The sequence below is a fragment of the Bacillus sp. R86525 genome, from assembly GCF_042466195.1.
Taxonomy (GTDB): Bacteria; Bacillota; Bacilli; order Bacillales; family Bacillaceae_G; genus Bacillus_A; species Bacillus_A nitratireducens.
The window spans coordinates 3110998-3168668 of the sequence record NZ_JAXHPX010000007.1; the positions used below are offsets into that span (position 1 = coordinate 3110998).

A 57671-nucleotide genomic window follows, 5' to 3' on the forward strand; every position below is an offset into this window, starting at 1 on the left:
CCCACGATTTATAATAGCTTTCGCAATTTCTCTCTTTTTCGTAAATACGTTCGTGTATAAAGGCACTAATAATTGACGGATTTCAGCTAAAATTACGTGTCTATCTTGTTCTTCTGTGACAGCCGCTGAAAGTATTGAAATCGCCGATTCTTCTACTTTACGATAGCCTTCTTCACAAATAACATCCGTTATCATTTGTTTCGTACGCTCTTTTTCTTCACCATTTTTACTAATTGCTTTACTCGTACGTAAAAATGCTGATTCCATGACGTACACGTCCGTCAACATATTTGATAATACACGTGAATATTCTTGCTCTTGATCAATTTTTAACCCTGGAGTTTTAGAGAGCGTTTTCAAAGATTGTTTCAACAATTTTTTCGCTAATAAAATGTAACGATGGTTTCTTTCTACATTTGCCACATCAATTTCTACTTCAGCATCTTCTATTTGCTCGATTTGCTTCATTAACATTTTTGCAACTGTTAATCTATTAATTTCATTCGTTCCTTCAAAAATACGACTAATCCTAGCATCACGATATAATCGTTCTACTTCGTATTCTTGCATATAACCGTAACCACCATGAATTTGTACAGCTTCATCTACGATATAAGCAAGTGTTTCAGAAGCGTTTACTTTATTCAGTGCACATTCAATTGCAAATTGGGACATTTTTTTCATAAGATCTTCATCACTCTCATGAATTGCTTCATCAATTACACCTGCAGTACGGTAAGCTGCACTTTCTGCTCCATATGTAGCAATGATCATATTTGCAATTTTCTCTTGAATCATCGGAAAATCTACTAATTCCGTTTGGAACTGTTTTCGCTCTTTTCCATATTGAACCGACAAACCGATTGCTTGTTTTGCTGTTCCAATATTTCCAAAAGCAAGTTTTAGTCTAGCGAAGTTAAGAATATTAAGAGCTACGTGGTGCCCTTTCCCAACTTCCCCTAAAACATTTTCAGCAGGAATAACAACATCTTCTAAAATAAGCGTCGCTGTTGAAGAACCTTTTATCCCCATCTTCTTTTCTTCTAATCCTATTGATACACCTTTACATGTTCTTTCGACAATAAACGCTGTCATTCCTTTATTTGTCTTCGCAAAAACAACGTATACATCTGCCATATGAGCATTTGTAATCCACTGCTTCTCACCATTCAACTTCCAAGCAGTACCATCTTCATTCAATACTGCGCTCGTTTTTGCACTTAATGCATCAGAACCAGCATTGGGCTCAGTTAAAGCATAAGCCCCAATCCATTCTCCAGACGCAATTTTCGGCAAATATTTTTCTTTTTGTTCTTTCGTTCCGTAATATATGTAAGGCAATGTACCTACACCAGCGTGTATATTAAATGAAACGCTAAATGCACCAGCGTAACCCATTTTCTCTGCTACAAGACCTGAGACAGCCTTTCCTAACTCAAACCCGCCATAATCTTCTGGTACCTCAATGCCCAATAATCCAAGTTCCCCAGCTTTCTCAAATAATTGACGAGAAACGTTATAGTTATGTTGTTCAATGTTCTCAATTTGTGGAACAATTTCTTGTTTTACAAATTGTTCTGTCGTTTTTGCAATTAAATCTTCATCTCCTGAAAAATCTTCTGGTGTAAAGAAAGTATTGTTCACATCTTTATTGAGTGAAAAAAATTCATCCCAAGGTAACTTCGTTTTCTCCATCTGAATCCCCCTATCATTTCGGCCTTCATTGCTCTTTGCATATGCTCGTCTACGATGAGTGGAATATCTTATTATTGAAAACAGAAGGCGATGATTTTTCACATCAAGCAGTTCGTTTTGCCAAAGATGTATTCTCATCGCCTAAGTCCTTCTACCTATTGATCTTCAGATAATACTGTTTTTGCAATTCCAGTATCTAATTTTTCAAAGTCATGATATGAAATTGTTTCATATAGCTCGCTTCTCGTTTGCATATTAGAAAGTGCATCTTTTTGAGAACCAGTCTCTTTAATTAGCGTGAATACATTCTCATATGCTTTTGCAGCAACTCGAAGCGACGTTACTGGATAAATCACCATGTGGAAGCCCATATTCGCAAATTCCTCAGCACTATAATATGGTGTTTTCCCGAACTCAGTCATATTTGCTAGTAGAGGTGCATTCACTTTGCTAGTAAATAAACGGAATTCTTCTTCCGATTGAAGCGCTTCTGGGAAAATTGCGTCTGCACCTGCTTTAACATATGCGTTCGCTCTTTCAATCGCTGCATCTAATCCTTCCACGCCGCGAGCATCTGTGCGTGCTACAATATATAAACTTGGCGCAACTTCTTTAATCGCTTTAATTTTTTGAACTAATTCTTCTGTAGTAACAAGTTTCTTACCATTTAAATGTCCACATTTCTTTGGTAATTGTTGATCTTCAATTTGAACAGCCGCTACTTTTGCTTCTACCATTTCTACAGCTGTTCTCGCTACGTTTAGTACTCCACCAAATCCTGTATCAATATCAACAAGAACTGGTAAATCTGTAGCTCTAACTAGATCTCTTGCTCTCTCTGCTACTTCAGTAGACGTCACGATACCTAAATCTGGTAGCCCTTTACTTGCAGTGTAAGCAGCTCCCGATAAATAAAGAGCTGAAAAACCTGTATTTTTCGCAACAAGAGCCGCCATTGCATCATGAGCACCTGGAATTTGCAAAATTTCATTTGCTTCTACTAAAGCTCGGAAGCGATTCGCAAGCTCCTCTTGTGTTGACTGTTTATTCACAACCCAAGCCATTATAAATTCCCCCTATTATTAAATTAAGAATAGATCTACAAATTCGTTTACATTCATATTTTCTAGTTTTTCTTCATTTAAACAAATTTCATGAATTTGTTCTTGTTGCTTACTAGAATAATGACCTGCCATATTTGCAGTGAATTTTTGAACAACTTTTGGAATTGCTTCGTCTCTACGGAAACGGTGACCAAGTGGATATTCACATTCCACATTTTCTGTTACAGTACCATCTTTAAAGTGAACTTGAACAGCGCTGGCGATTGAGCGCTTGTTCGGGTCAAGGTAATCTAAACTGTACTGTTTGTTTTCAACAACAACCATCTTATTACGTAATTCATCTACACGTGGATCATTTGCTACTACATCTTCATAATCGTCCGCAACGATATCTCCTTTTAATAAACCAATTGCCGTAATGTATTGTAAACAATGATCACGATCAGCTGGGTTATTTAATGGACCTTCTTTATCGATAATACGAATTGCTGACTCATGAGTTGTAATTGTAATACGATCAATTTCATCTAATCTTTCTTTAATTTCCGGATGTAATTTCACCGCACATTCTGCAGCTGTTTGTGCATGGAATTCTGCTGGATATGATACTTTAAATAATACATTTTCCATTACATAAGACTCTAGTGGTCTAGCTAATTTTAATTCTTGCTTGTTAAATAATACATCTTGGAATCCCCATCCTGGCGCAGATAATGCTGTTGGATAACCCATTTCACCTTTTAGAGCAGTCATTGCAAGATGAACACCGCGACTCGTCGCATCACCAGCTGCCCATGATTTACGTGAGCCAGTATTTGGAGCATGACGATATGTACGAAGACTAGAATTATCAATCCACGCATGTGATAATGCATTAAAGATTTCTTCACGTGTTCCGCCAAGCATTTTCGCAACTACAGCAGTTGTTGCTACTTTTACATATAATACATGGTCAAGACCAACACGGTTTAAGCTGTTTTCTAAAGCAAGTACACCTTGAATTTCATGTGCTTTAATCATCATTTCTAGTACTTCACGTACTTTTAATGGTTCTTTTCCTTCTGCAATACGAACGCGGCTAATATAATCTGCTACTGCTAAAATTCCGCCTAAGTTATCAGATGGATGTCCCCATTCTGCTGCAAGCCAAGTATCGTTATAGTCTAACCAACGGATCATACATCCGATATTAAATGCACCTTTTACTGGATCTAGCACATAAGATGTTCCTGGTACACGTGTACCGTTTGGTACGATCGTTCCTGGTACAACTGGTCCTAGTAATTTCGTACACTCTGGATATTGTAATGCTAAAATACCGCAGCCAAGCGTATCAAGTAATACGTAGCGAGCCGTACTGAATGCTTCTGTACTTGTAACCTCTTTATTTAATACATAATCCGTAATTTCTTCTAATAATGCATCTTTTTGTTTAATTTCATTTGTTTTAATCATGCTAATCTTCCCTTTCTGTCGAAAATTCGTTATTATTAATGATGGGTGTCGGTCAAACACCCATCTGGCGGGCGGCGCTAACAACTCCCCAGTTGTTTTTATTTACTAAATGCATGTCGCTCGCCTATATAATTTACACGTGGACGGAACAAACGATTATTTGCATGTTGCTCAATAACGTGCGCACATAGTCCTACTGTTCTAGAGCTAAAGAAGATTGGTGTGTAAAGTTGAATTGGAATACCAAGCATCCAATATACTGGAGCTGCGTAATAATCAAGATTCGGATAAATTCCTTTTTCTTTCTCCATGATTTTCTCTCCGGCTTCACACATTTCATATAGTGTATAATCACCTTTTACATCACAAAGCTGTTTTAAAGCTTCCTTCATCATAAGTGCTCTTGGATCCATCTTCTTCATGTAAACACGGTGTCCAAAGCCCATAATTTTTTCTTTGTTATAAAGTTTCTTCTGTAATAATTCTTCAAATTTCTCAACATTTCCAGCTTCTAAAAGCATGTACATAACCGCTTCATTTGCACCGCCATGTAAGCTTCCTTTTAAAGATGCCACTGCACCTGTTAGAGCACCGTATAAATCCGATTGTGTTGATGCAATTACGCGAGCTGTAAATGTAGAGTTTGGCATTTCATGTTCACTATATAAAACTAGGGAACGATCAAAGATCTTTTCCTCAAGTTCAGTTGGTTTTTTTCCAGTTAACATATAGAAGAAATTCGCACTATATGACAATTCCTGAAGGGGCTGAATTGGCTCCTCATTATTTAAAATATGATAGCTATTCGCTACAATATTTGGCACTTTACTTAAAAGCTTGTACCCTCGACTTTTATTCACTTCTAACGAGCGGTTTTCGATATCACTATCGTAACCAGCTAATGCAGACACACCTGTACGTAACCCATCCATAGGATGCGTTTCCTTTGGCAATGCCTTTAGCACGTTGAATACACCTTCTGGCACTGCATATTCTTCTTTTAATTTCTTTTCAATTGTTGCTTTTTCATCTTCATTCGGTAAATGTTCTTCTAATAAAAGGTGCACAATGTCTAAATACTCTTTTGTTTTTGAGAGTTCGATTAAATCATACCCTTGAATTACAATTTCACCTTTTACTGTGTCAAGAAACGAAATTTTCGTCTCCGCTGCTACTACACCATCTAATCCCGGGGAAAATTTTTCTTCAGCTTTCATCATTATTTCCTCCAATCCTAATAGATCTTCGTGCACATAACTGTAAGCCTTTACAATACTTTGAAACTACATTTCTATTTCAATGTATCAGAGTTTTTAGAAGATTTCAATTTATTTTATAATGATAAGTTTCCTATACTTTTACCGATGTAATAATACAATTTTCCAAAAATAACTTTCACATTTCATAAAAAAGTACAGACATCCTTTTGCGATTTTTTAAAACGAAATATAACAATCATCCATATAATCCCACTAAATATACCTTTAATCTCTTTTTATTTAACAAATATAAAAAAACGAGCCGCACTCATGCACAGCTCGTTTTTGATAATATTTATTTCACATTCCTATAAATATAATTCTTATATAAAATTTATTTATTTTTAATAAAGTTATTATTTTACATAATTAAATTAAATTTCTTCCGTTTCTTTACGATAGCTGACAACTAAATCATAGTTTTGAAAGTACGAAAGATTATCAAAATCTATAAAAATAAAATACCGTCTTTCTCAACTGGCACTATTTCCCGAACTGGTTTCTCAGAAACAATTCCTAAAAAATATCCTGGATGAATTGAGCTACTCCCTCCGTATCTTACAATAAAGTGAAACTTTAATCAGTGGGGGGTGTTCATCCCCCACTGATTATTAGGCCGTACCAATCAGGCGTTTAGGGCAGTTGATCTCCCGCCAGATTTTGAGGTGGAGTCTTACTGCCCGCAAATAGCGGGATAAATCAAATAGATTCATCATGCTTTATACGCAATTCTTCCTTAAAGCATCGTCGAGCGTCATGTTCAATTGAAATTTTCATCTTCGCTCTTCCTGTTTACGCAAAATCTTTTTTGCCTAATCGCTGTTTTACAAAAATGACAAATATAATTAAAGCTATTAATCCTGAAATTGCACTACCTGCGAATAAAATACGGTAACCAAACATTTGTGAAACAACTCCAAGTAAAATCGCACCTAATCCAATCCCTAAATCAAAAGCGGTAAAGAATGAAGCGTTAGCAACTCCTCTTTTACTAGGATCAACAATTGTCAGCATCGCTGCTTGTAAAGCGGGCTGTGCTGAACCGAATCCAACACCATATAATGCCGCTGCAATCATTACACCTATCAAACCATTTGAAATCGTTAGTACAACTATCGCTAAAATAGTAATACATAGTGCCGGAAGTATGATAAAAACTTCTCCATACTTATCTAATAGTTTTCCTGAAATAGGTCGTACAATTGTTAAAGCAATTGCATATACAAGAAAGAATGTCCCAGGATTCACATCAATTGATGACGCGAATAACGGTAAAAATGTTGTTATTCCTCCATATGCAAATGATAAAAAGAAAACAACAACCGTTATTGATAAAACGGATTTTTCAAACAGCTGAATTTTCCCTTTTTCTTTTTGTGGCGTGAATGGCATTTTCGTTATTAACGATAATACGACTGCCATAAAGGATAAAAGAGTTGCTAACAAGAATAGACCATGAAATGAATAATTTTGTACAACCCATAATCCAATCATTGGGCCAATTGCCATCGCGATTGTCATCGCCATGCCATACCAGCCCATCCCTTCACCACGACGTGAATCTGGAATAATATCAGTTATCGCTGTTCCAACTGCTGTTGTAGAAACAGCCCACGTCACTCCGTGAATAACGCGTAAAACAGCTAAAAGGACAATAGTCGATGCTAAATTATACGAATACATCGTTATCCCAAAAAATATGAGTCCGAAAATAATAAAAGATCTTCTACCATATTGATCTAACATACCTCCAATAATCGGCCGTATTACAACTGCTGCTATTGTAAACATTCCCATCATCAGTCCAACTTGCGATTCATTTCCACCAATCTCTTTAATAAAGAGCGGGAGCGTTGGAACAAGTAAATAAAACCCCGTAAATAAAAATAACATCGCGATAGTCATTTGTATAAATGATTTCGTCCATAATCGTTCCATTAAAATCCCTCCATAAACACGTAAAATATTACAATCAACACATCAATTGTATATTTTTCATGTTCCCTTGCCCTCCGCTAATAGACGTATCTTTTCATAATAAATGGTCTACCATCAATTTAAGTTGGTCTTACGACTTTATGCCTATGTTTTAAGCAAAAAACCTATATATGTACCTTTATATGTTTTAGAAGAATATACTATTTTATTATTAAACTTAGGAGTGATCGTTTTCATGTGGGTATCACCAAGAATAACCGCCGTTGTCCCATCAGCTCCCTCAATACATGTTCCTGTCGTTCATACAGCTAGTTCTGATGTTGGTATCGAACTTCCTGCCGCTTGGCAACAATATCAATCGACTGACCAAGTCACCCCTTCATTTTGGCATCATGGTACACACCCGAGTAGTACTACTTTTTATGGCCCTAGTTATCCAATACCGCCAACTCAAATTTTTTATCATTTCCCATCAATTTACTTTCAAAATTTCTATGGTACTTTTAATATTTAAAAATAATATTACTCTTTATAATACAAAAAGCACCAAAGAAACCGTTTTTCCCGGTACCTTCGGTGCTTTTAAAATGCATTATTTATTGTCCATTATTGGAAGGAGCCTCTCCTGTGTTCCCGCCCGTAGTTGGTGGGGTTGGAGTTTCTTGGCCACCTCCAGTGGTTGGTGGATTTGGAGTTCCTTGGCCACCTCCAGTGGTTGGTGGATTTGGAGTTCCTTGGTCACCTCCAGTGGTTGGCGGATTTGGAGTTCCTTGACCACCTCCAGTGGTTGGTGGATTTGGAGTTCCTTGGCCACCTCCAGTGGTTGGTGGATTTGGAGTTCCTTGGCCACCTCCATTAGTTGGTGGATTTGGAGTTCCTTGACCATTTCCATTGTTTTGTTCATTTTGCTTATTCTGTTCATCTTGTTTCTTTTGCTCTTCTTGCTTCTTAAGTTCATCTTGTTTCTTTTGCTCTTCTTGTTTCTTAAGTTCTTCCTGTTTCTTTAATTCCTCTTGATTTTTCTCTTCTTCAGTTTTTTGCTGTTGATCTTGTTTTGGTTGTTCCGTTGTATCCGGTACGCTAGTATTTGGAGATGAATCACGTTTTTCACCTTTTATACGCAATTCACTACCTTCTTGAATAACACTACTTGGCATTTTAAAGCGTGATTTATCTGTAGCCATCTCGCTCATCATTTCTTTAAAGATCAACTGTGCAATTTTCGTATTTTTACTACTAATATACTCGTCTTTACCATCTTTCGTATATCCAGTCCATACTGCCATCGTATATTGCGGTGTATATCCTGCAAACCAACTATCACGAGTTGCACTTTCTGGAATTCCATATTGTGCTAGTTGTTTTGAAGAATAGTTAGTTGTACCTGTTTTACCAGCTACATCTAAAGAGGCCACATTTGCCGATGTACCAGTACCTGATGTAACTACAGAACGAAGCATATCAGTAATCATATATGCTGTAGAATCCGCCATAACTGATTTTGGTTTTTGTCCAAAACTTTGTGACTTGCCGTCTGGATAAACTACTTTCTTAACAAAATGCGGCTTCGTATACTTACCGTCATTCCCAAATGCCGCATAAGCACCTGCAATTTCAGTTGGTGACGCTTCATTTGTACCGATCGCTGTTGATTCTGTCGGTGCTACATTAAATGTAATACCTAATTTCTCAGAGAACTCTTTCGATTTACTAATACCTACCTCTTTAGCTGTTTTAATAGCTGGGATATTACGTGACTTTGTTAGTGCTTCACGCATTGAGATTGGCCCTAAATGACTTCTATCTGCATTTCTAACTTCTTGGCCAGTTGAATACTTAAATGGAGAGTCATCAATTTGATGATAAGTAGCCCATTTTAAATATTCAATTGCAGGAGCGTAATCAAAAATTGGTTTCATCGTTGAACCAGCTGCACGATCTAATTCAATCGCCATATTATGCCCTTTAAATACTGCTTTATTTTCACCGCGCCCACTACCTATAGCGCGAACTTCTCCAGTTTTCGTATCCATAAATGTGAAAGCACCTTGGAATTTATCATTTGGATAATTAATAATATTTGTATTCAAAATATTATCAGCTAATTTCTGTGCTTTTGGATCCAATGTTGTATAAATTTCTAAACCATCAGATCCAATATTAACATCTGGTATTTCCTTTTCTACTTCTTTCACTACTGCATCCATAAATGCAGTATGTGGCATCGCTTGTAGTTCAGCTGCACTCTTAATATTTTTATCCACTGGTACTTTCGATGCTTCTTCCATTTCTGCCTTTGTAATATAACCATGTCGATTCATTAATCCTAGTACAGTATTTCTTCTTTCTGTTGCCCTTTGAACATTTTCTGGTTTCGATGGATCATAGTTATTCGGCGCTTTCGGTAAACCAGCTAGCATCGCAACTTCTGGTAAAGTTAAATCTTTTAATTCCTTACCATAGTAGTTTTGTGCTGCTGTTGCGATTCCATATGAACGGTTACCTAAATTAATTTTATTTAAATACATCTCTAATATTTCATGCTTTGAATATTGTTGTTCTAGCTTATACGCTAAATATATTTCCTGAACTTTACGTTTTGACGTTTTTTCCATCGATAAGAAGTAATTTTTAATAACTTGCTGCGTTATCGTACTTCCACCTTGAGAGCCATAATCTCCTTTAAGGCTGACTAAAACCGCACGTGCAGTACCTTTAAAGTCTACTCCACTATGCTCATAAAAACGTGCATCTTCCGTCGCTAAAAATGCATTTTCTACCAATTTAGGGATTTGATCATACGTAACATTCGTCCGCTTTTCTTTTCCATATTCATATACCAAATTCCCGTCTTTATCATAAATTTTTGAGGATAACGGATTAACAAGTTTTGCTTTCTCAAGTTTCGGCGCATCCTTTATCATAACGAAAAAGGTAGCCACCCCTGCCACTAAACCTACAATACCAAGTAGTAAACAACTAATTAAAAATTTACGGAAAAACGATGTTTTACCTTTTGGTTTTGTTTTTTTAGAAGCTGGCTGTTTTTTCTTTTGAACTTGTCTTCGCTCCTCTCGAGAACGATAATTTTCTGACATGTTACTTTCTCCTGCCTTTCAATTCTCCCGTTGATTTACTTAAAAATATTGAGGTCACTTTCACAAATACATTTAGTCAAGAAAGTATATTGACCTGGAGCATTCAATATTTTCCCAATTCACAGATTATAAATTTTAGAATACTTCTCTTATACAAACTATTTTCACTTCTATTTTTTCTAATAATGCTGCCCCTTAAAGCATAGAATGTAAGAAGTGAATTTTTAATACCTCGTATAAATAATATACCTTTTTTTCAAATGGTCAATATTTTCTTATTTATAAATCAAAGGTGAAATAAAAATAGCACAACGATATGTACTTCGTGTGAACTTCCTTATAATTACGTATAAAGAACATTTGATATATCGCATATAAATATAATACCTCTTTAATTATTAGGATTTCAACACGACAATCCCCTTATCTAGAAAAAAACATCTAAAATGAAAAGTAAGGAGTTGCGTATTGATGAAGCTCTCTCCCGTTATCTCAAAAAATATAGTTGCTGTTGGCTATAATCCTTTTTCGATGATTTTACGTATTCAACTGAAGAATGGTATGTATGATTTCTTTAATGTACCAGAAAGCATTTACACCGGTTTATTAAACGCACACTCTAAAAGTTATTATCATAATACCTATATTAAAAATTCTTACCGCTACACTAAAATTTAAACTCGATTGGCATACAAAAAAGAAAGGCGAATCAAATTCCCTTTCTTTTTTGTATGTTTTCACTCGCAATTTATCTTCTATCTTCTTTTATTAATTTCATCGTACGCTTGAATTTGTCTTTTAAGTCGCCTGTCGGCTTTTTTATCATGTACGACAAGAACTGCGTGTATCGCTCCTGGAACCCAAAAAATTAAGGTTAAAATGAAATTAATTATAGCTTGAAACGGCTTTCCGCAAAATAAAACAGCTACCGGCGGAAGTAGAATTGCTAATAAGTACATCATGTCTAAAAAACTCCTTAATGTTTATTTTTCAATTCTTGCCCATCCATCTCCTACACTATCAAACCTATGAAATTATTTTATTTCTAAAAGAATATATAAGAACTCATCATTACAAAAATCACATATAATAGTATAACTAAATGAGGAGCATCTCACTAACGTTAACAAGTTATTTTCACTTGTTCGTTTATATGTATATTCTACACCTATATGAAAAAGCCTACAAAAAGAATTAACACATCCATCTTGTCCTACTTCTAAAATTGAAATACTCCAAAATTCATTGAAATGAGTATTTCATCACCTTTTCTTAGATTCCAATCGTTGTTCCTCTACTATTTCGGTTAATCCAATTGCTGAAATTACAGTACCTATTGCCTGTATCCAAATACCTATTAGCCCTATTATACGTTGATCTTCTTTATCTATATTACTGTCTTCGTCTTCGTCTTCGTCTTCGTCTTCGTTTCCATTTTCTTCTTTTGATATATTTTGAATACCTTGATATGCTTGTAACCCCGCACCTAAACTTTGCATTGAATTCCCTAATACGATAATCCACTGTATTCCATTTATCTCATTCAATGCTACTTCTACTCCTAAAAAAGCGCCAATTGATTGCAAACTATTTCCAGTAATTATAAGGAAATCATTTTCTTTCATTTGTTCATTGAGATTAAAATACGTTCCTATTACATTTGAAATATTGCCTAAAGCTAATAACTCAATCCCCGTTTTCGCTAGCGCTTTATTTTTATTATCTATAGTTACCTCTTGCTTCTCACATTTATCTTCATCTTTCGCATCATTAGTTGCTATAATTTGTAATATATATCCGAGAGCTTGTAATGAACTCCCTACAATAACAAGATCCGACTCAATCTTTTCTTCCCCTGCAAACCCTCTAGTTGTTCCAATTGCTGCTATAAGATTTCCTCCTACTTGAAACCAGGCCCCTGTCAATTCTAAATCGCGTAGGTTCATTTCCCATCACCTATATTTAAATTTTCTAGTACATTCAAAACAAACAAATATCACCTTTAATTCATTATTTTATTTTTCATATGTAATTTTGTGCATCACATAATGTACTAAGAATACAAAAGAGCACCTTTCAGGTGCTCTTTTTGACAAGGGCTTTCTCGATAAATGTCTAATTTGCAAATGCTTTCTACACAATTCAATATATGCTTGTCCTTCAAAAATGTGCATATCACATTTAATACCTATCTGAAAATTAAATGCATACCGGACATGTCAACGAGTCACCGTTTTTATCTATTGATATATTCAATATATAACGAATTGCTTTATGTGACCACATTTCAGGTGTAGGAGATTCTTTTACATATTGAGGTGCACATAAGTGAAGCATTGGAGTGCTAATACTTCCACCTGGATCTAAAGCAACTACGGCCATGCCATTTGGCAGTTCCATTGCCATGGACTGCGTGATACCTTCAATAGCAAACTTTGAAGCACAATATGGCGCAAGTTCAGCCTCACCTTCTCTTCCCCAACTAGAGCTTATATTAATAATAATCCCTTCTTTTCTAGCTATCATTGCCGGGACGAACGCCCTAATGACATTTACTACCCCGTTCACATTTACACTCATTACACTTTCAAATTCTTGAGCGGTAACTTTCCATAACGGTGCGTTTTGATTAACAATCGATGCATTATTTATTAACATATCAGGAGCCCTATACTTATTAAGAATACAACTTGCCCATTTACTAACTTGGTGATGATTTGAAACATCAATTACTTGAAAATCATGTGAAGCACCGTAATATTTATTAAGCTCTTCAATTTTATTTTTTGAGCGTCCACACCCTACTATATTCCATCCCAATTCATGAAACCTATCAACCAATGCACGTCCTAACCCTTGCGTTACTCCAGTAATAATTACAAGTTTTTCAATGTCGTTTCGCTCCAACTTCATCTCCTCCTTTCAATTAATATTACTCTTTTTATTCTTATTCAAATTCTTACTAAAGTATCAATTCATTTCATACTTTAGAAGTATTTTTGATATTACATTTTACAAATAAAAAGAGTAACCATCATAGTTACTCTTTTTGTTTGTATCTTTATTATTTTTAAATTGTATCTGCTCTTTCCTACATTTCTCATATCAATAAATATAGGTTACACATTGATGAAAGTATATTTATATTTATGTTTACGGTTCGATTTATCCAAATACTTTTCAATCCACATTTTCAACATAACATGGTCCACCTTTATCCAAGTATTTTCACGTAGCCTTAAACACGCTTTCATTTAAATTCTCAATCTCATTTTGCAACTTTTTAAATTGTTCAAAATGCATTGTTATAGATTGAATACTATTCCTTTCAATATTTTGCTTCACTAATAAAACGCCTGTATCGTGAAAAATTGCTTCAAGTTCTTTCCTTATAGATACTTTCGTAATATATGCTGTTTTAATTGCCGATAAAATCGCTATTTCATTAAACTTTAATTTTATTTCATTAGGACAAAATGCTTTTTCGATCAATGTAACATCATTACTACAAATAAAAGCAACAAGTTTACTTGATTCTGCATCTGTTAAATCTACTGTTTTTATAACATTATCCATTACATTTTGCCTCCTTTAATTCCATATATATTAATTATTAGAATTTACACTTTATAAAATTCAACTCTTCATTAATTTTAACATACTTTTTGCTAAATTGATTAAATAAAGCTTCAAACGTTTTCCTATCCCACAATATTTGTCAAATGAACCAATTAGACTATACCTTCATATAGTAGTGCAAACAATTACTTATAAGGTAGGTGACAATTATGCCCTCAGTTGTTGGGAATTTAGTTGTACAAAATAGTAACGGATCTTTCAACTTAGGTGATTTCTACAACGTTTCTCCAAAAGAGAATACAAAAGCTTATAACGGTTCTGGCGCATCTAATGTTGGTTTCGTTGTGAACACTTTTAGTGGGGTTAGCGCGACTAATACATTTGATTCTGATTTAGCAGATCAAAACCAAGTTGGTACAGCCTAACCAGATCTGTATAATATTTTCAAATTTGTCTATACTATACTCAGGCTGATAAACAGCTATCGTTGATTTTTTGAATGCCCAATCTTTTTCTCCCTTTCCCTGGGGCTAAGCAGCTAGTTTGCATCTAGCTGCTTTTTCATTTAATTCTTCACCTCTTCAAAAATAGTAAGGGTTTTGTCTATTATCCATTGACTATTAGCCCATAACAATTGGGCTTTTGCAGGCAGCCTGACGTACAGCTAAATTTTGAGGTGTGAATCTAACTATCCGCCAATAGCTGGACAAATTAAAAAAGCTAAATTTCAAAATTCAGCTTTTATTAGGTTACATCAATTATGTCCATTGCAGAAAATATATATGTTTTATAAAATGCATCTGTACATTTTACAATTTGTTGAATAGGATTTATATGAACCACTGTCATATAACTTGAAAGTATGTATCCTTCTTCAAAATATGTCACTAACATCTCTTCTTCAGACAATAATGAAGTTAATAACTTATCTGAAATACTTTCTTTCGCTTCATTCGTTATTAGCGGTCTTTGGACTTTTAATTTCTCTCCAATAATTTTTTTCATACTTAATAATTGTTCCGACATTACTGTAAACGGAACCCACTCTCTTCCTGTTTCCTGTATCTTTACATAATTCATTTTCTTTACTCCTCAATTTTCTTTATCTATCCATTCACAAAATAGAAATTTCACTTCTAAATACACTTTATCCATCTCTTATTTAATATGTAGCGTGGCTTTCCAATTCAAAACTATTTATGAATTTGTATAAATCTCCACTCCGAAAGAACGCTTGTTCTTATTATACACGAACGAACGTTCTTTCGGAAGTGCAACATGTAAATTTTTCAAACAAAATGTAACTTTAATCTATGAAGTTTATTCATACTCATTAATTACTCCCTATTATTAATCAATTTTCTTTGCACTTCCCATCGCATCATAGAATACGTGTAGCAACAATAAAAGCGACTCCACCCAATGCGTGGAGTCGCTTTTATATTTCTACTTTTCTATCCTAACTAACGTTCTTTCTGGAATACAAATTTCAGCTACATCCAAATGATTTATTTTCAAGTTTAATTCCCCAACTTTTTCCTGATCTTCATCACCAACCCAACAACTAAATAATTCAAAGTATTCCCCTTCTTTTAAATACTCTTCCATAATTGAGCATAAAGTTAAAAGTTTATTTTGAGCTTCTTCCTTCTCTTTTAAGCTTTGCCACGCAACTAGTTCAATTCCCTATCCTGATGATACTTCATAAATACATTTATTCATTTATACATTCATTTCCTGCATAGATAAAAGAAGTTTTAGTTTTACTATTCATTAACCATCCATCGACATAAGCATATACTTTTATTATGAACGAAACTCACAAAACTTTCGAAACTTATAAAGAATGTAAAACAACACATTCTTTATAAGTTTCATACATTTCGACAAATTATTTCATTGATCCTGAATCAGTAAGGACGAACAAAGTCAAAACTAATCATTTCATTACTTTACTTTCTCTATTGATTAAGTTTAGGTTGCATAATAATATGTAATTCTCTCTCTGTTTCTGTTTTTTTCGGATTCCGATAATATTCCAGTTTATATTCTAATACTTCATACTCAATCATCCCAATTTTTATCCCTTTTGTTTCTTTTAATACATCTAGTAGAATACTTATATTTTCATTAGCTGATTCGAAAATTTTCCCTCCACCTTCTCTTTTGAAAATAACTTTCATATATTCTCCTCCAAGTTAATTTAATAATTTAATAATTTAATAAATCTAAAATTATTAAAATCATAATGTAGAACACTTTTTGCAACAAAAAGTGTTCTACATTTCATATAAAGTCAATTTACTCTCCGATAATATGGTATGTATCATTCTTTAAATTATGTCTTCTATTCATTCTCTAAGAAAATACATAAAGTATATTTAGTTTATATTTAACAAAATTAATTAACTAAAACATTATCATTTCAACATTTTGCGAATTAAATTGCTTATTCCTTTTATATATATCCAAATTTTCCCATTGTAATTCTTAATATTTAAATGTAATATTGTATTGTCTTACTATCTATTTATAACTCACACACTAACGCGAAAAGGGAACTCTATATGAGTTCCCTTTTCTATTGAAAATAAAAAACAGAAATATAGCATTATGCTAAACCTCTGTTTTTCTTCTAAACCTTATTTCTCATTTAAGAATTTAAATGTATCTTTAAATTCTTTATCTGTTACTTTAATATCTGCTTCTTTCAATAGATCATTGATTACTTGTTGTTTCCATTTACCTGTCGCATCTTGCAGTCTTTGTTGTTCTAAATCTTTTCGAATCGTATCTTTTACTTCATCAAATGGTTTCAATTCTTTTTTATCTGTCACTTTTATTATATGATAACCATAAGATGTTTTTATCGGTTCACTTACTTGTCCTGCATCTAATTTATACGCAGCTTCCTCAAACTCTTTCGCAGTTTGACCAGGAGCAAAACCAGCTATTTCTCCGCCCTGTTCCTTTGAACCAGTATCTTCCGAATATTGTTTCGCTAAAGCAGTAAAATCTTCACCATTATTTATTTTCTCTTTTACTTCTTTCGCAGTTTTTTCATCTTTCACTAAAATGTGACTTACCTTCATTTCAGGTTTATGGTTATCTTTCACATCTTTATCTGTGACAGTCGCTCTAATCGCTTTCTCAAGTGCAATTTCTGGCTTCATTTTCTCTTTTAGTTCATCTTCATTTTTTAACCCTACTTGCTCTAAAGCCACTTCAAACTTGTCACCCATTTGTTCCTTCGCTGCGTCTACTTGTTTTTTAGCTTCTTCATCTGAAACTTTATATTTATCTAGCAATGCCTTATTTAACATCATTTGAGATAAAGTATTTTTTCCATATGTTTGCCTTAATTCTTTACTTAACTCTTTCTCTGTCACGTTTCCTACTTTTGATGTTGCAACATTTTCTGAGGAACCACACGCAGACAATGCTAGCGCCACACATGTAATAATAGTTCCCATAAATAGCTTATTCTTTTTCAATTCAAATACCTCACTTTGATAATTGTATATTAGGAACTATACAGCGCTATTGTGAAATTAATGTGTTTTCCGCAAGTATTTCTCTTCATGTCAGAGGCAAGCTTTATTAAACACTAAAAGCTGGCATGAAGCCGATTTTTTAACATCATTTAATCTGTACATGTTCTTCTTTGATCCATTTGTTTCCACCTATATCTACATATCCATCCTGACGATTCCAAATACGATAAGGATTTTTCCCATCGACCGCTCCTGTATCATTCCCGTTTGGTCCATCGTACGTTCTAATTTCATATCCAGGTGTGTATTTTGAGTATGCATAGTACCATTGCACATTAAAATGTTCTAACTTAGCCCACTGTTGTTCTCCACCTAAACAAATCATATCTTTTTCGCCACCTCCCCAATAACCTTTATAGATTATATATGGGATTTTTTTCGTAAGTCTTCCTGTAAACTGTGGATTCGCAGGATTCTCATATAAATTAATACCGTATCCATCATCATATTTTGAAACTGCAATACCAATTCCATTTGGTTGCTTACTATCTCCAATACTAGATTGATTTGTTTGATTTGAACCTATAAACCAAGAAAGATTTTTATTCCCAATTAATTGATTCAAATCACATTTTCCAATACCAGGAACATTTCCTGAATCAGTATATTGCCAAATATCACAAGGATATGCTGGTTTATTCCCTCCATAACGAGGAATCCAAATAAAATCAGCATCAATATTGCGAGCTCCAAATGATACATACGTGTGATGTCCTACATATAGACCAATTTTTTTTGCACCTAATCGGCGTAATTCATCAATAAATGCTTGAGTCCCGCCTTGCATATCTACCATTGTTTGAACTTCTACATCTGCCACCCAAAATTTAGCGTTTTTATCGCCACGATTCCAAAAATCTTGCGCTTCTTTTTTTGCATCTGAAATAGATATAAAACGGCAAAATGCATAATTCCCAAATGGGATACTACGTTTCTTCATTTCTTTCACATAACCTTGATACATAAAATCGACCGTATTCGAACCATCTTGAACTCTAGCAATAACTAAATCTAGCTGAGGCGCTGCAATATCCCAATTAATATTTCCATTCCATTTCGAAATATCTACAATATAACCCATTACTAATCAACCCCTTTTTATTATCTTATTCAAAGCTTGTATTATTGTTAGACTCATACGCCTAATACAAACTCTCCATAAAATAAATAAATATAATCTCATCATTTTTTCAAAATATACAACCTATCTAGAATATTTTTCTTTAAATTAAATAGTCAAATTTAACTTTCTTACTATAAATATCGGGATAAAACTATAAATAGTGTGCATACTATATGTAAGCTATTTTAGCTTATACTCATGACTGACCTCCAATATTTTTCAATCTCCCTGTAACTAGGCAGCTAAATAATAAAAGCTGTCTAGTTATTTTTTCTTTACGTACAAGAAAAAGACATTTTCGATTCAGGAAAATGTCTTTTCACATTTTAATAATACAGTTTTGGTGTTATATCCTTATTTTGTATATTCCCTTCACTAACAAATCGTACATCACCAGTGCTTGTAACGCAGCTTGTAGAGAATAAAATAGGGATATCGCACACAACGTCGTTCATTACATCATGAAATACATTGGCAGCAACACCTGTTAACGTTTGACAAAGATTTGAAATATCATCGTCAAAAAATTGAATAACTTTCGCAGCAAAAACTGGAAAAATAACATTCGCTCCACCTGGTAGCTGTGGTTGTACAACACCTTGTTGAAAATAAGGATTATTTTCTAACGCTACTTGGAATAAATGTGCAATTTCAAATGCATCTAGTGGACATGGAAGCGGATTTACAATCACACTTTCTTCGTTACTAACAACAACCGTTACACTTACAATTCCAAATTCCACGAAAGGTTTAAGAAGCGTAGCTAATGCTATCGCTTTTTCATTACTCATAGCTTGTACTAAAATAATAAAACTCCCACCAACCGGAATAAGTGGACCAACTGTTACAGTTGGATCAGCACCTATAGAATTTTTAAGCTCATTAAAATACGTAATCCACGGTGGTGAAAGCTCAACTTGTACATTTTCTTGCATTCTACCTCCTTATACAATTCTTATTACCATAATATATAGCAACTTTAAAATTGCATAAGGCATATATACTATTTTCTTACATTCATTATTTATAGTAATGAAACGATTTAAGGAAAGTATTCTATGTTTCTTTCCTAACTTCAAGTAATATGCTCATTATAGATGCCATGTACTAATATGGCATCTATAATAAGCAACTACACTAAATTTGCATATTATATTTAAATGTCTTCACATTCAAAAGAAGATTAACACATAAACCTTCTATAAATAAGGAGTTTATTTAATGAAAAAAATCCCTATCGTATTTAAAGTTCCCCCGAATTCAAAGCTAAAAGTTACATTCTATGGTCCTTGTAACGAAGTAATTACAAATGTATCTTTAATTAATCAATTACTCACCCCTACCTGCCAAACTGTATCTCGATATCCAGACTTTAAGAAATATATAACTGAAGTCCGATCATTATCAAATTGTTAATCGTATAATTTTATGATTTATCATTTCGAACAGTACGATAACAAAATAGTAAAAAGAGCCGCATCTTTCAAAAGAAACGGCTCTTTTTCATTTCACAAAAACATGAATTCATTAAAAACTAAAATAACTCATTAATTGATATTTTGTTGATATTCTGTTGATATTTTACACATATTAATGAAATGCGCATATATTATCGTATGGAGATTCTCCACTCATAAAACCTATCTTTTTTTGAGCATACTTTAATTGTATGCTCCTTTTTTATTCTTTACTTAGCGGCTTATTCTGTTAATGTTTCGAAATATCCACCTGAACAAACATTGAATATTTCAAATTTCCTTCTTATTATGCGCTATGAATATAAGTTTAACAATTTATCTATAGCTACATTTTCAGCATCACTTAAATCGACGAAATATTGAAGTTGCCATAGTTGACTCTTCTTAGCCTGATTACTAACAGGTTTATCCCAAATAGGGTAAACCCTCATAGCCATTTTCCCTTTTTGGTTTTGAGTTTTTAATATTTTTTCTTTTAGAAGAATCTCTTTTGGAAAAATAAATTGTCCTAGTTTATTATCCGCTATACAAGTAATAACTAAAAGATTAGGAGCCGAATCATAAGAAAATGCCTGATTTTTCATTGAAGCATCCTTCTCCCAAAAAGAAACAAATTGTCCAATCTTATTAGGCGTAATTTTTGATACCCTAAATCGTATACTTCTATTATTTAGCTGGAATATCCCTCCTGCATATTCTGAATTTTGCTTTTCTTCTTTTTTGTTAGTAATGAATAGATTATTCGGTTTGTAAATCATTTCATCTAGTTTTCCAACTATATTACTAAAATCAATCATGTAGACGCACCTTTTTTATTTTTCAGTATATCAAGAACACTTGTTCTTGTATATCAAACTTAAATTTTAATCAAAAACCACTGTAAATATACTTAAACGAATGATAGCTTTTTATCGCCTTTTCAAGGATTATTTTTTTCTACTCCATCCATAACTTCAAATTTACTTTTATAGTATTTATTACATAACTATTCCAATTTTTTGCGTTATTTATTATTATATTAATATACAAACAAAAACGAGGTACATATTACATGACTCAATCCAAAATTGACTTTGGCTCCATAGAGCACCCTTTCTTCCTATTAGCTTTATATCTTATCGCAATTCTTTTAACACTCGGCATTACATTTAGTATATGTCATTCCCTTTTACTAAATTTAAATGCACCGAGTTGGGTAGCAAAACTATTAGCTATCGTATTAACTCTAGGTGTTGCTTATCAAGTATTTATGAACTTATTTTAATATATTACCAATTTAACACCTTTAACTAAAAGGCCCTACCATAAGGTAGAGCCTTTTTTAAAAAATAGTCCATAAATCACAAGCATGTCTTTTATTTTATTGGAGATGGGAACCTTGCAGCTTCAAAATGCGTACTAATAAATCCTGGATCATTTTGTATAATCAGTCCATCTACATCACTCTCAGCAAAAATTTCAACTACATCTCCTGCATGTAATTGAAGTATTGTTGAAACAGCTACGACATTTGCAAAATTGGGTGGACCAAAAAAGTCATTATCTATCGCTATAGCTGGATTATCATTTACCCGAATTTCTACACGCGCTCTATAACTCGTATTACTATCATTAGGTGCAAAGCTGATTGTACCAATAATAGAATAAACCCCTCTAGTCTTCGGAATAAAATCTGATGTTACTGGATTATATTCATTCGCTAAATCAAACTGTTCATTTTGGAATAATACTTTAACAAAAGTATTTGCAGTGACATTTTGATCTACTGTACTAACCGCTCTAAAAGCAGATGCCCTTACAAGTTTATCTTTCTTATTATCACAACACTTATCGTAATAATCTGTACTCTTCTTACAACAAGTGTGCTGTGTCTTTTTATAGCCATTGCAATGCTTACAGTAATAATACGACATATTTATATCCCCTTTCTAAATCTATTATTGTATACTATGCAAAATAAATTTAAAAAGTTTGGACGAGCTATTGCTATTATGAAATAAAAAAACTCCACCGAAAAGCAGAGTTAATAAAAATTTTCCCTTTCTAATATTTATACAATTGGAGATGGAAATCTAGCAGCCTCAAAATGAGAACCATCTTCTGAACTACTAATAACTCCATCTATACTACTTTGCGCAAAAATCTCAACAAAATCACCTGCATGTAATTGTAGTATTGTTGAAACACTTACGACATTCCCAAAACTTATCGGACCAAAAAAGTCGTTATCTATAGCAATTGCCGCATTTCCATTCACTCGAACTTCTACACGAGCTCTATAGTTTACATTTGTATCGTTTGGAAAGAAACCAATCGTTCCAATTACGGAATAAACGCCTCTAGTCTTCGGAGTAAACTCTGATGTTGCCGGGTTATATTCATTCGCTAAATCAAATTGTTCATTTTGAAATAATACTTTGACAAAAGTATTGGCTGGAAGGTTTTGATCAACTGTATTTACCGCTCTAAAAGCGGATGCTCTTACAAGGTTTTTCTCCTTATGATTGCAAGAACTATCATGATTTTTCTTTTTGTAACTCTCACAATTCTTACAGTAGTAATAACAAGACATATATATCGCTCCTTTCTACTCTATTACCACATATTATGCAAGCTAGATTTGGAAGGTTTAGACTAATTTGCTGCTATTACAAAAATAAGAACGTGCTACCATAAGACAGCTTGAAGAGAATGTATAAGTATAAAACAAAGCTTTCATTTAAAATTTTGATTATATCACTAATATCAATTATTCCGTTTCATCAATCCGGATTTCCATCCTTCTCCTCCGTTCAATTTTATTATTATTAAATAGATTACAACATTCAGTACGATATGCAATATTTTATATTTTATTATTTCAATATCCTTTTATTGTCGATAAGATGATAACATTCTCTTAAATTCCCTATAAAATCAACAATCTCCCGATAACAAATTATATTCCATCTTTCAAAATTCCTTTTAAACATTATATTCCAATATTATTATTGTAAATTATTGACCTGTACAAACGTAAGATTTTTGTGTATTCTATGAACAAAGAGTAAGGTAAGAGTTACTCTTTGCCATTTTAGGAAAGGCCCTGTTGGAGACAACAGGGCCTTTTTTCATATTTTTTTATAGTAAAGCATCCAAAATTTATAAACGCTTGGCAATAATTTTTGCCAAATTCCGCTCTCATCATTCTTATCGTCACCTTTCATTTTGGAAAAATAATATCCCCCCACTTAAGAATCCTTGCGTTGCATATAACTCATGAGGTTGTAACATTCTCATTCCAATATCTAAAATTTTATAATTGTTCCCTAGATGCGAATCATTTCTTATAAGGGCGCTCTGTACTTGCGCCCTTATATAAACACTCAAATTTATTCCCCTGCATATTTTTATAAATTGTATACAGTTCCATATGGAATTGTTGAAACAGAAATTCCGTATGGTGTAATATGATGCATTGGGTAATAATACTCCATAGATGAATAGTACGGTTGTATGCCTTGCTGCATTTGCTGCTGTGCTTGTAACGCTTGTTGAACAGCTTGAATTGTACTTTGTGCTCCACTATACGTAATACCAGCCGTACCGTATGCAGGCCGCATTCTAGCTCGGGTATTAAAATATGAATAAAACATTATTATTCAACTCACTTCCATATAAGTTATTACAAAATATGTTATGATTCTTAATTTCAGTGAGTGTTAAAAACTAGTCCACTAGCTTTTATTCAAATAGCGTTTTTGTTCACCTTCCTTCTTTTGACTCTCGATATTTTACGAAATATTCCGACTACTTCTCGCATTCAAGGCCAATCTTTTCATCGACAATCAATCGGTCTACATTTGCAAGCATCCACGGGTATTCAGGATGCTGCAGGATTGCATTTCTGCGTTGTACCTTTAAATCCGTACGCTTGGAAAATTCTTTTACAACTACCTCTTCCACAACGTTTCCGAAATATTCCGATTCACTTTGTACATCTTCTTTTTCAATCGCTTGTGTTTTTTCAAAGAATACTTGAACTGCTGATTTTCATCTATTTAAACCTGCGATTGCAAAAACATCTGAACCACCAATAGCTTGGGTCCATGTTTAGTATGTTAACCAATACTTTTGCTTGCATGTTCTATTCACTCACCTTCCCTTGTATACTGGTACCAACATATATTTTTTTATGAGGACTCATTGCCATGAGTTCTTTTTTATTGCCCCAAATACTTTTGTAACAATTCCAATGCTTCATTAATGCTCCCATTCACACCCTCAGGTTCCGCGCCTTCTAGATATTCCTGTAAAATCATTACCACTCGACTTATGGCATCTTGTAACTTTTCGGCATCGATAGACGTTGTCATGATACCTTCTTGCTCCTGTGGATCAGCTTTACCATAGCCATTGTGCATGGACATCTGGTTTTCTAGCATCTAGCTCACCTCCTTAAAAAATGCAGTATTTTCCTTTCTATTATCGAATTAGTAATGTTTGGAAAGGGGGTGTAATATGGCAGAAATTAAAGTCGGACTTACACAATTTTTAGACTTCACACTGAAAAGTAGTGCAGCTAAAACAAACTTTGTAAAAAATCTAAAATCTCAACCTGAATACCAACCAGCTTTTGATTACTGGAAACAATTACGAGACACTGTTATTAAATTTCATCAAAATGAACTACCTTTTGAATGTTTCGAAACATTAGTGCAAACGGTTGACCAAAAGAAAAAGCAAAACTATATCGATGTCATAAAGCAGTATAAAAAATTTATTAAAAACAACGACGTCTCTTGGTTCGATCCAGGTAAATCACATTGGATATCAGATGATTTAATCGTCCGCTCTTCACCTGAACTCGGTTTGTTCATTAATGATGAGCCGCATCTAATCAAACTATATTTCAAAGGAAAAAAAGAGCGAATTGATAAATACAACATCAACTCAACACTGACATTATTAAATGAATCAACATTTTCAAATGAATATAACGATGTGAATTATACTGTCCTTGACATCCAAAAGAACAGAATGTATACGAATAACTCTATTAATAATGATCATTTAATAGCTCTTGAATCAGAAGCCCACCAGCTTTCTTATTTATGGAATAAGGTGTAAAAGGGTATAGGTATCTATTTCAATACCTTGTTCATGCGTAATTTGGGCACAATTTTCAAAAATCCAATTCGTTTCTTTTAAGTGAAGCTCACCTTCTTGTTTCTCACAAACAATGCAAGGTGGGCGTTTTTTCGGAAATAGTTTCTTTAACCATTTCCGTATCCTAACTCACCTCCTCCGATAGAGTGATATAATGAGCTCTTTCCACTAAATCAGCGTTACCCCCCTGATTTTTAATTGATGAAGAAGTTCTTCGTTTTTTAGAATATGCAAAAAAAACGTTATTATATCGCTTATCTTCTTGCTATTACATGTGGAATGCGTAAAGGTGAAATCTTAGGTCTACAATGGAAAGAGATTGATTTTGAGAGACGAACGTTATCTGTTAACCGTTCCCTCTCTCATATTACAAAGGAATTCCATGAACCAAAAACATCTTCTGGAAAGAGATTGCTTGTTTTACCTGACATTACATTAATGGCACTTCAGGAACATCTTCAAAAAACCTCAGAGGAAAAAGAGAGATATGGTGAAGGTTATAATGACTACGATTTGGTGTGCCCAACGTATAACGGTAACCCATGTGATTTCAGAAGTTTGACACAGCTCTGGAAAAAGCTTATAAAGAAAAGTGAGATTCCTGATATTCGGTTCCATGATCTGAGACATACTCGTGTAACAATTATGTTAAAACAAAGTATACATCCAAAACTAGGGTTTTTATACGCAGCGTTTGATAAACAAGAGGTAGTTTGCCCGAACTGTGGAGCTAAAAGAAGAATTGCAAAAAGAGGTACTTTCTTCGATTGTGGCACATGTAAAAAGCGCACTTTGGTTGAGTGGTCCGAATAAAATCACCCTTCATGAAAGAACGCTTGTTCGTGTATAATAAACATAAATTATACGAACTGAGGGATCAACATGGATATTGAAAATTGGGGAACACCAAAATTAAAAGGACGCGGCATGGTAAAGTGGCGGCCATTTGCTAGTATGCCGGAGCAGTTCGCAGGAATTAGAGAGATACTAAACGATTTGAATAAGGTACCAAAGCCTTTGGTTACAGAAGATATGCAAGAACAAATTGAGCAAGGGCTTATACATTCGATGCAAAATAAACAAGAAATACTGATTTCTTATTTCCGTGACGGTATGATTCACGACATGTACATAAATGTATTACATATTGAACCAATGCTAAAAGTTGTGTATTGTACGGACGCTTTTGGTTTGAATACTGAGTTTAAATTCGATGAATTTGTGAATATAAATTAAAAAGACCAACTTCCTTAGTCGGTCTTTTTTGACTTTGTTTTAAAGATGCTTATTATATTTTTTCATGTACCGTTCTACATACACTTTCTCTTGTTCCATTAGGGCGGTTTGTAAATTTTCTATATTATCATATACTGTGTCTAAAGAACTTATATTTTTCTCTGAATATATCCTTGTCATACCTTTTATAACGACATTTTCCGCCTTGGTAACAGGCTTAAATTGCACATTAGCTTCGTCATGTGCTTTTTTAACAAGCTCAAATACACCTTTCTCCATATTTACAGCATGTGCTAGTGACTCGACATTCGATTCTATCAATTCATTTAAACATTTTTGTACCTTTTCCGTGACTTTTTTCCCACTATATTCTTCCGTTTGAACATCCGAAAAAGCATGTATATACAATGAAGTCTTCAATTCATTAAACATACCCAGTAACTTAAAATTTATTTTCTGCAATTCAAATACAGATTCTAATCGCTTCTTGGCTACTTCCTTTTTTTCTTTGGCTCTAGACATGCTATATGTGATATAGCCCCCCAAAAGAGCACTTCCAAATGGAACTAAAGATTTAAACACTAATTCTATATCCATGATTTCCCCCTATTTCCTTTAACATCAAATATACAAATAATAACATGAAGATAAAATAAGAGCCACCCAATTATTACGAAGGGCGGCTCTTATTTTACTTCACATACACAAAGGCTTCATTTGCAGTTACATTGTATGTTTTCCCTTTACTGTTGTGCACTTTATTTTGTACGGATGCATTCGGTTTAAATACCGAATTTAAGTTTGATGAATTAGTGAATATAAATTAAAAAATCCCCCTCATAATAGACAGGATATAAAGCTTTCTTTTTTCTGTCTACTATAGGGGGATCATATCAAATAGGATGGCTCTTATTTTTGTTAATCAAACTATTCTTTTATGAAAAATCGCTTCCACTTCATTTGTATTTACCCCGGTTCTAGTTTATTTAAAGCCCCTTGTTTAATCTGCATTTCTGTGTTTACTTTTTTCTCTTTATCTTATAATTTAAATGGAGAAAGGAAGGAAAATATATATGTCTAAAAATAAAAATGTACTATTAAGTCAAATCGAGATAGTAATTGAAATTACAAAAAATAAACAAAAAGAAGATCCCTTCTATAAAGATTTACTAAAACGATTAAATCGTTTAGCTAATTATCTGCAAAGTAACCATTATACTAATGACGGACTAGAATCTCATCGAATTAAAGGTACAGTGAGAGCCTATACTGATACCGGCCTCGTAAAAAGTTTTGACGACCCTCTACTTATTGAATTAGATACATTAGAGATTATGCTAAATGAAATTTAACAATTCCTTTCAAAGTATATTAATTGTAAATAAATAATATTAGACCACCTATTACAGGCGGTCTATTTCTTTTTTCTATTTCACATACACATAGGTCTCATTTGCTGTTAGACAATTTTTATTTTATATAAATGTCCCTTAATTTAATCTGAAATTTATATATTTACATTTTTTTCTTTTTATCTCATAATTTTAAATGGGAAAGGGAGGAAAAAAATGGTTCAAATCAAAGTGACACCTGAAATGCTAGAAGAAGTTGCAAATCGTGCAAGTAATACCAGAATTGCATTAGAATCTATACATAATAATTTATGTAATGAAATTGATCATTTGTGTTTTCAATGGATTGGTGCATCGAATCAAAACTTCGTTCAAATGTTTAACAATGCCAGACCATCCGTATTCACAGCTATCAATGCACTTGTGCATGTCGAAGAAGAATTAAAGAGAATTGCTGAAAAATTCCGCGTTGCAGATAGCGAAGATGTAACGACTCCAAAAGAAACTACACCTAGTAAATCACCTGAAAAATCTTTCTTAGGAAAAGTTTGGGATGGTATAGTAGACGGTACGGGAGCTGCTGTTGGAGATACAATCGACGGTATAAAAGCATTAGGTGACTGGGAAACTTGGAAAGGCATGGGCTACACTGTCACCCATTTAGATGAAGCTTTACCTGCTATGTGGGATGCGTTATCCGACTCTTATAATAAAGATGTGATAAATGGGGATGCAGAAACACGTGCAAGATGGGGATCGTATGCTTTAACACAAATTGGATTAGGTCTTCTTGGAGATAAAGGGGTCAGTAAGGCTGCAAAGCTAGCACAAGGTGCTAAATTCTCTCAAGGCATCTCAAAAGCTGGACAATTATTTAATAAAGGCGATAATTTGGCTTTCGCAGGCGGTAATGGTGTTACATCTGCATTTGATAGTGCTACTTTTAGACAAGCCGAAGAAAAACTTTCAACCTACCAGTTTGCTCAAGGTGAAAATACTACTACTGTGAAACCTGGTGATAGTAGTTCACTTGCCCCTGGAGGGGGCCTAGCTGCACACGAGGCTAGAGGTGGACATTTAATAGAAAGACATGTAGGAAAAACAGATGAAGAACTATTGCAAAGATTAGAAAGTAATTCTACAATAACAGGTGCGTCCACCTTTGCCGATAGAGCTACGGCTGAAAAAATAGCAAATGAAGTTTTAAGCAACCCGCAAAATACGGAAAAAATAAACAGATGGTTAAATAACCCTGACAGCAAGCCAACCTTACCCTTAAGATACCAAGGTACAGATATTACTGGTAGGCATGTTCCTAGAGGATCAGAAATTATCTCAGAAGTAAAAAATGCAAGAATTGTTTTAAAAAAAGACAGAGATGGTAGTTTTATTATTACAGGATATCCAGAAAGATAGAGGAGAGTTTATATGAAAGATAAATACATACAATATGAAGAATTAGGTGATTTTTTAGCAGGAACTTTCCATCAAGATATTGAATCAATCGAATTCGCCATAAACGAATTTATCACTGAAGTTACTAATATATGTTTAGAGAATACTATTGAAGACATTACATCATTCCTACAAAGTGGTTTAACTGTTCATGAAAAAGAAGAATTCATTAAATATAATGCCGAAATTTATTTTCCTGCTTTAAACCTTACCCCTATAGAATGGCTAGAGCAAATAGTCGAACTCTTAAAAAGAGCATTAAAAAATAAATAGTAAGAACGGTTTTCGACCACCTTTTACAGGTGGTCTTTTACTTTTTTCTACTTTACATACACAAAAGCTTCATTTGTCGTAACATAGTATATTTCCCCCTTTTCTATTGTTTACTTTATAAGGTCGAAAATTTGGTATTACTGCTGGAGATGGGAGCACCGACTCAGTCATTATTGGAACGACCTACAAATCAGAATCAGATGAATTAGGTATGAAAAATGTTAACAAATCAGAATACGAAACGTCTGTAAACTTAAAAGATGTTGAGGTAATTGAAGAAAAAAGCCTATATGGGGGTTTACACTAACTAGCTAAAGGAAATTAAGTACAACAAATAAAAGCAGAACCTTATGAGGGTTCTGCTTTTATAATTTTCATCTCGCATACACATAGGCAGGATTAGTAGTTACATAGTATGTTTTGCCTTTACTGTTGTGTACTTTGTATTGATATGAACCATTCACAATTACTTTTGTCTCAATAACAAACCCTAAACCTATATCTACTACTCCAGCCACATCTTTATCCTGCCAAGATGGAGCATCATAGAAACGTAGATTATTAACTTTAGAAACAACTCGTTTCCCTACAATAATAAATGCCCCTTAATATAATCTGAATTTCATATATTTACATTTTTTTCTTTTTATCTCATAATTTAAATTGGGAAAGGGAGGAAAAAAATGGTTCAAATCAAGGTAACACCTGAAATGCTAGAAGAAGTCGCAAACCGTGCAAATAATACCAGACACACCTTAGAATCCATACATAATAATTTATGTAATCAAATTGATTATTTGTGTTCTCAATGGATTGGTGCTTCTAATCAACATTTCGTTCAAATGTTCAATGATGCCAAACCAAAGGCTTTTACATCTATCAATTCACTTGTACAAGTAGAAGAAGATTTGAAACGAATTGCCGAAAAATTCTGCAACACAGATAATCAAGATGTTACAATGGAAGAAGGTGCAATGTGTGGTAGACCTTCTTCAGAGGAAAAAGGATTTGATGGTAAAAAATTAGCCAGAGATATAGCTGGTGAAATAAGTGGGGAATATGATATTAAAAGGGCGTGGGATGGAGTTGATCCATCTACTGGTGAAAAACTTTCAACCTGGGATAGAATTTTTGCAGGTGGAATGGCAGTAGCTGGTCTTACACCAGTCGGGAAACTTGCTAAAGTGGGTAAAGGGGTAAAAATGACCACTGAGGCCGTTGAGGCTACTAAAGCTGTTACCAGCGCAAAACCAAATTATGTATTATTTAATAAAACACATCGTGATTCAATGCCTAAGCCTAAGGGTCGAGAACCAAACGGCGGTAATTTACAATCACATCATGGCTTACAGCAACAATGGGCAAAAGAAAATTTAGGTAAGTATGGATATGACCCGAAACTCGCACCAACAGTGACTATTGAGACAGGAAAAGGATTACCTCACACTATTATTTCTAATGCGCAGAATCTAAGACGTGATGAGCGTTTAAGTTCAGGCGATGGAAAATGGGGCTCTACTTTACAAGATGAATTAAAAAATCTAGCATCTGATTTTGAACGCGCAGGATTCCCTAAAGAAAACATTTCAGAAACTTTAGAACAGCAATATAAAATGCTTGATAAATTAAAAGTAAAGTATGAAAGGATTGATTATTAATGAATATTCTAGAAAAATTAAATGAGGCCTTCACATTAGAAGCTCAGGAATCACCAGCGAGTAAAGAGGCTATTCAAGAATTACAAAAGTTCTCATCAATAGATGTACCATTAGATTATTTAGAAGTAATCCAACATTGTACAAATGCAGAGATTAATGTACAAAATGAACTTTACATACGTATTTGGAGCCCTACTGATTGCATAGAGATGAATGAAGCACATGATATTCAAAAATATATACCAAATTCACTGGCAATCGGTGATGATGAAGGCGGAAAGGCATTATTATATGTAGATGGAAAAGAAGGATTCGGATTATATACAGTGGATTTTGGAGATTTAGATATTGAAGAGACAATTAAAATAGCTCCCTCATTAAAAGCATTGTTAATAGATGGTGTCGGAGTAGAGGAATTGTTGTCATAGTTAAAAGAATAACAGCCGACTCATTTATATCGAGTCGGCTGTTATTCTCAATTCACACGTACATATACATTACTAGCTGTTACATAGTATGTTTTACCTTTACTATTGTGTACTTTGTATTGCAGTGAGCCGTTTACACTTACTTTCGCATCAATCGTAAATCCTAATCCCGCATCTACAGAACCAGCTCCATCTTTATCCTGCCAAGATGGAGCGTCATAGAAACGTAAATTGTTAATTTTAGAAACAACACGCTTACCTACAATAAATGGAAGTTTTATTTTAACCGGATATCCATTTTGTTAATAGGAGGAAATAAATATATGCAATTTTAAAAAAATCCAGAAGATCCGGTTTATCAGTTCTTAGCAGCTACATTTCACCAAGATACATTTTACGAAGAAGCATTCCAAGAGTTACTTGAAGAAGAAAGTACGGAATATTTACAAGACGCTGTTATTTTTCTAACTGAATTTATTCAAAGCGATTATAGTAATACAGAAAAAAATGAATACATACGGGTTTCTGCAGATGGAATATATTTTGATGGGTTAGAAATAACACCATTCGAATGGCTTGAACAAACAGTTGATTTATTAAAAAAAGCATTAAAAAATAAAAAATAAACAAAAAGCCGTCCCACTGATCCATCCAAGCTGTTATTTTATCAAGCTCACTATTTGGCAATACTTCTGTTTCTAAGTATGCCAATCCAGTTGACGGGTCAGAAACCACCTTCCCTTTAGTTCCACGCTCATTCATAGCATTTATTACTTCTTGAACCAGTGAAATGCCAAAACCACCAGATTTAACGTATCGGTACCCAACATTGGTAACAGATTGTTCAGACTGCTTCTCTTCTGTAAACCAGGATAAAGGTTTGCTTCCTACAAGATAGTTTAAATCACATTTTTCGATAACAGGTACATTTCCCGTTTCCGTGTACTGCCAAATATCACAAGGATATGCTGGCTTATTACCGCCATAACGTGGAATCCATACAAAGTCATATTTCACGTTTGCCATTCTACATAATCAATTGCTTTATGATCTATCCCTAAATTAACAAGTGCCTTTCTTGGCGCTCCGATTCCTCCGAATAATTCAAGTATTTTAATCAAAGCCACCCCTCCCTTCTTGCTATTAAAATAGCGTTTTTATTAAATTTCCTAAATACAACCGCTTGTCCATTACACTTTGCTCTATCATTGCATTTACTATTAGTAATACGAACTTTTAGAGGTGAATTATATTGGACGAGTTTTTATCTTCTACTGCATTAAATCCGGGTTCGATTGGGCCGACACTTCCACCTATGCAACCCTTTCAATTCCCTACAGGTCCCACTGGTTCAACAGGTGCTACTGGACCTACTGGCGGCACCGGACCTACTGGAAATACCGGACCTACCGGCGACACCGGTTGATTTCCCGCATTATTGTTGGTCCTCTCCATATACCAGCTTGCTTCCATTCCTTTTTCATTTTCCCGACATAAGAAGGACTACGATCATACATAATGCTAATATCTTTATCTGGAATGCCTTGTTGATTCAATTCGCGCACACGCTCCGGAGTAAGTCCGATGGGTTTGTCTTTTCGTTTTCCACCGTGCTCTTTCGGTTGTGTATCAAAATATCTACCCAACTGACGTAATTCTTGACCAGTCGGGCAGTTTTTACAAACACTAATACTAAAACAAGCATTATCTGAACGATTGTAATAACAACGTCTGCATTTCTGCTCTATGATATCGCCAATTTCGTATGTGATTTGGATGCGTTCTACTTTCGTTTCACTCATTAACCGAATTATTTCACATACACTATTCACTATCGATGCCATTCTTCTCTTCCCCCTTGAATAATTTTTCCAAATCAATACATACTATTTTCAAGCCGCCATATTCACGGCTAATACTTCTTTCTTTTGTTACAACAGAAGCAGGTAGATTCGTCACTTATCTGCTTTCTCTGTATATTTTTTTAAATATCGAAAAGACTACCTACAAGCTGTTTGAACTAGCAGCTTCACTCTTCTTGTAATGGGAAAGCAATTTATCACAATTGACTAGCTCATTCGACTCGCTGGCAGACAACCAAAATTGTTGTCTGCTTTTTGTATGAGATTTTTCATTATACATATACTACTCTTGAGCCTGTTTACCAATGCAAGCCATTTTGGTATTTTGAATTCCGACTAAGCTTTTTTATTGCATAGATTATTACATCTTTGACAACACTGGTTAAAAGCGCGTTTTTTGGTTATTCGTAGTTTTAATCCAGAATAATTTTTCTCCTATTAAGGACAGCAGGTACGACTGCTTGTCCTTTTTTACTTATACTGCGTACTTTCCTTTTGGGTAGCCTCGAACAATATTGCTCACGCTGCACCCCTTTTCCCATTCTGCAAACATTTGTAACCAAGCTCCCCAACGTTCTTGTATGGAAGGATATTGATTTTGACAGACGTACCTTATCTGTTAATCGTTCCCTCTCGCATATTACCAAAGAGTTTCATGAGCCTAAAACATCTTCAGGAAAGAGATTAATTGTTTTACCTGAAATTACTCTGCTGGCTCTTCAAGGACATCTTCAAAAAATCAATGAAGAAAAAAACGGTATGGCGATGGAAATAATAATTATGATTTAGTTTGCCCAACCTATAATGGTAACCCATGCAATTTCAGAAGTTTGACACAGCTCCTGAAAAAGCTTATAAAGAAAAGTGAGGTTCCTAATATTCGTTTGCAGGATATAAGGCGTAAATCCGAAAATCGTAAGTAAACGATTAGGACATAAAAGAGTAGGCATCACATTAGATACCTACTCACATGTGTACCAGACCTACAAGAAAAAACAGTCGAAGATTTTGCAATTACGGATTTTGCATAAAAAATACTAGCTTATCCGTGTGACATTGAGAGGAGTCAAAAACATGAAAGAAATCAAATCTGAACAAGAATTCAAAGACATCATCGCAAGCGAGGAGCCAGTAGTTGTTAAGTTCTTTACAACATGGTGCCCGGATTGCGTGCGAATGAAGTAGTACGTTTTATGCATGATTATACAACGTTAATAACCGTTAATATCTAAGGGTTTAGAGGACATATCAGCGACCATTTCCCTCTCACCATTATTAAGAAGTATTCGTTTAGTTTGCATTTTCGTTTGCAAACTTGTTAGCACTTTTTTATATTTCTTCTATTACATACACCTTCACAAAAACATCATACTTAGCTGCCAAATCTTCTAATTTCTTTCCTCTGTATTTTGTAACTGTAAAGAAATGAATAACTGGCACTTTCCCGTTATATTTCTGCTTATATATTTTGGTAAACTCTTCGTATTTTTTTATTTTCTCTTCATTCACTTTCATTTTCTGTGAGCGATCCACTTCAACCGCATGAAGTATCCCTTCTTCATCACGAAACTTCACGTCGGGAACTATTTTCTTTTTTTCCTTATTCTTTATATACCGTATATCCGTTTCAATCTGCCAATCATCAGGGCAAAATAAATGTAACCATGCTTCATTACGTAATAATGCATGCGCAAGCTTCCCTCTCGAAACAACCTTACCGTCATCGCCAAACATGGCATGCCCTTCTTTATTGAGATAATACACGTACTCTTTCCCTTGCATCGTCTTACTCAAATACAGCTTCAAATCACTCATAATTCGGTTTGCATTTCGAATACCACCCATATCATGCACACTCATTACATGTCTTCTTGTGGCAAACTGCAATTTCCTAATCGTCGCAAGTATCGCCATTTGACGGTTGATTTTCATGTGACTCTGTATGTTCATGTTTTTCCACCTCATATTCTTTTAGATGCTTCCACATGACCTCGTCATTGATATATGGCACTTGCAGTTCGGTGAAGTTTTCCTTCATATATATAGCTCTTCCTGGAATAGATGGTAGATGCTCTAATCCGGATTGATCAATGACAACTTCTGATGCGGTACGAGTCGGTAAACGGAAACCAAGTTTGGCATTCGCCATCTGTTTTACTACCCTTGGTAATGTATCTCCTGTTGGATATTGCGTACAGAAGACAATACGAAATCCAAGCGCCCCTCCAACACGCGCAATGTGACTAAGCATGTATTGGCACTCTTCCAGCATTTTATTATGAGCCTTCGGTAAACCTTTTGCAGGTGCGAGCACTGCTCCTTCATCCACTACAATAAAGTACCGGTCTCTCTCTTTTGTATGAACGATATTCTTAATACCCCGTTCTTTCATGTACTTTCCGCGCTCATGCATCTTCTCCATCACTTTCAACAGCATGCCATGTGCTTGCTCTGATGTTTCTGCGATTCTTTCAACCTGTTTTAGTTTTTTATATTCGCTAAATTCTAGCCCCTCTTCTTTTAAATCAATTAAATAAAAATGAGCATGATCTGGATTCGCTAATGATAAAGAAGCAAACATATTTTTAAGAAAGACTGTTTTCCCCATACGAATTAATCCGCCTACAGCCATATGTGGTGTTTCATCAAAATCGTGATAAACAATTGTTTCTAAACTCTGGCCAACTGGAATACGCCATTTTCCTTTTGTTACTAAATCCATTGACCAAGACCAGTTCTTCGGTATTTCTCTGCGGAATACACGAATGTTCAATTTATAATTATCGTACTGAATACGTACTGGTTTATTTAGCCCCTCAGAAACAACGTCCTCTACCTTTTGAATGATTTTACTCGGCATGCCAAGCGGTAAGGTATATACATAAGTCGTACTACGATCATCATCGATTTGTTTTTGGAACTTTGGATATTGCAATTTTTCTTCATTATTTCTTTTGATCGCAATACCAGCTACCTCAAAAAACACTTGTATCTTTCGTTTATCATCATTTTTACTTTTGAACTTTTCACCGAATAATGCCACTGTTAAACCTGCAGCTGGAACGAGTAATAATTCAATCATTTTCTCCACTCCCCATATACCCTTTATAAGGGTATATATCCCTTATTTTTGGAAGACTCCCGTACATGTTCTATATCAACGATCAGTAAATGTCCTACAATTCTATGTTGGTATTCCCTTATAGAAACGCGAAAAGCACATAACGTAGAAGATACAAGAACGAGCCTGTGAGCATTGTGTACATAGTCATACGTGGAAGCCAATGTGGAACACTCTGCCCCATCTTTTCTGCAATCTTCATCGTAATCACTGACAAGCCTGTTGCCGTCCATACCACTACCGCTTCTCCTACGATTGTCATTTGAATCCCTCTTTTCGAATGAGTTGTAATCCCTTCGCTGTCATAACTGGTTGATACTCATTAATGACATCTCCCCACTCCAACACTTCGTCTTCATCCTCATACAGATCATCCATAATATTGCTTGATAAACGGTAATATCACGATTATCAAAAACCTCATGTCTTTCCATGTCGGCCACAATTGCATTCGTTTCTTTTTTACCGCTAGAACCCCTATACATATTTCTTAATTCTTTCGATGGATACAGGTAAGGCGTTTCGTTTAAATATGAATATTGCCAACGCATACGCGCCCTCTCCCCTCTTGATGTCCTTGATTCCACTTGGCATTCCTCGTGGTCTTGATATAGATATATGACCTAGAAAGAAGGATTTTGCCTGTCCAAGCGAAAAAATAACAGAAAGACCTAGTACTTTTTTCATAAGGAGGTAGGATTTTTTTGCGAAGTCATTTAAAAGAAATTTTAGATAGTAAAGGCTTAAAGTACAGTTTCATCGCTAAAGAAGCATCTATTTCCAACTCAACTATGACAAATCTTATTAAAGGGGCTACTCCTACATTGCCAGTTGCATATCGTATCGCAAAAGTTTTGGATTTACCTGTTGAAAAAATATGGATTGAAGACGAGAAAGTAGAGTAATCATCACTTGGGGATATTAAACCTGAGGTGAATTTCATGATTTGGGCAATAGCATTGCTTTTGATTGTTTTTCTCATCGGTTTTGTAATGAGAGGTCCACACGTAACATCTGAAGAAATTAGGTCCGAGCGAATCAAAATTACTGCAACTCGCAGTAATTTAGAAGTAATGGATCCAAGAGAATTTGAATACTTTGTAGCTGATTTCTTTCGCTCTCTCGGATATAAAGTTCAGGTTACTTCTGGTTCTAACGATGGTGGAAAAGACATTATCCTTCATAAAGGGAATGAAATGAAATTCGTTGAGGTAAAACGCTATACGAAAAGCTCCATTGGAAGACCATTTATTCAGAAGCTTCATAGCGCTATTGTGGATGCGGATGCTGTGGGAGGATATTTTGTTACACTGAGTCATTTCAATAAGAATGCAAGGCAGTATGCCGCGAATAAAAACATTGAGTTAATCGATGGCGATAAACTCATTCATATGATGGAGACATATTAAAGACCAGCTTTCTTTCGAAGGAAGCTGGTCTTTAATAACTTTAAATCTTTTTTATTCTCCAGTTTCAGCAAATCGTTTAATACGTTCACCGATTTCATTACGGACACGTTGAAATTCAGACCACTCTCTTCCTGCTGGATCATCGAATCCCCAATGTTCATGTTTAACATGTGGAGGAATTGTTGGGCATACGTCTCGCGCATGTCCACATAATGTCACAACAAGATCAGCGCTATTTAAAATGTCTGTATCAATAATATCTGATGTTTGATTTGTTATGTCGATATCTACTTCTTTCATAGCTTTAATAGCATTTGGATTTACTCCGTGTGCTTCAATTCCTGCAGAATATACATTCCACTTATCCCCTAAATATTGTTTGCCCCATGCTTCTGCCATTTGGCTTCGGCATGAATTTCCTGTGCATAATAAATAGATTGTCTTTTTGTTTTCCATGTTGTTTTCCGCCTTTATTTTAAATTTAGACTGGTCGATCATTAAAATATTTACGTTTAAACCAAAAAGCGACGTTTACAAGTGCAATCATTACAGGTACTTCCACTAGCGGCCCGATAACAGCTGCAAATGCTGCACCCGAATGTATACCAAATACACCAACAGCCACAGCAATTGCTAATTCAAAGTTATTGCTACCTGCCGTAAATGCTAATGTTGTTGTTACCGGATAATTTGCACCGATTTTTCTTCCCATATAAAAAGAAACAAAAAACATTACAATAAAATAAATTAATAATGGAATCGCTATGCGTACTACATCTAACGGTACGCTAATAATCATTTCTCCTTTTAAAGAGAACATAATTATAATCGTAAATAACAATGCAACTAATGTAATAGGGCTAATCTTAGGTATAAATACCTTTTCATACCATAGTCGTCCTTTTAACTTCACTAATACAAAGCGTGTTAACATACCCGCTAAGAAAGGAATACCCAAATAAATAAATACTGATTTAGCTACTTCCCCCATTGTGATATCAACAATAGCCCCCTCAATTCCTAACCATTCAGGGATTACTGTTACAAACACATATGCATAAACCGAGAAAAATAACATTTGGAATACCGAGTTAAAAGCCACCAAACCTGCAGCATATTCTTTATCACCATCAGCAAGGTCATTCCAAACAATCACCATTGCAATACAACGTGCTAAGCCAATCATAATAAGTCCTACCATATACTCTGGTTTATCAGGAAGAAAAATAATTGCTAGAACAAACATAAGTACAGGTCCAATAATCCAGTTTTGCACTAAAGATAGAATCAAGACTTTTACATCTTTAAATACCCGACCCATTTCCTCGTATCGAACCTTCGCCAATGGCGGATACATCATTAAAATTAAACCAACAGCAAGTGGAACAGACGTTGTTCCAACTTGCAATTTATTCAGTCCGTCTACTACATCAGGAAATACAAACCCTAAACCAATTCCAACAGCCATCGCTAGAAAAATCCATAGTGTTAAATATCGATCTAGAAAAGATAAACGTTTCATTTTATCCTCCTTCGCCTATTAACAACAAGAATTTTTTTCTACTGTGTTAGAAGTCGTACAACAAGATAGATCTTCTATTTTGTGAACATCACTATCTGCTTTTGTATAAAAGAACTCCCACTCGTTACCATCGGGATCAGTTATCCAAAACTTATCTTGGACCGCATAACAACAAGTAGTATCCATCTCATCACGAGCAAAGAAGCCTTCTTTTTCTAATCTTTTTTTATGAAATGTAATTTCTTCAGCTGTATCTACTTGGAAACCAAAATGATTTACCTGATTCCCATTTACTTCATCTCGTACATTAAGTGTGAAATTAAGACCTGGATTTTCTAATAAGAATTTTGCGTAGTCAACTTTCACTTTAACTGGAGACACACCAAACACTTTTTCATAAAACTCAATAGACTCCTCTAAATTCGTAATATTTATACCAACATGAACATATTTCATATGTAATTCCTCCCTTTAAAATTCAATTAATCAATTTTTTTTGATTTATAATGTAAAAAAATTAACAACAGCTTCCTTTTCCTGTTTTTCTAAAGATACAGCATAATTCTTCTGATAATAAATTGTTTACTTCAGCATCATTTAAATCATAATAACTCCAGGTACCTTTTGTTTCTTTTACAATAAGGCCAGCGTCCAATAAAATTTTCAGATGATAAGACAACTTAGATTGCGTCATTTCAAAAACCTCTGTTAAATCACATACACAAGTCTGTCCTCGTTGACAAAGTTCATACATAATTTCTAAACGCTTCTGATCAGCCAACGCTTTAAACTTTTTCTCATATAATTGAAAATCTTGCATCATCAAAATACACTCTCCTTTCATCAATTTTTTTTGATTTATATGAACAGTATATACTTTCTTAATCTAAATACGCAACTATTAAATCAATTTTTTGATTTAATAGTATTGATATCAAATCCATATAATATGTAATTTGTAATTTTTTATTATTGTAATGGATGCTTTCGGCTTGAATACTGAGTTTAAGTTTAATGAATTAGTGAATTTAAATTAAAAAGGCCGATTTTTCATTTGGCCTTTTTATTCTTACCTTAAAGGTGTTTATTATATTTTTTCATATACCGTTCTACATATTCTTTTTCTTTTTCCATTAAGACACTTTGTAAAATTTCTATTCTTCTACTTGCTTGTTCTAAGGAATTCACATTTTTCTCAGAGTACATTTTAAAACGCCCACTATCTTGAACTATATTTTGCTCAGTAACACGTAAATAGAGCAGTCTTGTATCTTCATGTGCTTGTTTAACGGCCTCAAATATGTCATTTTTCATATGTACAGCATGCGCTAGTGATACAACATTCATCTCTGCTAAAATATCAGAGCATTTTTGTATCATAGCAGTAATTTCATCTGCACTAAATTTTTCCTGTTCATTTGGTAAAAAAATATACATACTCAAATTCCCAAGTAATTCATTAAAACTACTGAGCAACTTGTAATTTATTTTCTGTAGTTCAAACAAAGATTCTAACTGCTTCTTTTCTCCTTCCTTCTTTTCTTTCACAGTGAATAATTTGTATGTAATAGTTCCACCAATACCGGCCCCTAATAAAGCACTCCCAAATGGAATTAAATCTTTTAACGCCAAGTCTATATTCATCGTTAACTCCTAATTTAAACCCTTAATATTTAAATAGATAATAACATAAATGTTCAATTTATTAAAAAACCGCCCAAACAGGACGGCTCTTTTTTATTTATGTCTTAAATAACTATACTCTATTATCCAAGGCTCCCTCCTACTCTTCGCATAGCATGTACTAAAAAGGAGGTACGTGATTTTTATGTCAAACTATTATTACGACCGTTCACATAAGTGCTACCGGAAGAAACATAAAAAATGCGACTGTGATTGTCATTGTGAACCTCGCTACCGAACGTTAACATCAGGTCCTTTATTCCGTAATGCTGACACTGATTTCATTCAAGTTTCTGCACTTAATCAAACTTACATAGTATGCCTTTCCTAGTAGTTATGGATAGTAATCGAAATTTTTTGTAATCTATCTCAATATCCATTTACAACTAAATATTGATTTAATTTACACACCTAACTATAATGTTAATTGTTATATTTTTATTTATTAATAAAATAAGTTAATTAATTTGTTGAAAATTAATTAAAAGGAGCTTACTAATGAAATTCAAACAAATTATTTTAGCAGGCGCTGTTCTTGCTACATCAACATTTACCTCTTTAACAAATGCACAAGCTGAGACTGGATTTCGCGATGTTCCTTCAGATCACTGGTCTTATAATGCAATAATGGATTTAAAAGAGAAACAGATCTTTGCTGGTTATGGAAATGGTATATTTGGTTTTGGTGATTCCATCACACGAGGTCAAGTTGCTAGATTGTTATATGCTTATATACAACCAGTGACTGATCCTACTGACCCTCCTTTCAAAAATCCATTCAATGATGTAAAAGGTACTATGTTTGAAAAAGAAATTTTAGCGATTGCTAAAGCTGGAATTATGACTGGATATGGTAATGGTAAATTTGGCCCAGATGATACTTTAACTCGTGAACAGTTGGCTTCTGTATTAAAAGAAGCTTTCAGACTAAGAACAACATCTATAACTACATTTGAAGATGTTGAAAAAAATTATTGGGCTACTGACGCAATCAGTGCACTTCAAGAAAATAAAATTGTAGTTGGAACAGGAAATAATATGTTTGAACCTAAAAAAATTGTAACTCGTGAGCAATATGCACAGTTTCTATATAATGCAATTAATTTTGTAGAAGCAAAACCTGAATTACCACCGTTTGATCTCCCAAGCTCTATGATTACAAGTGAATTTCATTACGACAGTAGTAGCTGGATAAACAGTTCACCGTTGCTACTAAAATCTGTATCTAAAGAAGCTCAAAATCTAATTACTAAAATAAACAAGAATTATAATGAAGATTTCAAATACGAAAGCGTATATATCAGCGGCGGCCAGATGGGCGATGGTGAAAGGGTAGAATTACTTTCCTCTAATCCTAATTTAGGAAAGATTTATGATTATGGACAAGGGCAACTCTATTTAGTAGGTGAGAATGAAAATGATTTCATGATTACATTTATAATTGATAAAGCTACTGTAGAGTTAGCAAAAAATTGGATTACTTTAATAAATCCAGATTTAAATCTAGATAAAGAAATTAACGATATTGTTGCATTACCTTTCAAAAATTCAGGCGAGCGAGATTATCACACAAACTTAGATAAGGGTAACTACAAAATGGAGTTAAGCACAATGCCTGCATCAAATGGTTATGAATCAATATCCATAAATGTTAAAAGAAAATAATTGATAGATATTAAAAAAGCCGCCCAACAGGACGGCTCTTTTTTATTTCACATACACATAGGCTTCATTAGCTGTTACATAGTATGTTTTACCATTGCTGTTGTGTACTTTATATTGTGACGATCCATTGACACTTACTTTTGTATCAATAGTAAATCCTAATCCCACATCTACAGAACCCACAACATCTTTATCCTGCCAAGATGGAGCATCATAGAAACGTAGATTGTTAACTTTTGAAACAACACGCTTCCCTACAATTGAGGAATCCACCGTGCTTTTCTTACTAAACTTAACATAAGATGGATCATTTTTAATCCATTGCTCTCCTCCAAGGTTTAACCAACCATCCTTTTCGCCCCACACAATATAAGTTTCTGGCTTGTTTAAATGGCGAATTTTAAAATGGCTTGTACCCGGTCCCTTACGTAAGTTCACGTTGTACCCTTCAATAATAGCAATTCCATCTGTTACAGCTGTCGGCACTTCTGCTGGTTTAGATGGCTTCTCAGGCACAGAAACTTCCACACTAGCGTTATTGTATGATCGTTGTACATCAGCACGGAATTGAGCCTCTGACACGCCATGAGACTTTAAATAATCAAGTGGATCTTCATGATCTGTTCCACCAAGGTATTTCGTTACATCGTAGTGAGTCCATAATCCTTTTTCTACAGATAGCCCACGATCACGTAAGATTTTAGCTAGTAACTTCACATATTTATCATAGCTGCGTTTGAATTTATCATAGTCCGCTGTTTCGCAAAGCTCTACGTGTACAAAGCGTTTGTTTGCACCTGGTCCCCCGCCATAAGCAATGTATTTAGTATCAGCAATTTGAATCGTTTCATTCCAGTCTACTGCATAGTGAACAAATGCATTTCTCCACGTACGAGTTTCGTATTTTTGAATATTAATAGCTGGAGCTTCTGGAGTTGCCGTTGAATGAGCAACAACGCCTTCATAAGCACCTACGCCATAACGGTATGGTTGTTTTGGTAAATCAGGAATAATAAGCGTTCTATCAGCAAAAGCACTTGCTGCAATGGTTAATACTAAAATAGCTGCAAAGACTACAGAAGAAATATGTTTTAATGTCTTTTTCATTTCACATCATCATCCTTTTTAATAATTTTTGTGTGGTCAAATAATCCACTTGCTGACAGTCCAATGATGATTCCTTGAAATACATTTGTTTTTATATCTCCGCCCAAAAATAAAACGCCTAGCACAATGCCAAGCGTTAAATTTAATAACGGAACGTATTTTGTTTGTAATCCAACTGTTTTTACAATCTGTGAAAGACCTACTACAATTCCAATCATTACGGCTAAACTAACCATTACATACCACCTCCCTTCAATAACAACGTAAGAATAGCTCCAACGATTCCACCCACAATAAGTCTTAAAATCCAGGTAGTGTTCGCGCTAATCTTATCTAGCTGTTTGTTAATATTGATAATGTCTTTTTCGTTACCTGTTGTTCGCATTTCTAAACTTTTTATTTCTAAACGAATGTCCTTAATATCTTGCTTTATTTCTTGAACATCGCTTCTTACTTCTTGTAGCCCTTCCACTTTGACCACCCCCTTTTAGGCAATAAAAAAAGACCAGCTTATATTTGCTGCTCCATCTGTTTTAACTAATTAATTTTTGAACTAATGTTTCTAGTGCTTCCACACGCTTACTCATACTTTCCATCTCAGTTTGATGACTTTCTTTCAATTCTTGGATTTCTGCATCATGCTTAACTTCAAGCTCCTGTAAAGCCTTTATTGTAAGTGATGCATATGAATATAAGTGAATTCCTTTGCCACTTTCATCGATGAAATCTTCATCAGCTTCATCTACAATTGTTCCGTAATATGTTTTTATAGCTTGTGTTGTTAATGGTGGCTCACTAGGATCTTTCTCTTCTCTCATTTTGTAAAGCTCGTTTACCGCATTCTTATAGTTAAATTGTCTGATTCTAATATTCCTGATTTTTTCCAAAGCAGAAAATGAAACATCACGAATATTAGATTTATATTCTCTTAGAGAAGGACTCATAAAGTTCCCTTGAACGGCGCCCCATCCGTTTTGAGTAACAGATGATTTTAGTTGGAGAACTCCGGTATATCCTTCTACCCGGCTATTACGTAATATAATATTAGGTAATCTTAAATCTGCATCTGAGCTATTATCCTCGATTGCTAGTGTCGATTGATATAGTCCAGTTTTTCCTCGTCTGAAATACCAATTTCCACTTCCAGAATAAATAATATGAGAGTCATTAGCGTTTAAAACACTCATTCCGTTTCTCTGCAACTCCCAATACACAGATTTTTTGATTTCACCATTAACTATGCCCTCACTGATACCAATATTCGCATAAGCTTGAGGCCATCCAGCCCCCGATTGGGACATAAATAAAGCACCTGCTGGAGCGCTAGTCTTTTCATCTGATCCTAAGATAAAAGTTGGTTGTACTGCACCATCTTCTCTACGATAATAACCAAGGAATGCCCTGGCGACTCCACTTTCATATAGACGTACAAATTGGTCATCTAGACTTACATAGTTATTGGTATTTGATGTTCTGATTTGGCAACCACTTAACAATCCAGATTTAATCCACTCAGCATTAACTTTACCAATTAAATCTATTCGCGCCGCATTTAATTTAATGTTCTCTTTACTCATATTGAATGCTGCGATTACATCATTTTCTTTTACAGATATACTAACGCCTTTTTCTGTCAATTGAAGACGTGATTCCATATCTCTTACATAGGATGATGTAGCAAATTCACCGTTTGCTTGTTCTTTTGTATATACTTCTGTCTTTTTTGCTGCTAAATCGATACCTTGCTCATTGAGAGTAAAACGATTGTCAATGAGAGTCATCTTTTGATCAAACTGTTCAGTCGCAAGCTTGTTAGCTAATTCATTTAATAAATCTTCTTTATTCTGATTAACTGTCTGCTTTAAATCAGGTATATTAAATTCAGCAACATAATCCTCTACTTGTTTAATCTCAACCTTTGCATTAATTGCTGTTGCCTGTTGTTCAATTTTAGAATTTGCATCAGTAAGTTTCTTACCTTGATCTGATACTACATTGTTTAAATCACTAACTGTGGAAGATAATCCGCTTGCCGTTTGTTCTATTTTTGTAACTTTTTTATCAATGATACCCTGATCGTTTTTCAAATCCACAACAGTACGTGAAAAGCCTTGAAGAGTTTCATTTACTTCGTTAAATTGACCAGCAACCTCATTTTTTACTGATTCGATATCAGGTACAATAGGGTCCCAAATACCATCTTTCCAGAGTTTTAAAATACCAGGCTTACCATTAGAAATATCTAACCATAATGTTTTTCTATCTATAAGCCCTGTCGTTGGTGGATTCCTAGCTTCTATAATTTCAACGGTATTATTTTTAATATTCTCTTGTACTTTTTCAGCCAATGTCTTTGCTGCTTCTGATTCCTTTTGTGCATTACCAGCGGTTTCATTAGCTTCTTTTACTAATTTATCTAACTGATCTAGCATTTCTTGTTTATTGCCTAATGAACTAAGAATGCGATTGTAAATCTTTCTTAAATCCTCATTAGGGTCAACAATCTCACGATAATCACCAAACACATATTTATCTTGTAATGGATTTTTATATGATTCATCACCAGCAATTGCCCTTGCTTCTAAATAAAGCTTAGGTGTAAATCCAGTATCTTTAATTCGTACCGTATCGCCCTCATTAATTAACTCATGAGCTAATCCAAATACTCGACCGATCGATTGTGCTTCAACTTCATAAGAGACAGATGTATTTACACGCTTCTTTAACTCTGTATTCATGAGAGTCATTAAACGTTGTGGTGTTATATCTTCTTCTGTTTCTGGCGTGTAGAAGCCAAATTTATGTTGACCGCGCTCGTTCCATCGTTGAAATGCATCATTGTCTACAATATAAGGGAAACCATTATTAATACTCTCAACAGTGATTAATTTGTCACCTTCACCTTTCACAAAACCTACTAATGCTGTACAAATGTTTTGAGAGTTTTCAATGCGTTTAATTCCCATCAAATCTTTGCCGAGAGTTACTTCTTTCCCTGTTTCTCGACCGCGCTTCTTTACCATATCTACATAACGCCCAACGACTTGAGATCCTACAACTTCCGCACGGTATTGTATTTCTAATTCAAATAAAGAAGCAATTTTCTTTAGAAAACTCAATGGATCAATAAATTCATCAATAATCATAGTGCGGAAGCTAGAATACTCAATATTACCTATTTCATACTTAGTCCCCGCTAAAGCTACAGCCGTTAATTCATGTGCTGTTTTCGATTCAAATCTTTGTGGAGGGATAATTCCAGCTTTGGAAAGCTGAATCCATTCACCAGATGCATAAGCGATTACTGATCTATCATCAGAATCCTTTTCAATTTCAGTAATTACATAAGGAACAATACGACCATCACGCACTTCTTTTAACACTAAATTTTGTTGCATAAGTGAGGATGAATGCCTTGTATTATCAAATACTCGAAACTCTAATTTATCAATGTTATTTTTGATTTCCCAATGTCTTTTATCATCCCAATAATCTTTAGGTTGAATAGATGCTACGATTTGTTCTGTTTTAAAATCAACAACATGCAATTCACCACTAGGTGTTCTCATCTGTATCTCTCCCTGTAACTGATTGTCGCTGTAACATCTGGTGGCATAATATCAATACGATTATCTCCACGTATGATCTTAGGAAACTCACTAAATATATCTTTAATATTAATAGCATCTCTCCCATTGATCGTAACAAGGCTTCTTTCTGTATCGATAATTACCTTGTCTCCTGTATCGAAAATATAAGGCTTTGTATTGGAAGGGACTTTGTTTATCTTCCAAATCTTTAAATCATCAATTTGTATTACATCGACAGGTTGGTTATTATCCCACTTACAAATTGCAATCATAACTTGTGCAATTTTCCGTTCTGTCATCGGGTTTCCTGTTTCATCGATCCAACGTTCAACAAGTGATGCATCGTCAATTTCTGTTCCATCTCTAAAACGAGCTACATAAACAGACCACTCATTACCTCGTCTTGCAACACGTAACCTACCGTAAAATTGATTAAATGCATTAGGATGTGCTCCACTTGTATCTACTAATTTACGTATACTCTTAGGTGTCCCTGCATTTCCAATACGCATATATGCTTTGGTCATTTCAGCATCCCAATATAAATCATTCATGTTGATTCGTGTAACAATATTACTTGCTTCATCCAAAAGTAATACCTCAACACGACCCATTTCCCCAACACTTTTAGACTTCAAACGTACCCATGTTTCCATTTCAAAATCTTGCAACGGTCCACCTGGAATGCTCCTCTTAGCTATTGCTCCATGGAATCCTTTCTCTTGTCCGTAATCTTCGCAATATAATGCATAACCACCTCTTGATTTAAAACTACCTGTTCCCTTCATTTCCTCAACTTGTCCAGTAACAGGAGTCCAACCTATAGGCGAAATCATTTCATCCCATAATACACGCTCACGCTCTTGTACCGTTGTTTCTTCCACAGTTAATGGATAGCCAATTCGAAAATAATTTCGCTCTAAAGGATATTTACCAAACCATACATCTAAAAAAGCACTTGGTTTTTTCACGATCATTTCAATTATTGGCGGAGCTTCTACGCTGCCTTTATTAGTGAAATAGGAAGTAATTTCGGTAGTTATGCTTTGTGTAAATGTATGTGTATTGGTTTTCCCTAATTTATAAGGCATTGGACAAATAAATTTTAAAGTTCCCTGTCCAATATCCACAAATTTATCAATATCAAAATCCTCATCTATAACTGCTATATATGTTCTATCTGGCATTACATCAAAAATAAGTTCGGCTGGTTTTTCAGTAATAAGCCAATCCGCTATTTCTTCTTTTAATGTTTCTAAATTGGCCCCATTTGGAACAATAATCCCCACAGGTACAGGAAGGAAACGAGGTTCAGTGTCTGTACTTAATAACCTCGCACCTGGATATCCAGGAACTTTTAACAAATTTCGCTTCAAAGGCGCCCATGTTGGTGGGTTCCATCCTCTTTCGATATGAATATAACTTTTCCGTTCTCCATTAAATAAAAAAGAACTCATTGTTTCCCTCCTTTTGCCCAAAAGAAAAGAAACCCAAACCTAAAAATCTGAGTCTCGGCTTACTTCTCTATTTTGATATTCCGTTGTGTATTTATAAGTCCCACGTGCAATCTCTCGCCCTTCTAAAATGACAGGCACCTCAATTATAATGTCATTCTGTCTCTGCACCTGCTCTTTATTACCCTGTGTAGTAATTGGTCTATATTGATTTGCACTCGCATCTTCCGAGAGGATTTTTCTCCATTTTCCTACTCCACCTGTATCCATTTGCGAAAGACCCTCATATCTCTCTAGCTGCTTCCCTATGTTCAAAACCATTTCACGCATACTATCTGGAAGATGTGTGACCCATTCATTTTGCCAATCAGGATCTTCAAAGATTGCATTAAAGTATTTAGATAGGGGATCATCCCCTTTAAAACTAAATAATTGTTCTGGACTTATGGAACGAATACCATCCATAGCACTTGAAACGGTATCTTGTAAGGCATCACGCACCACAGAGTATTTACTTTTGATTCCAGTAGCAATTCCTTGTGCCATACGAGTACCCGCGAAACTCATTTTATTTGAATTACTACTTAGTTGTAATTCATTTATAAGTGCTGTATTGGCTTTTGTACCCATTTCACGGCTTTCTCGTTGCGCCATATAAGCTGACTTTTGAATCCCTAATGCAAAGCCTTCACCGAATGGCATACCACCTTGATCTCTTGTAAGCTTAGATGGTGAGTTTACATCAAGTGTGGCTCTCAACGCAGCAAATGCCCCCTGTGCAAGACCTGAAGCAACTCTTGATACAATTGACCCTTTATTTGACATTCCATCTGCAAATCCCTGTGCGAAACTTCCACCCGCGCTATTTGCACTTACACTACCTAAACCAGATTTCCCACTTTCCGCAACACTTACACCACTAGAACGTGCACTGCCGCTTTGATTTCCTAACCCTCTAGCAAAGTCGCTACCAGATTTTGCACCGCCACCACCATCAGTAGCACTTCCAAGTGTCCCTTCTACACCTTGTTTCACACTTGAAGCCGCGCCAACTGTACTACCTCTATTCCCACTAATCATACGTTGCATAATGTTAGTTGAAGCTGATCCCCCATTTCCATCCGTTGTGCTACCTAAGGTGCCCTCTACCCCCGATTTCACACCAGCAGCCGCTCCAACTACACTACCTTGATTATTAGCAATATTACTACGCATCATTGAGGTTGAGTTATTGCCACCGTTGTTATCTGTCGTGCTCCCTAGTTGTTGTTCTACTCCTTGTTTTATTCCACTTGCTTCTCCAACGATGCTAGGCTTATTTTGGACCATGAATTGTCTCATAAGCAACGTAGACATTGCTCCGCCGTTTCCATCTGTCGTTGAACCAAGCGTTTGCTCTATTCCTTGTTTAACTTCACCCGCCGCTTGAACTGGTTGTCCGCCATTTTGACGAATTCCATCTGCTGTTGTTTGTGAAATATTTGCCCCTTGCTGAGTTGTATCAACATTTGTTTTTTGAACAACCATTTGTCTAATCACTTCAAGCGCCTGATCTATACTGAATTGGCCAGTCTGTAACCCTTGTACGAGTGAAGCAATTGTTACCTCACCATTTGGACCAAGATTGTATTTCGTTTCGTCTTCAATACTTACCCCAAGCTTTTGCAATACATCTTGTACGCTAATGAATCCCATTTCCATGCCTGTTTTTAACGTAGACATAATCTTTGTACCATCTTGAGATAAATCAGTTGCTGTTAACTTAGATAAATGTTGTTGAAAAAAAATAAACACAGCGTCAATACCAACTGTGCCTTCTTTCAAACCATTTACAAATTGTGAGGATGTCATCTTACCAATCGGACCTAAATCTATCTCTAAATTTTTCTTCAAATCAAGATTTAGTTTTGTAGCAATATCCGATACATTCATTTGCTTTAACCCATCCGCAAATGTGGTCATGACTTTAATACCTTCTGCGGTTAAAGGTTTACTTCCCATTTCAACACGCATGGTGTTAATAAGAGCAATCGCTACATCCTGAACCTTGTATTGACCTGTTTTAATACCGTCCACAAATTCTTCTACTTTTACAACGCCTTTTTCACCCAAATTAACAGCTTTTGTACCATCTTCTAATGCATAAGCGATATCACTACCAATTTGTACAGCTTTCTCCCGTGTTGATTGAAATAAACTTTCATATACACTATTAGAATTAGCAATCAAAGATTCTCCATATGCCTTTACTTCATCTGCACTCTTTTTACGCAAGTCAGATTCTTTTGCTGCTCTATCTTGAAGCCTTTTAAATAAATTTTCATTTGTGCTCTCGATTATTTCCGAATTCTTTACGTATTCGCCAAACCCTCGACCTTGAATTTTAATTTTTTCCGTTTCAGCCTTCGTGATACCCGTTGTTAAATCCATCTCGACGCCTTTGGATTCTAACACTTTTTGCGCTTGTTGAAGTTGTTGTTCATATCCTTTTGTTAACAAAACAGACTGCTCAGAGTATTTTTTGTTAATTTGTGCTATCGCAATTTCTTGCCCTTTAGTATCAGCTATTTTACTTTTCGCAAACTCTATTTCTTTTTGTCTTGCTTTATCTAATTCATTTGTTAATTTTGTATACTCTGATCCTAAATCTTTTACTTTGCCTTGAATTGTCTCAACAGAAGTATTTTTGTTGAAATTATCCATTGCCTTACCTATTTTTTGAATCTCATCTACACTTTTTGAAGCTGCTTTTCCTATCTCAGTATCAATAGATTTTAAAGCTGAAAGAAATACCGACTTATCAGCCGCACTCATCTTATATATCTGTCCATTATATTGTGTGAGTAAGCTCTGAATTTTCTCATTTGCTTTAATAACTGCTTCTTCCTGGGCCTTGAACACTTCCATTTGATCGTTCACAATTTTATCTTTTGCCCGTAACACTGCTGAATCCGTTTCCCCAGCAAACCAACTATCTAGGTGAGCCTGTAGCTTCCCTCTGTCTTTATTAATCGCTTGGATTGCTTCATCTGCTAACTTTCCGAATTCATCATGAGCACGTTGTACAGCTTCTTTTGCTTTATCTCCAGTAAGTACGGGGATTTCATCTAATGTTTTAAAAGCTTTTTCTTTTAAGTTTACGTATCCTTCAATTGCTTTTTTTGTACCTTCACTTACACCCTCGCCAAATTTCTGGCTGTCTTCTTCTGCTTGTTTCGCTTTTTTACCCGCTTCAGCAAAAGCAAATCCCAATGCACCTAACCCAATTACAACACCACCAATTGTCGCAACAATTGGATTTGCTATAATTGCACCGATACCAAAAGAAAGCATTCCAAAGGCACTTACTACACCTAATACTGCCGGTGCGAGCAATAATGCTGTACCATATACCTTTTTAGAACTTTCGTCTAAACCGTTAAACCAATCTGCTACCCCTTTAATTGATTCCTTTAGTTCTGGTATAGCTTGTTTAGCAATATCTAAAATTACCTTACCAAGTGGTTCTAATGCAATTTGTAATTCACGAGTGACGGATTTCCACTGTTTTGCACTCGTATCATAACCGTCAACCATTTTATTCATTGCACCACTATAGTTTCCTAATCCCGTTTCCATATTGTTTAGAGATAACATAGTAGTAGCTTCGAGATCTTCCCATTTCACGCCAAAAAGTGCAACGCCTAACTGATTTACTTTAATTTGATCATCAGTTGTTCGTAACTCATTTAAAACAGCATTGAAGACATCTTTTGAAGTAGCTTTTCCTTCTAACATTGCTTGCCAAACCTTTTGTGTTTCCTTACTCATTTGGCCCATCGCTTCTGTTGTGGACTTACTACCATCTTTAACACGGATACCAAACTCTTTCATTACATCATTCACATAGTCAAGATTATAAGCACCATTTTTACTACCGTTAATCAGAATCGTAAACATTTCATCAGCACTAAATCCCATCTCATGGAACAAGGGACCGTACTCACTTAAATTATCAAATAACTCATTGGAGTAGTTTAGACCCTTTGCGGAGCCTTGCGCTAATAGATCAAATGCTTGTTGTCCAGATAAGCCAAAACGGCCCATTAATTGAGCCGCACCACGAGTAACCTCGTTTACATCCGACTCCATTGTTTCAGCTAATATTTCACTGTCACGAGTTACTTGTTTTAACGTTTCATCATCGTTAATATCTTTGATATTACGCTTTACTTTAACTAAGGAATCGCTGACACTAGCTAAATCTTCACCATATCCTTCACGCCACACTTCTCTTGCTACAGCACTAACCTTTAAACTTTCTTCCCTTGTTAACCCTAAACCAGCCTGTACCTTCTTATTTGCCTCTTCAAATTGGCCTGCATTTACTACTAAAGCTCCGACTCCTGCCGCTACACCGACTGCTGCCGCTCCAAATCCCTGACTAATTCTAGTTCCCGTTTCTTGCATACTGTTTCCAACTTCGTTCATACGCTCTCGTACTCTTCCAGAAACGTTGCCTAACTGTTCCATTCTTTCTTGGGTGTCACCTAATTCATTACGATAGCGATGTAAAGCTGCTGAAGCATTATTAAAAGCTGTATCATTTCGAGAAACTTGGGCGGTTAATCGTTGTAAAGCTTGTGTACCTTGCTTATATTCTTGCTGTAATTGATTATATTGGGTTTGTAATTCTTTTGTTTCTTGAGCATTCTTCCCATACGCCTGCGTACTTTGCTGTATCTCTTGCTCTAATTGTTGCATCGATGTAGCTAATTGCTCACATTTTTGACGCATCTCTTGTTGTTTTTGTTGGGAAGTCCTTAAAGCTTGCTCATAGTGCTTCATTTTTAGCGTTTGCGCTTCAATTTTTTGATTTAAATGATTTGTCTTGTTCTCTAATTGATCCATCTCAGAACCGACGCCACGCAACTGTTCTGAAGTGTTTCTAAACTCAGCATCTATTCTTTTTAGACTTCGATTAATGCCTGCAATTCCATTTTCAAATTGGTCTGTATCCAGCCGGACACGACCACCAATTGTATTATCGCCTAGTGCCATTCAATTCTCACCTACCTTTACAACCATGCTGGCGCTTGATTTGCCGATGTCACTCGATTTGCCTTTTGCTTTTTAGCCAAACAGGTAAAGTAAAACGCAATATCCATTTCATTGATTTGATTCTGTGTCATTCCTGCATCCATTAATACGTTATAAATATCAATTACAATATCGCTGTATTTTATCGTTTTCTTTTCGGTTTCATCTCTAGCTGTTTCATCAACTTTTTTTTCGCATCTTCTACCGTTTCCATTACCTTTATCGCTTCATTTAAACGACCCATTATCGTTAAACAAATGGAATGAATTGTAAGACTTAAAAACCATACATGAGTACCATCAACAAATTCCTGTGCCGTAAACTGGTTTCCATACACACGTGATACGAAATTAGCTGCTCTTTCAATGGTTTCTTTCGGAACAAGGTCTGCTTGTAATTCATCTGCTAGTGTAGATGCTTCAAAAGTTGCTGAACCCGGAATAAACTGTGGTAAAAAATAATCTTTTTGATCTTCTGCATTCTGTAAAGTAATTTTCATTCACTTTTCCTCCTAAATTAAAATAGGGATGACATTCGCCATCCCATTATTCTTATTCTATTAAGGCGTTACTACAGGCGGAGTTGGTACTGCTTTAAACCAATTCGATGCAACTGTTGCATCAAATCCAACTTCCTCTTCATCCAAACGGTGTCTCCAGTTTCCATCGGCACGTTGGATTGCTTTACCTTTAATTTTCGCGCTTTGGAATGTCGGTTTGTCTTCCGCTGTTTTATGCTCGTCACTTGGAAGTTCAAACTTCATTTTGTAATAACATACATAAAGGTTTTTTCCGTTGTCATATGGCAAACGATATAACAACGCTACATAAGGAGGAACATCACTTGTATTATCAACAACTTGACCTTTTACAACCTTTTTACCTAATAATTCCGCATAAACCGTTAAAGACAACTTATCAACTTCTAATTCGATTTCAGTACCACCGAATGCACTAGCTGTTGCTGCCGGTCCACCTTCTGCATAAAAAGTTGCTCCTTCTGCCTTAGGTGAAGCTTTACCACTAACTGTTTTACCGATTCTTTTCGGTGTAGTGTAAGTAAATTTACCATCTGGTGTTTCTGTTAAAACTGCATAATGTAAATCCCTGAAATCAATAATCATATTTTTTCCTCCCTAATTTATGACTTCCGTTGTGAATCGAAAGCCATATCTGTAAATTTTTGTATCTTGTTCATAATCTGGAAATGTGCTCATACGCTGAAAAGACAGCTTTTTCATAGCTGCCTGAACTGCACTTTTTAATTGTGTTTTGATTGGTGACATTGACCATATATCTACTTGATACATAACATTAGTGGTTTCTTCCTTATTTTCCGCATACAACCCAGGTGAACTATTTAATTCGGAAAATGTAATCCATATATCTGTTTTGTCATTTCCTTTGACAAATTGATAGATAAACTCTCCACCTAACTCCGACTTAATAACTGCATCTGTACGTAGTACATCGAACACGTCTTTATTAAAATTTCTCATCTTCCTGTAACCCTACGCATAAATTCTATTTCCATTGCTTTCAACACCTCTTTTTCACCCTGAATCAGTGTCTTTTCTACAAATCCTTTGTGTGGTGGATTAGGCTTTTTGCTAGTCCCCCAATTTTGAAATTTCATATAGAAGTGAGGTGAACGATCTGCTTTATCCCATCCTATTTCAATAACATAAGAACCACCCTTTTTAACTACTTTCCCCTCTACAATAGCATTTTTAGCATGTCTTCCATCCCACCACGGCTGCTTTTGTGTTGGCTTGTTTGGTTCGGGACCGACTGGAGAATTAAACTCTAACTTCTGTTTAAATACCCCTGCCCCAGCTTTTAATGCTTCTTTTGTGATTCTAGGTACATCTTGGCCTAAATTCTCTAATTCACGAATCCATTCTTCTATACCGAAGACCTCTAATTCTGCCAATTGGATTGCTCCTCACAAATTAAACACATATCTTTATGTTTTTCATCAATATCAATCACTGATTTAATTTCAAAAAGTTTTCCTCGATATTGCACACGCATATCAGAATGAACACCTTTCCGATATGGAATCGTAAAGTTTATTAATTTTATAACAAACTCCGCATTTCCCTTGAAAACCTCAGAATTAAACCCTGAACCTACAGGAGTCTCAGCTTTTGCCCACACTTTAGAGAAAACTGCCCAAGTTGCCGGGAGTGCATTCCCTTCCTCATCTTTTCTTTCGGTTTTATGTTCAATCACAATTCTTTTGTCTCTTTTTCCTGGATTCATGCTGTTTCCTCGCTTAACTGAAGTTGTAACACCATACTTTTAATGGTGTAACGCACTTTTTCATCCACTTGGCCTGATAAATCACGATTATCGTACCAGTTGGTGACTAAAACCAAAGCAATTTTCTGCGCTTGTTTTCGATTTTCTTCAGTGGCATTGTAATGCTTGCCAACTGCTTTTTTTACATAAATCTCAGCATTATCGATTAAAAGATTCAAAATATCATCTTCTTCTGTATCCTCTTCTTCTAATCTCAGCCACTTTTTAGTTAACTTCATGTCTAACAGCATAAAACCCCTCCTATTAAAAGGGGAAAAGCCCCTCTAACTACTAAGCAAATGTAATTTCACCAGCAATAACAGCTTTTTTATCAACCGATTTAACATCTAAACGCTCACGCACTTTCATACCTACTAAATCTTTTCCCCATAAATCTCCTGCTTGTTCCGAAAATTCAATGTATAACGCCTCTCTATCAAAGATAGTAATAGCCTCTTTAAAATCACCGAAATATAGTGGTGCTGTTTTCTTCACAGTATCCGTTTTTAATGTTTTATTACTTACAACAATAATTGGATACTTGCCAAATAATAATTTTTGCGTTGGCATTGTCGGATTTGGCTGAAGGATGTATTTACCATCACTATCTTTTAATTTATCAAGATAATTAAAAGCATCCTGATTCATTAACGCACTCGATGTTGTTGCAATTACTGGATCTAATTTCACATTATAAATATCTTTTAAATCATCAACAGTCTTAACCGCTAGTTTTGTAGTTCCAAAATTGTCAGCTAGTGCTTTTAAAATCAAAGCGTTACGAGTAGCCTTTGACTTTTTAAATGTCCATTTTTTAATATAGGCTTGAATATTTTCTGCCGTATCTGCAAACAGCTCCTTAGAAAATTTCAAAATGCCACCTTTTTTCTTAACGTTATATTGAATATCTTCAAACTTCGGTGCTTCCATCAATGGGAAATCTGCCGCTTCATCCACATTATCAAATGGGATATAATCCGCCTCTACCTCAATAACGCGAGATCCCGTTACCGTAGATACAGGTTCAATATTCACATGATTTTCAAGTGCATCTGGACCACTGCGGCGCAACTCTTTGATAGC

61 protein-coding genes and 14 pseudogenes (2 of these 75 only partly in view) are annotated in these 57671 nt (G+C 34.9%); 21 read left to right on the plus strand and 54 right to left on the minus strand.

Annotated features, from left to right (window positions below):
- The 6 genes and pseudogenes from SJY24_RS18535 to SJY24_RS18560 all read right to left on the minus strand — a co-directional run.
- Positions 1–1695: the 5' portion of an acyl-CoA dehydrogenase family protein gene (locus SJY24_RS18535; protein ID WP_377865763.1), read on the minus strand. It extends 15 nt beyond the left edge of the window; 1695 of the gene's 1710 nt are visible here — the first part of the coding sequence; its start codon is at positions 1693–1695; its stop codon lies off the left edge, out of view.
- Positions 1696–1850: 155 nt separating this feature from the next.
- Positions 1851–2759, minus strand: coding sequence for a methylisocitrate lyase (prpB, locus tag SJY24_RS18540; RefSeq protein WP_377865765.1), 909 nt, complete (start codon positions 2757–2759; stop codon positions 1851–1853).
- An 18-nt stretch (positions 2760–2777) separates the two neighbouring features.
- Positions 2778–4214 (minus strand): 2-methylcitrate dehydratase, encoded by a 1437-nt coding sequence (gene prpD / locus SJY24_RS18545; RefSeq protein WP_377865766.1) that lies wholly within the window; start codon positions 4212–4214, stop codon positions 2778–2780.
- Between the two features lie 98 nt (positions 4215–4312).
- Positions 4313–5434, minus strand: a complete 1122-nt coding sequence (gene mmgD, locus SJY24_RS18550; protein WP_377865767.1) for a citrate synthase — start codon at positions 5432–5434, stop codon at positions 4313–4315.
- Positions 5435–5847: 413 nt separating this feature from the next.
- Positions 5848–6041 (minus strand): annotated as a pseudogene (locus tag SJY24_RS18555) (HesB/YadR/YfhF family protein); the annotation flags it as partial.
- Between the two features lie 224 nt (positions 6042–6265).
- The gene (locus SJY24_RS18560) at positions 6266–7411 is read right to left on the minus strand and encodes an MFS transporter (protein ID WP_016094095.1); all 1146 of its coding nucleotides are present in this window, start codon (positions 7409–7411) and stop codon (positions 6266–6268) included.
- A 235-nt stretch (positions 7412–7646) separates the two neighbouring features.
- Between SJY24_RS18560 and SJY24_RS18565 the strand changes: the two genes are divergently transcribed.
- Complete coding sequence (locus SJY24_RS18565; protein ID WP_002085760.1) at positions 7647–7925, plus strand: hypothetical protein; 279 nt, start codon at positions 7647–7649, stop codon at positions 7923–7925.
- A gap of 82 nt (positions 7926–8007) precedes the next feature.
- Here SJY24_RS18565 and SJY24_RS18570 read toward each other — a convergent pair whose 3' ends face one another.
- Positions 8008–10509, minus strand: a complete 2502-nt coding sequence (locus SJY24_RS18570; RefSeq protein ID WP_377865768.1) for a PBP1A family penicillin-binding protein — start codon at positions 10507–10509, stop codon at positions 8008–8010.
- Between the two features lie 471 nt (positions 10510–10980).
- Between SJY24_RS18570 and SJY24_RS18575 the strand changes: the two genes are divergently transcribed.
- Entirely contained in the window at positions 10981–11187 is a 207-nt protein-coding gene (locus SJY24_RS18575) for a KTSC domain-containing protein (RefSeq protein ID WP_000777813.1), read from the plus strand.
- Between the two features lie 77 nt (positions 11188–11264).
- Here the strand turns inward: SJY24_RS18575 and SJY24_RS18580 are convergent, their stop codons facing one another.
- The 4 genes from SJY24_RS18580 to SJY24_RS18595 form a co-directional block, all read right to left on the minus strand.
- Positions 11265–11471 (minus strand): YqaE/Pmp3 family membrane protein, encoded by a 207-nt coding sequence (locus SJY24_RS18580; RefSeq protein ID WP_000990221.1) that lies wholly within the window; start codon positions 11469–11471, stop codon positions 11265–11267.
- 300 nt (positions 11472–11771) lie between these two features.
- Positions 11772–12455 (minus strand): DUF6944 family repetitive protein, encoded by a 684-nt coding sequence (locus SJY24_RS18585; protein ID WP_377865769.1) that lies wholly within the window; start codon positions 12453–12455, stop codon positions 11772–11774.
- Positions 12456–12708: 253 nt separating this feature from the next.
- On the minus strand, positions 12709–13416 hold the full coding sequence (locus SJY24_RS18590; RefSeq protein ID WP_377865770.1) for an SDR family oxidoreductase: 708 nt from the start codon (positions 13414–13416) through the stop codon (positions 12709–12711).
- 321 nt (positions 13417–13737) lie between these two features.
- Positions 13738–14085 (minus strand): hypothetical protein, encoded by a 348-nt coding sequence (locus tag SJY24_RS18595; protein WP_377865771.1) that lies wholly within the window; start codon positions 14083–14085, stop codon positions 13738–13740.
- A gap of 212 nt (positions 14086–14297) precedes the next feature.
- Between SJY24_RS18595 and gerPF the strand changes: the two genes are divergently transcribed.
- Positions 14298–14513 carry a spore germination protein GerPF gene (gene gerPF, locus SJY24_RS18600; RefSeq protein ID WP_001141569.1) on the plus strand — a complete coding sequence of 72 codons (216 nt, stop codon included), beginning with the start codon at positions 14298–14300 and terminating at the stop codon, positions 14511–14513.
- Positions 14514–14832: 319 nt separating this feature from the next.
- Here the strand turns inward: gerPF and SJY24_RS18605 are convergent, their stop codons facing one another.
- The 6 genes and pseudogenes from SJY24_RS18605 to SJY24_RS18630 all read right to left on the minus strand — a co-directional run bounded on the left by SJY24_RS18605 (position 14833) and on the right by SJY24_RS18630 (position 19700).
- The gene (locus SJY24_RS18605) at positions 14833–15168 is read right to left on the minus strand and encodes a YolD-like family protein (RefSeq protein ID WP_377865772.1); all 336 of its coding nucleotides are present in this window, start codon (positions 15166–15168) and stop codon (positions 14833–14835) included.
- 366 nt (positions 15169–15534) lie between these two features.
- Positions 15535–15774: pseudogene (locus tag SJY24_RS18610) on the minus strand (hypothetical protein); the annotation flags it as partial.
- 275 nt (positions 15775–16049) lie between these two features.
- Entirely contained in the window at positions 16050–16271 is a 222-nt protein-coding gene (locus SJY24_RS18615) for a hypothetical protein (RefSeq protein WP_000864200.1), read from the minus strand.
- Positions 16272–16730: 459 nt separating this feature from the next.
- Positions 16731–17582 carry a peptidylprolyl isomerase PrsA gene (locus SJY24_RS18620; protein ID WP_377865774.1) on the minus strand — a complete coding sequence of 284 codons (852 nt, stop codon included), beginning with the start codon at positions 17580–17582 and terminating at the stop codon, positions 16731–16733.
- Between the two features lie 145 nt (positions 17583–17727).
- On the minus strand, positions 17728–18723 hold the full coding sequence (locus tag SJY24_RS18625) for a glycoside hydrolase family 25 protein (RefSeq protein ID WP_377865775.1): 996 nt from the start codon (positions 18721–18723) through the stop codon (positions 17728–17730).
- Between the two features lie 368 nt (positions 18724–19091).
- Entirely contained in the window at positions 19092–19700 is a 609-nt protein-coding gene (locus tag SJY24_RS18630) for a hypothetical protein (RefSeq protein WP_377865777.1), read from the minus strand.
- A gap of 286 nt (positions 19701–19986) precedes the next feature.
- On the opposite strand from SJY24_RS18630, the gene SJY24_RS18635 reads away from it, so the two are divergent.
- Positions 19987–20181: a hypothetical protein gene (locus tag SJY24_RS18635; protein WP_377865778.1), complete on the plus strand. Its 195-nt coding sequence runs from the start codon at positions 19987–19989 to the stop codon at positions 20179–20181.
- A gap of 355 nt (positions 20182–20536) precedes the next feature.
- Here the strand turns inward: SJY24_RS18635 and SJY24_RS18640 are convergent, their stop codons facing one another.
- Positions 20537–21040, minus strand: coding sequence for a MepB family protein (locus tag SJY24_RS18640; RefSeq protein ID WP_377865779.1), 504 nt, complete (start codon positions 21038–21040; stop codon positions 20537–20539).
- 254 nt (positions 21041–21294) lie between these two features.
- On the opposite strand from SJY24_RS18640, the gene SJY24_RS18645 reads away from it, so the two are divergent.
- On the plus strand, positions 21295–21507 hold the full coding sequence (locus SJY24_RS18645) for a hypothetical protein (RefSeq protein ID WP_377865780.1): 213 nt from the start codon (positions 21295–21297) through the stop codon (positions 21505–21507).
- A 91-nt stretch (positions 21508–21598) separates the two neighbouring features.
- On the opposite strand, the gene SJY24_RS18650 is transcribed toward SJY24_RS18645, so the two are convergent.
- The 5 genes and pseudogenes from SJY24_RS18650 to SJY24_RS18670 form a co-directional block, all read right to left on the minus strand.
- A complete protein-coding gene (locus SJY24_RS18650; RefSeq protein ID WP_377865781.1) occupies positions 21599–22156 on the minus strand; it encodes an ABC transporter permease in 558 nt (185 codons plus the stop codon).
- Between the two features lie 137 nt (positions 22157–22293).
- On the minus strand, positions 22294–22815 hold the full coding sequence (locus SJY24_RS18655) for a C1q-like domain-containing protein (protein ID WP_377865782.1): 522 nt from the start codon (positions 22813–22815) through the stop codon (positions 22294–22296).
- Between the two features lie 817 nt (positions 22816–23632).
- The gene (locus tag SJY24_RS18660) at positions 23633–23878 is read right to left on the minus strand and encodes a DUF3947 family protein (RefSeq protein ID WP_377865783.1); all 246 of its coding nucleotides are present in this window, start codon (positions 23876–23878) and stop codon (positions 23633–23635) included.
- A gap of 160 nt (positions 23879–24038) precedes the next feature.
- Positions 24039–24366: pseudogene (locus SJY24_RS18665) on the minus strand (YqaJ viral recombinase family protein); the annotation flags it as partial.
- A 79-nt stretch (positions 24367–24445) separates the two neighbouring features.
- Positions 24446–24667, minus strand: a complete 222-nt coding sequence (locus SJY24_RS18670) for a hypothetical protein (RefSeq protein WP_377865784.1) — start codon at positions 24665–24667, stop codon at positions 24446–24448.
- A gap of 76 nt (positions 24668–24743) precedes the next feature.
- On the opposite strand from SJY24_RS18670, the gene SJY24_RS18675 reads away from it, so the two are divergent.
- Complete coding sequence (locus tag SJY24_RS18675; RefSeq protein WP_377865785.1) at positions 24744–25352, plus strand: hypothetical protein; 609 nt, start codon at positions 24744–24746, stop codon at positions 25350–25352.
- On the opposite strand, the gene SJY24_RS18680 is transcribed toward SJY24_RS18675, so the two are convergent.
- A complete protein-coding gene (locus SJY24_RS18680; protein WP_080029133.1) occupies positions 25335–25514 on the minus strand; it encodes a hypothetical protein in 180 nt (59 codons plus the stop codon). The genes SJY24_RS18675 and SJY24_RS18680 overlap by 18 nt on opposite strands.
- A gap of 156 nt (positions 25515–25670) precedes the next feature.
- On the opposite strand from SJY24_RS18680, the gene SJY24_RS18685 reads away from it, so the two are divergent.
- Entirely contained in the window at positions 25671–26204 is a 534-nt protein-coding gene (locus SJY24_RS18685) for a site-specific integrase (protein ID WP_377867276.1), read from the plus strand.
- A 69-nt stretch (positions 26205–26273) separates the two neighbouring features.
- Entirely contained in the window at positions 26274–26627 is a 354-nt protein-coding gene (locus tag SJY24_RS18690; protein ID WP_377865787.1) for a YolD-like family protein, read from the plus strand.
- A gap of 39 nt (positions 26628–26666) precedes the next feature.
- Here the strand turns inward: SJY24_RS18690 and SJY24_RS18695 are convergent, their stop codons facing one another.
- Both SJY24_RS18695 and SJY24_RS18700 read right to left on the minus strand, forming a co-directional pair.
- Positions 26667–27224, minus strand: a complete 558-nt coding sequence (locus SJY24_RS18695) for a hypothetical protein (RefSeq protein WP_377865789.1) — start codon at positions 27222–27224, stop codon at positions 26667–26669.
- A gap of 94 nt (positions 27225–27318) precedes the next feature.
- Positions 27319–27405 (minus strand): annotated as a pseudogene (locus SJY24_RS18700) (N-acetylmuramoyl-L-alanine amidase); the annotation flags it as partial.
- Between SJY24_RS18700 and SJY24_RS18705 the strand changes: the two are divergent.
- From SJY24_RS18705 to SJY24_RS18720, 4 genes and pseudogenes are all read left to right on the plus strand, one after another.
- Positions 27383–27454, plus strand: a pseudogene (locus SJY24_RS18705) (YolD-like family protein); the annotation flags it as partial. The pseudogenes SJY24_RS18700 and SJY24_RS18705 sit on opposite strands and share 23 nt — an antisense overlap.
- 246 nt (positions 27455–27700) lie before the next feature.
- The gene (locus SJY24_RS18710) at positions 27701–27979 is read left to right on the plus strand and encodes a hypothetical protein (protein ID WP_377865790.1); all 279 of its coding nucleotides are present in this window, start codon (positions 27701–27703) and stop codon (positions 27977–27979) included.
- 216 nt (positions 27980–28195) lie between these two features.
- Positions 28196–29395 carry a WXG100 family type VII secretion target gene (locus SJY24_RS18715; protein ID WP_377865791.1) on the plus strand — a complete coding sequence of 400 codons (1200 nt, stop codon included), beginning with the start codon at positions 28196–28198 and terminating at the stop codon, positions 29393–29395.
- Positions 29396–29407: 12 nt separating this feature from the next.
- Positions 29408–29707 (plus strand): contact-dependent growth inhibition system immunity protein, encoded by a 300-nt coding sequence (locus SJY24_RS18720; RefSeq protein WP_000653703.1) that lies wholly within the window; start codon positions 29408–29410, stop codon positions 29705–29707.
- A gap of 374 nt (positions 29708–30081) precedes the next feature.
- Here the strand turns inward: SJY24_RS18720 and SJY24_RS18725 are convergent.
- A pseudogene (locus tag SJY24_RS18725) lies at positions 30082–30300 on the minus strand (N-acetylmuramoyl-L-alanine amidase); the annotation flags it as partial.
- A 90-nt stretch (positions 30301–30390) separates the two neighbouring features.
- Here SJY24_RS18725 and SJY24_RS18730 point away from each other — a divergent pair.
- Together SJY24_RS18730 and SJY24_RS18735 are read left to right on the plus strand one after the other, a co-directional pair.
- The gene (locus SJY24_RS18730) at positions 30391–31365 is read left to right on the plus strand and encodes a WXG100 family type VII secretion target (protein ID WP_377865792.1); all 975 of its coding nucleotides are present in this window, start codon (positions 30391–30393) and stop codon (positions 31363–31365) included.
- The gene (locus SJY24_RS18735; RefSeq protein ID WP_088047308.1) at positions 31365–31793 is read left to right on the plus strand and encodes an SMI1/KNR4 family protein; all 429 of its coding nucleotides are present in this window, start codon (positions 31365–31367) and stop codon (positions 31791–31793) included. The genes SJY24_RS18730 and SJY24_RS18735 overlap by 1 nt, the downstream gene beginning before the upstream one ends.
- Positions 31794–31840: 47 nt before the next feature.
- On the opposite strand, the pseudogene SJY24_RS18740 reads toward SJY24_RS18735, so the two are convergent.
- Positions 31841–32059, minus strand: a pseudogene (locus SJY24_RS18740) (N-acetylmuramoyl-L-alanine amidase); the annotation flags it as partial.
- A 69-nt stretch (positions 32060–32128) separates the two neighbouring features.
- Here SJY24_RS18740 and SJY24_RS18745 point away from each other — a divergent pair.
- Positions 32129–32419 (plus strand): annotated as a pseudogene (locus SJY24_RS18745) (contact-dependent growth inhibition system immunity protein); the annotation flags it as partial.
- A gap of 16 nt (positions 32420–32435) precedes the next feature.
- Here the strand turns inward: SJY24_RS18745 and SJY24_RS18750 are convergent.
- A pseudogene (locus tag SJY24_RS18750) lies at positions 32436–32819 on the minus strand (N-acetylmuramoyl-L-alanine amidase C-terminal domain-containing protein); the annotation flags it as partial.
- A pseudogene (locus tag SJY24_RS18755) lies at positions 32819–32914 on the minus strand (DNA (cytosine-5-)-methyltransferase); the annotation flags it as partial. The pseudogenes SJY24_RS18750 and SJY24_RS18755, both read right to left, overlap by 1 nt.
- Before the next feature lie 131 nt (positions 32915–33045).
- Here SJY24_RS18755 and SJY24_RS18760 point away from each other — a divergent pair.
- Positions 33046–33216: pseudogene (locus SJY24_RS18760) on the plus strand (exosporium leader peptide-containing protein); the annotation flags it as partial.
- Here the strand turns inward: SJY24_RS18760 and SJY24_RS18765 are convergent.
- Both SJY24_RS18765 and SJY24_RS18770 read right to left on the minus strand, forming a co-directional pair.
- Positions 33200–33637, minus strand: a complete 438-nt coding sequence (locus tag SJY24_RS18765; RefSeq protein ID WP_377865793.1) for a hypothetical protein — start codon at positions 33635–33637, stop codon at positions 33200–33202. The pseudogene SJY24_RS18760 and the gene SJY24_RS18765 overlap by 17 nt on opposite strands.
- Positions 33618–33752 (minus strand): hypothetical protein, encoded by a 135-nt coding sequence (locus SJY24_RS18770; protein WP_377865794.1) that lies wholly within the window; start codon positions 33750–33752, stop codon positions 33618–33620. The genes SJY24_RS18765 and SJY24_RS18770 overlap by 20 nt, the downstream gene beginning before the upstream one ends.
- 446 nt (positions 33753–34198) lie before the next feature.
- Here SJY24_RS18770 and SJY24_RS18775 point away from each other — a divergent pair.
- Positions 34199–34686 (plus strand): annotated as a pseudogene (locus SJY24_RS18775) (site-specific integrase).
- 43 nt (positions 34687–34729) lie between these two features.
- Positions 34730–34834: pseudogene (locus tag SJY24_RS18780) on the plus strand (thioredoxin family protein); the annotation flags it as partial.
- Between the two features lie 150 nt (positions 34835–34984).
- Here SJY24_RS18780 and SJY24_RS18785 read toward each other — a convergent pair.
- From SJY24_RS18785 to SJY24_RS18800, 4 genes and pseudogenes are all read right to left on the minus strand, one after another.
- Complete coding sequence (locus SJY24_RS18785) at positions 34985–35605, minus strand: replication-relaxation family protein (RefSeq protein ID WP_016079359.1); 621 nt, start codon at positions 35603–35605, stop codon at positions 34985–34987.
- A complete protein-coding gene (locus tag SJY24_RS18790; RefSeq protein ID WP_016079358.1) occupies positions 35547–36737 on the minus strand; it encodes an FtsK/SpoIIIE domain-containing protein in 1191 nt (396 codons plus the stop codon). The genes SJY24_RS18785 and SJY24_RS18790 overlap by 59 nt, the downstream gene beginning before the upstream one ends.
- 118 nt (positions 36738–36855) lie before the next feature.
- Positions 36856–37038 (minus strand): hypothetical protein, encoded by a 183-nt coding sequence (locus SJY24_RS18795; protein WP_016079357.1) that lies wholly within the window; start codon positions 37036–37038, stop codon positions 36856–36858.
- Positions 37035–37327: pseudogene (locus SJY24_RS18800) on the minus strand (hypothetical protein). Before SJY24_RS18800 ends, SJY24_RS18795 begins: the two are co-directional and overlap by 4 nt.
- Before the next feature lie 153 nt (positions 37328–37480).
- Between SJY24_RS18800 and SJY24_RS18805 the strand changes: the two are divergent.
- Entirely contained in the window at positions 37481–37681 is a 201-nt protein-coding gene (locus SJY24_RS18805) for a helix-turn-helix transcriptional regulator (protein ID WP_016079355.1), read from the plus strand.
- A 36-nt stretch (positions 37682–37717) separates the two neighbouring features.
- Positions 37718–38185 (plus strand): restriction endonuclease, encoded by a 468-nt coding sequence (locus tag SJY24_RS18810; RefSeq protein ID WP_016079354.1) that lies wholly within the window; start codon positions 37718–37720, stop codon positions 38183–38185.
- Positions 38186–38236: 51 nt separating this feature from the next.
- Here SJY24_RS18810 and arsC read toward each other — a convergent pair whose 3' ends face one another.
- The 5 genes from arsC to SJY24_RS18835 form a co-directional block, all read right to left on the minus strand.
- Positions 38237–38641: an arsenate reductase (thioredoxin) gene (arsC, locus tag SJY24_RS18815; protein WP_016079353.1), complete on the minus strand. Its 405-nt coding sequence runs from the start codon at positions 38639–38641 to the stop codon at positions 38237–38239.
- A gap of 25 nt (positions 38642–38666) precedes the next feature.
- The gene (arsB, locus tag SJY24_RS18820; protein WP_016079352.1) at positions 38667–39707 is read right to left on the minus strand and encodes an ACR3 family arsenite efflux transporter; all 1041 of its coding nucleotides are present in this window, start codon (positions 39705–39707) and stop codon (positions 38667–38669) included.
- 18 nt (positions 39708–39725) lie between these two features.
- Positions 39726–40163, minus strand: a complete 438-nt coding sequence (locus SJY24_RS18825; protein ID WP_016079351.1) for an ArsI/CadI family heavy metal resistance metalloenzyme — start codon at positions 40161–40163, stop codon at positions 39726–39728.
- Between the two features lie 61 nt (positions 40164–40224).
- Positions 40225–40530 (minus strand): arsenical resistance operon transcriptional regulator ArsR, encoded by a 306-nt coding sequence (arsR, locus tag SJY24_RS18830; protein ID WP_016079350.1) that lies wholly within the window; start codon positions 40528–40530, stop codon positions 40225–40227.
- A gap of 251 nt (positions 40531–40781) precedes the next feature.
- Complete coding sequence (locus SJY24_RS18835; RefSeq protein ID WP_016079349.1) at positions 40782–41351, minus strand: hypothetical protein; 570 nt, start codon at positions 41349–41351, stop codon at positions 40782–40784.
- 537 nt (positions 41352–41888) lie between these two features.
- Between SJY24_RS18835 and SJY24_RS18840 the strand changes: the two genes are divergently transcribed.
- Positions 41889–43055 (plus strand): S-layer homology domain-containing protein, encoded by a 1167-nt coding sequence (locus tag SJY24_RS18840; protein WP_088009801.1) that lies wholly within the window; start codon positions 41889–41891, stop codon positions 43053–43055.
- A 42-nt stretch (positions 43056–43097) separates the two neighbouring features.
- Here the strand turns inward: SJY24_RS18840 and SJY24_RS18845 are convergent, their stop codons facing one another.
- The 13 genes from SJY24_RS18845 to SJY24_RS18905 all read right to left on the minus strand — a co-directional run.
- Positions 43098–44162: an N-acetylmuramoyl-L-alanine amidase gene (locus SJY24_RS18845; protein ID WP_088009802.1), complete on the minus strand. Its 1065-nt coding sequence runs from the start codon at positions 44160–44162 to the stop codon at positions 43098–43100.
- Positions 44159–44398, minus strand: coding sequence for a holin (locus SJY24_RS18850; protein ID WP_088009803.1), 240 nt, complete (start codon positions 44396–44398; stop codon positions 44159–44161). Before SJY24_RS18850 ends, SJY24_RS18845 begins: the two co-directional genes overlap by 4 nt.
- Positions 44398–44634 (minus strand): hemolysin XhlA family protein, encoded by a 237-nt coding sequence (locus SJY24_RS18855; protein ID WP_016079345.1) that lies wholly within the window; start codon positions 44632–44634, stop codon positions 44398–44400. The genes SJY24_RS18850 and SJY24_RS18855 overlap by 1 nt, the downstream gene beginning before the upstream one ends.
- Before the next feature lie 61 nt (positions 44635–44695).
- Positions 44696–47731, minus strand: coding sequence for a phage tail spike protein (locus SJY24_RS18860; protein WP_088009804.1), 3036 nt, complete (start codon positions 47729–47731; stop codon positions 44696–44698).
- Positions 47728–49209: a distal tail protein Dit gene (locus SJY24_RS18865; protein WP_088009805.1), complete on the minus strand. Its 1482-nt coding sequence runs from the start codon at positions 49207–49209 to the stop codon at positions 47728–47730. The genes SJY24_RS18860 and SJY24_RS18865 overlap by 4 nt, the downstream gene beginning before the upstream one ends.
- Positions 49210–49248: 39 nt before the next feature.
- On the minus strand, positions 49249–54246 hold the full coding sequence (locus SJY24_RS18870) for a phage tail tape measure protein (RefSeq protein ID WP_377865795.1): 4998 nt from the start codon (positions 54244–54246) through the stop codon (positions 49249–49251).
- A 181-nt stretch (positions 54247–54427) separates the two neighbouring features.
- Complete coding sequence (gene gpG / locus SJY24_RS18875) at positions 54428–54784, minus strand: phage tail assembly chaperone G (RefSeq protein ID WP_016079340.1); 357 nt, start codon at positions 54782–54784, stop codon at positions 54428–54430.
- 60 nt (positions 54785–54844) lie between these two features.
- A complete protein-coding gene (locus SJY24_RS18880) occupies positions 54845–55408 on the minus strand; it encodes a major tail protein (protein ID WP_016079339.1) in 564 nt (187 codons plus the stop codon).
- A gap of 12 nt (positions 55409–55420) precedes the next feature.
- Positions 55421–55783: a tail completion protein gp17 gene (gene gp17 / locus SJY24_RS18885; protein ID WP_016079338.1), complete on the minus strand. Its 363-nt coding sequence runs from the start codon at positions 55781–55783 to the stop codon at positions 55421–55423.
- Entirely contained in the window at positions 55780–56217 is a 438-nt protein-coding gene (locus SJY24_RS18890) for an HK97-gp10 family putative phage morphogenesis protein (RefSeq protein WP_088009807.1), read from the minus strand. The genes gp17 and SJY24_RS18890 overlap by 4 nt, the downstream gene beginning before the upstream one ends.
- Positions 56205–56549 (minus strand): phage head closure protein, encoded by a 345-nt coding sequence (locus SJY24_RS18895; protein WP_016079336.1) that lies wholly within the window; start codon positions 56547–56549, stop codon positions 56205–56207. The genes SJY24_RS18890 and SJY24_RS18895 overlap by 13 nt, the downstream gene beginning before the upstream one ends.
- Positions 56546–56839, minus strand: a complete 294-nt coding sequence (locus SJY24_RS18900) for a head-tail connector protein (protein ID WP_016079335.1) — start codon at positions 56837–56839, stop codon at positions 56546–56548. The genes SJY24_RS18895 and SJY24_RS18900 overlap by 4 nt, the downstream gene beginning before the upstream one ends.
- Before the next feature lie 40 nt (positions 56840–56879).
- Positions 56880–57671 carry the 3' portion of a phage major capsid protein gene (locus tag SJY24_RS18905; RefSeq protein ID WP_088009808.1) on the minus strand. The gene runs 366 nt beyond the window's last position, so 792 of the gene's 1158 nt are visible here — the last part of the coding sequence; its start codon lies beyond the right edge, outside the window; the stop codon is at positions 56880–56882.

Coding starts and splice junctions, on each gene's coding strand:
- prpB (WP_377865765.1), bottom strand. CDS start 2,759: ATGGCTTGGGTTGTGAATAAACAGTCAACACAAGAGGAGCTTGCGAAT.
- prpD (WP_377865766.1), bottom strand. CDS start 4,214: ATGATTAAAACAAATGAAATTAAACAAAAAGATGCATTATTAGAAGAA.
- mmgD (WP_377865767.1), bottom strand. CDS start 5,434: ATGATGAAAGCTGAAGAAAAATTTTCCCCGGGATTAGATGGTGTAGTA.
- SJY24_RS18560 (WP_016094095.1), bottom strand. CDS start 7,411: ATGGAACGATTATGGACGAAATCATTTATACAAATGACTATCGCGATG.
- SJY24_RS18565 (WP_002085760.1), top strand. CDS start 7,647: ATGTGGGTATCACCAAGAATAACCGCCGTTGTCCCATCAGCTCCCTCA.
- SJY24_RS18570 (WP_377865768.1), bottom strand. CDS start 10,509: ATGTCAGAAAATTATCGTTCTCGAGAGGAGCGAAGACAAGTTCAAAAG.
- SJY24_RS18575 (WP_000777813.1), top strand. CDS start 10,981: ATGAAGCTCTCTCCCGTTATCTCAAAAAATATAGTTGCTGTTGGCTAT.
- SJY24_RS18580 (WP_000990221.1), bottom strand. CDS start 11,471: ATGATGTACTTATTAGCAATTCTACTTCCGCCGGTAGCTGTTTTATTT.
- SJY24_RS18585 (WP_377865769.1), bottom strand. CDS start 12,455: ATGAACCTACGCGATTTAGAATTGACAGGGGCCTGGTTTCAAGTAGGA.
- SJY24_RS18595 (WP_377865771.1), bottom strand. CDS start 14,085: ATGGATAATGTTATAAAAACAGTAGATTTAACAGATGCAGAATCAAGT.
- gerPF (WP_001141569.1), top strand. CDS start 14,298: ATGCCCTCAGTTGTTGGGAATTTAGTTGTACAAAATAGTAACGGATCT.
- SJY24_RS18605 (WP_377865772.1), bottom strand. CDS start 15,168: ATGAATTATGTAAAGATACAGGAAACAGGAAGAGAGTGGGTTCCGTTT.
- SJY24_RS18615 (WP_000864200.1), bottom strand. CDS start 16,271: ATGAAAGTTATTTTCAAAAGAGAAGGTGGAGGGAAAATTTTCGAATCA.
- SJY24_RS18625 (WP_377865775.1), bottom strand. CDS start 18,723: ATGGGTTATATTGTAGATATTTCGAAATGGAATGGAAATATTAATTGG.
- SJY24_RS18630 (WP_377865777.1), bottom strand. CDS start 19,700: ATGCAAGAAAATGTACAAGTTGAGCTTTCACCACCGTGGATTACGTAT.
- SJY24_RS18635 (WP_377865778.1), top strand. CDS start 19,987: ATGAAAAAAATCCCTATCGTATTTAAAGTTCCCCCGAATTCAAAGCTA.
- SJY24_RS18640 (WP_377865779.1), bottom strand. CDS start 21,040: ATGATTGATTTTAGTAATATAGTTGGAAAACTAGATGAAATGATTTAC.
- SJY24_RS18645 (WP_377865780.1), top strand. CDS start 21,295: ATGACTCAATCCAAAATTGACTTTGGCTCCATAGAGCACCCTTTCTTC.
- SJY24_RS18650 (WP_377865781.1), bottom strand. CDS start 22,156: ATGTCGTATTATTACTGTAAGCATTGCAATGGCTATAAAAAGACACAG.
- SJY24_RS18655 (WP_377865782.1), bottom strand. CDS start 22,815: ATGTCTTGTTATTACTACTGTAAGAATTGTGAGAGTTACAAAAAGAAA.
- SJY24_RS18660 (WP_377865783.1), bottom strand. CDS start 23,878: ATGTTTTATTCATATTTTAATACCCGAGCTAGAATGCGGCCTGCATAC.
- SJY24_RS18670 (WP_377865784.1), bottom strand. CDS start 24,667: ATGCTAGAAAACCAGATGTCCATGCACAATGGCTATGGTAAAGCTGAT.
- SJY24_RS18675 (WP_377865785.1), top strand. CDS start 24,744: ATGGCAGAAATTAAAGTCGGACTTACACAATTTTTAGACTTCACACTG.
- SJY24_RS18685 (WP_377867276.1), top strand. CDS start 25,671: ATGCGTAAAGGTGAAATCTTAGGTCTACAATGGAAAGAGATTGATTTT.
- SJY24_RS18690 (WP_377865787.1), top strand. CDS start 26,274: ATGGATATTGAAAATTGGGGAACACCAAAATTAAAAGGACGCGGCATG.
- SJY24_RS18695 (WP_377865789.1), bottom strand. CDS start 27,224: ATGGATATAGAATTAGTGTTTAAATCTTTAGTTCCATTTGGAAGTGCT.
- SJY24_RS18710 (WP_377865790.1), top strand. CDS start 27,701: ATGTCTAAAAATAAAAATGTACTATTAAGTCAAATCGAGATAGTAATT.
- SJY24_RS18715 (WP_377865791.1), top strand. CDS start 28,196: ATGGTTCAAATCAAAGTGACACCTGAAATGCTAGAAGAAGTTGCAAAT.
- SJY24_RS18720 (WP_000653703.1), top strand. CDS start 29,408: ATGAAAGATAAATACATACAATATGAAGAATTAGGTGATTTTTTAGCA.
- SJY24_RS18730 (WP_377865792.1), top strand. CDS start 30,391: ATGGTTCAAATCAAGGTAACACCTGAAATGCTAGAAGAAGTCGCAAAC.
- SJY24_RS18735 (WP_088047308.1), top strand. CDS start 31,365: ATGAATATTCTAGAAAAATTAAATGAGGCCTTCACATTAGAAGCTCAG.
- SJY24_RS18765 (WP_377865793.1), bottom strand. CDS start 33,637: ATGGCATCGATAGTGAATAGTGTATGTGAAATAATTCGGTTAATGAGT.
- SJY24_RS18785 (WP_016079359.1), bottom strand. CDS start 35,605: ATGAACATACAGAGTCACATGAAAATCAACCGTCAAATGGCGATACTT.
- SJY24_RS18790 (WP_016079358.1), bottom strand. CDS start 36,737: ATGATTGAATTATTACTCGTTCCAGCTGCAGGTTTAACAGTGGCATTA.
- SJY24_RS18795 (WP_016079357.1), bottom strand. CDS start 37,038: ATGACAATCGTAGGAGAAGCGGTAGTGGTATGGACGGCAACAGGCTTG.
- SJY24_RS18810 (WP_016079354.1), top strand. CDS start 37,718: ATGATTTGGGCAATAGCATTGCTTTTGATTGTTTTTCTCATCGGTTTT.
- arsC (WP_016079353.1), bottom strand. CDS start 38,641: ATGGAAAACAAAAAGACAATCTATTTATTATGCACAGGAAATTCATGC.
- arsB (WP_016079352.1), bottom strand. CDS start 39,707: ATGAAACGTTTATCTTTTCTAGATCGATATTTAACACTATGGATTTTT.
- SJY24_RS18825 (WP_016079351.1), bottom strand. CDS start 40,163: ATGAAATATGTTCATGTTGGTATAAATATTACGAATTTAGAGGAGTCT.
- arsR (WP_016079350.1), bottom strand. CDS start 40,530: ATGATGCAAGATTTTCAATTATATGAGAAAAAGTTTAAAGCGTTGGCT.
- SJY24_RS18835 (WP_016079349.1), bottom strand. CDS start 41,351: ATGAATATAGACTTGGCGTTAAAAGATTTAATTCCATTTGGGAGTGCT.
- SJY24_RS18840 (WP_088009801.1), top strand. CDS start 41,889: ATGAAATTCAAACAAATTATTTTAGCAGGCGCTGTTCTTGCTACATCA.
- SJY24_RS18845 (WP_088009802.1), bottom strand. CDS start 44,162: ATGAAAAAGACATTAAAACATATTTCTTCTGTAGTCTTTGCAGCTATT.
- SJY24_RS18850 (WP_088009803.1), bottom strand. CDS start 44,398: ATGGTTAGTTTAGCCGTAATGATTGGAATTGTAGTAGGTCTTTCACAG.
- SJY24_RS18860 (WP_088009804.1), bottom strand. CDS start 47,731: ATGAGAACACCTAGTGGTGAATTGCATGTTGTTGATTTTAAAACAGAA.
- SJY24_RS18865 (WP_088009805.1), bottom strand. CDS start 49,209: ATGAGTTCTTTTTTATTTAATGGAGAACGGAAAAGTTATATTCATATC.
- SJY24_RS18870 (WP_377865795.1), bottom strand. CDS start 54,246: ATGGCACTAGGCGATAATACAATTGGTGGTCGTGTCCGGCTGGATACA.
- gpG (WP_016079340.1), bottom strand. CDS start 54,784: ATGAAAATTACTTTACAGAATGCAGAAGATCAAAAAGATTATTTTTTA.
- SJY24_RS18880 (WP_016079339.1), bottom strand. CDS start 55,408: ATGATTATTGATTTCAGGGATTTACATTATGCAGTTTTAACAGAAACA.
- gp17 (WP_016079338.1), bottom strand. CDS start 55,783: ATGAGAAATTTTAATAAAGACGTGTTCGATGTACTACGTACAGATGCA.
- SJY24_RS18895 (WP_016079336.1), bottom strand. CDS start 56,549: ATGAATCCAGGAAAAAGAGACAAAAGAATTGTGATTGAACATAAAACC.
- SJY24_RS18900 (WP_016079335.1), bottom strand. CDS start 56,839: ATGCTGTTAGACATGAAGTTAACTAAAAAGTGGCTGAGATTAGAAGAA.